Source organism: Chthonomonas calidirosea T49, assembly GCF_000427095.1.
Taxonomy (GTDB): Bacteria; Armatimonadota; Chthonomonadetes; order Chthonomonadales; family Chthonomonadaceae; genus Chthonomonas; species Chthonomonas calidirosea.
Genome location: NC_021487.1, coordinates 1379917 through 1437587, shown reverse-complemented (window position 1 = coordinate 1437587; position 57671 = coordinate 1379917). Strand labels below are relative to the sequence as shown.

The 57671-nt window shown below is 53.4% G+C and carries 36 protein-coding genes and 1 tRNA gene (2 of these 37 only partly in view); 34 read left to right on the top strand and 3 right to left on the bottom strand.

Annotated elements, in window-relative coordinates; all coding sequences use genetic code 11:
- The 33 genes from CCALI_RS05985 to CCALI_RS05820 all read left to right on the top strand — a co-directional run.
- Positions 1–355 carry the 3' portion of a hypothetical protein gene (locus tag CCALI_RS05985; RefSeq protein ID WP_016482576.1) on the top strand. The gene continues 503 nt to the left of window position 1, outside the view, so only the last 355 of its 858 coding nucleotides appear in the window; its start codon lies beyond the left edge, outside the window; the stop codon is at positions 353–355.
- A gap of 93 nt (positions 356–448) precedes the next feature.
- A complete protein-coding gene (radA, locus tag CCALI_RS05980) occupies positions 449–1855 on the top strand; it encodes a DNA repair protein RadA (protein WP_016482575.1) in 1407 nt (468 codons plus the stop codon).
- Between the two features lie 146 nt (positions 1856–2001).
- Positions 2002–2988, top strand: a complete 987-nt coding sequence (locus CCALI_RS05975) for a sulfotransferase (protein ID WP_016482574.1) — start codon at positions 2002–2004, stop codon at positions 2986–2988.
- Positions 2982–4334, top strand: a complete 1353-nt coding sequence (locus tag CCALI_RS05970; RefSeq protein WP_016482573.1) for a sulfatase family protein — start codon at positions 2982–2984, stop codon at positions 4332–4334. Before CCALI_RS05975 ends, CCALI_RS05970 begins: the two co-directional genes overlap by 7 nt.
- A 105-nt stretch (positions 4335–4439) precedes the next feature.
- A complete protein-coding gene (locus CCALI_RS05965) occupies positions 4440–4889 on the top strand; it encodes a hypothetical protein (protein WP_016482572.1) in 450 nt (149 codons plus the stop codon).
- Positions 4890–4893: 4 nt separating this feature from the next.
- Positions 4894–6036, top strand: a complete 1143-nt coding sequence (locus CCALI_RS05960) for a S1C family serine protease (protein ID WP_016482571.1) — start codon at positions 4894–4896, stop codon at positions 6034–6036.
- A gap of 280 nt (positions 6037–6316) precedes the next feature.
- Positions 6317–6931 (top strand): RNA polymerase sigma factor, encoded by a 615-nt coding sequence (locus CCALI_RS05955; protein WP_016482570.1) that lies wholly within the window; start codon positions 6317–6319, stop codon positions 6929–6931.
- The gene (locus CCALI_RS05950; protein WP_016482569.1) at positions 6924–7430 is read left to right on the top strand and encodes an anti-sigma factor family protein; all 507 of its coding nucleotides are present in this window, start codon (positions 6924–6926) and stop codon (positions 7428–7430) included. Before CCALI_RS05955 ends, CCALI_RS05950 begins: the two co-directional genes overlap by 8 nt.
- Positions 7382–9355: a hypothetical protein gene (locus tag CCALI_RS05945; RefSeq protein ID WP_016482568.1), complete on the top strand. Its 1974-nt coding sequence runs from the start codon at positions 7382–7384 to the stop codon at positions 9353–9355. Before CCALI_RS05950 ends, CCALI_RS05945 begins: the two co-directional genes overlap by 49 nt.
- 91 nt (positions 9356–9446) lie before the next feature.
- The gene (gene ndk / locus CCALI_RS05940) at positions 9447–9863 is read left to right on the top strand and encodes a nucleoside-diphosphate kinase (RefSeq protein ID WP_016482567.1); all 417 of its coding nucleotides are present in this window, start codon (positions 9447–9449) and stop codon (positions 9861–9863) included.
- A gap of 158 nt (positions 9864–10021) precedes the next feature.
- Positions 10022–11032 carry a pyruvate dehydrogenase (acetyl-transferring) E1 component subunit alpha gene (gene pdhA, locus CCALI_RS05935; RefSeq protein ID WP_016482566.1) on the top strand — a complete coding sequence of 337 codons (1011 nt, stop codon included), beginning with the start codon at positions 10022–10024 and terminating at the stop codon, positions 11030–11032.
- Between the two features lie 37 nt (positions 11033–11069).
- Positions 11070–12047: a pyruvate dehydrogenase complex E1 component subunit beta gene (locus tag CCALI_RS05930; protein WP_016482565.1), complete on the top strand. Its 978-nt coding sequence runs from the start codon at positions 11070–11072 to the stop codon at positions 12045–12047.
- 87 nt (positions 12048–12134) lie between these two features.
- Positions 12135–13415 (top strand): dihydrolipoamide acetyltransferase family protein, encoded by a 1281-nt coding sequence (locus tag CCALI_RS05925; protein WP_016482564.1) that lies wholly within the window; start codon positions 12135–12137, stop codon positions 13413–13415.
- A 116-nt stretch (positions 13416–13531) separates the two neighbouring features.
- On the top strand, positions 13532–14677 hold the full coding sequence (locus CCALI_RS05920; RefSeq protein WP_016482563.1) for an acetoin utilization protein AcuC: 1146 nt from the start codon (positions 13532–13534) through the stop codon (positions 14675–14677).
- A gap of 35 nt (positions 14678–14712) precedes the next feature.
- Complete coding sequence (locus CCALI_RS16605; RefSeq protein WP_016482562.1) at positions 14713–15846, top strand: peptidylprolyl isomerase; 1134 nt, start codon at positions 14713–14715, stop codon at positions 15844–15846.
- Positions 15847–15874: 28 nt separating this feature from the next.
- A complete protein-coding gene (locus CCALI_RS05910; protein ID WP_016482561.1) occupies positions 15875–19339 on the top strand; it encodes an SLBB domain-containing protein in 3465 nt (1154 codons plus the stop codon).
- Positions 19340–19424: 85 nt separating this feature from the next.
- Positions 19425–19497 (top strand) — tRNA-Asn (locus CCALI_RS05905).
- Positions 19498–19772: 275 nt separating this feature from the next.
- A complete protein-coding gene (locus tag CCALI_RS05895; protein ID WP_016482560.1) occupies positions 19773–22382 on the top strand; it encodes a fibronectin type III domain-containing protein in 2610 nt (869 codons plus the stop codon).
- 110 nt (positions 22383–22492) lie between these two features.
- Positions 22493–23551, top strand: coding sequence for a beta-galactosidase (locus CCALI_RS05890; RefSeq protein ID WP_155850488.1), 1059 nt, complete (start codon positions 22493–22495; stop codon positions 23549–23551).
- Positions 23552–23639: 88 nt separating this feature from the next.
- The gene (gene ruvX, locus CCALI_RS05885) at positions 23640–24059 is read left to right on the top strand and encodes a Holliday junction resolvase RuvX (protein WP_016482558.1); all 420 of its coding nucleotides are present in this window, start codon (positions 23640–23642) and stop codon (positions 24057–24059) included.
- Between the two features lie 326 nt (positions 24060–24385).
- Positions 24386–24931, top strand: a complete 546-nt coding sequence (locus CCALI_RS05880; protein WP_016482557.1) for a YqeG family HAD IIIA-type phosphatase — start codon at positions 24386–24388, stop codon at positions 24929–24931.
- A gap of 6 nt (positions 24932–24937) precedes the next feature.
- Positions 24938–25813 (top strand): shikimate dehydrogenase, encoded by an 876-nt coding sequence (locus CCALI_RS05875; RefSeq protein WP_016482556.1) that lies wholly within the window; start codon positions 24938–24940, stop codon positions 25811–25813.
- 356 nt (positions 25814–26169) lie between these two features.
- Positions 26170–27933: a GspE/PulE family protein gene (locus CCALI_RS05870; RefSeq protein ID WP_016482555.1), complete on the top strand. Its 1764-nt coding sequence runs from the start codon at positions 26170–26172 to the stop codon at positions 27931–27933.
- A 111-nt stretch (positions 27934–28044) separates the two neighbouring features.
- The gene (locus CCALI_RS05865; protein WP_075163801.1) at positions 28045–29310 is read left to right on the top strand and encodes a type IV pilus twitching motility protein PilT; all 1266 of its coding nucleotides are present in this window, start codon (positions 28045–28047) and stop codon (positions 29308–29310) included.
- Positions 29311–29320: 10 nt separating this feature from the next.
- Positions 29321–30553 (top strand): type II secretion system F family protein, encoded by a 1233-nt coding sequence (locus tag CCALI_RS05860; protein WP_016482553.1) that lies wholly within the window; start codon positions 29321–29323, stop codon positions 30551–30553.
- Between the two features lie 82 nt (positions 30554–30635).
- A complete protein-coding gene (locus CCALI_RS14970; protein ID WP_052572342.1) occupies positions 30636–31727 on the top strand; it encodes a prepilin peptidase in 1092 nt (363 codons plus the stop codon).
- An 85-nt stretch (positions 31728–31812) separates the two neighbouring features.
- Positions 31813–32583 carry a type II secretion system protein gene (locus CCALI_RS14965; protein ID WP_016482551.1) on the top strand — a complete coding sequence of 257 codons (771 nt, stop codon included), beginning with the start codon at positions 31813–31815 and terminating at the stop codon, positions 32581–32583.
- Between the two features lie 66 nt (positions 32584–32649).
- Positions 32650–33657, top strand: a complete 1008-nt coding sequence (locus tag CCALI_RS16600; RefSeq protein ID WP_231724012.1) for a prepilin-type N-terminal cleavage/methylation domain-containing protein — start codon at positions 32650–32652, stop codon at positions 33655–33657.
- A gap of 434 nt (positions 33658–34091) precedes the next feature.
- On the top strand, positions 34092–36107 hold the full coding sequence (locus CCALI_RS05840; RefSeq protein ID WP_016482549.1) for a prepilin-type N-terminal cleavage/methylation domain-containing protein: 2016 nt from the start codon (positions 34092–34094) through the stop codon (positions 36105–36107).
- A 32-nt stretch (positions 36108–36139) separates the two neighbouring features.
- Positions 36140–38221: a PulJ/GspJ family protein gene (locus CCALI_RS05835; protein WP_016482548.1), complete on the top strand. Its 2082-nt coding sequence runs from the start codon at positions 36140–36142 to the stop codon at positions 38219–38221.
- Between the two features lie 79 nt (positions 38222–38300).
- Positions 38301–41567, top strand: a complete 3267-nt coding sequence (locus tag CCALI_RS05830; RefSeq protein ID WP_016482547.1) for a hypothetical protein — start codon at positions 38301–38303, stop codon at positions 41565–41567.
- 56 nt (positions 41568–41623) lie between these two features.
- Positions 41624–46540 carry an NHL repeat-containing protein gene (locus CCALI_RS05825; protein WP_172636632.1) on the top strand — a complete coding sequence of 1639 codons (4917 nt, stop codon included), beginning with the start codon at positions 41624–41626 and terminating at the stop codon, positions 46538–46540.
- A 22-nt stretch (positions 46541–46562) separates the two neighbouring features.
- The gene (locus CCALI_RS05820) at positions 46563–54602 is read left to right on the top strand and encodes a hypothetical protein (protein WP_044948929.1); all 8040 of its coding nucleotides are present in this window, start codon (positions 46563–46565) and stop codon (positions 54600–54602) included.
- Between the two features lie 115 nt (positions 54603–54717).
- On the opposite strand, the gene CCALI_RS05815 is transcribed toward CCALI_RS05820, so the two are convergent.
- Positions 54718–55743 (bottom strand): methyltransferase, encoded by a 1026-nt coding sequence (locus tag CCALI_RS05815; protein WP_016482544.1) that lies wholly within the window; start codon positions 55741–55743, stop codon positions 54718–54720.
- 266 nt (positions 55744–56009) lie between these two features.
- On the opposite strand from CCALI_RS05815, the gene CCALI_RS05810 reads away from it, so the two are divergent.
- Positions 56010–57143: a hypothetical protein gene (locus CCALI_RS05810; RefSeq protein WP_156415947.1), complete on the top strand. Its 1134-nt coding sequence runs from the start codon at positions 56010–56012 to the stop codon at positions 57141–57143.
- 147 nt (positions 57144–57290) lie between these two features.
- Here CCALI_RS05810 and CCALI_RS05805 read toward each other — a convergent pair whose 3' ends face one another.
- Positions 57291–57551 (bottom strand): hypothetical protein, encoded by a 261-nt coding sequence (locus tag CCALI_RS05805; RefSeq protein ID WP_016482542.1) that lies wholly within the window; start codon positions 57549–57551, stop codon positions 57291–57293.
- A gap of 14 nt (positions 57552–57565) precedes the next feature.
- Positions 57566–57671: the 3' end of a creatininase family protein gene (locus tag CCALI_RS05800; protein ID WP_016482541.1), read on the bottom strand. Its footprint extends 674 nt past the window's final position; the window shows 106 of its 780 coding nt (coding positions 675–780); the start codon falls outside the window, past its right edge — the gene reads right to left on this strand; it ends in the stop codon at positions 57566–57568.

Sequence of the window (57671 nt, the reverse complement as noted above, 5' to 3'; positions counted from 1 at the left end):
CATTCTAACAGATACCAACCGGCGGCGCGTTCCTCTTCAACTAGCCATTTTGGAGGTCTTGGGGCGTATAGGCGATGCCCATGCCGTTCCGATTGTAGAGCGCCTTTCCGAAGCGCCACTACGACGGTGGAAGGTCTTAAGAGAGGCCGCTCAACGCTGTTTGCCGCAGCTGCGTGAGAGGGTGCTTCAGCTGCAGCAAAGCAGTACCCTCCTACGTCCCTCAGCGAATCGGACGAAGGAGAAAGATGTGCTGCTGCGAACGGCCGATTCTGCCCCATTGCAGACCCCTGCCGGACAGCTTGTGCGCCCCACAGATGCAAAGGAGACAACGAATGAAAATTCCTTTGAACTTTAGCGCTTTCGCCACGTCATTCACTTTAGCATCTCAGTGTGATCTCAGCGCTCTACTTCAGTTCGTTTCGCGACGGTGCCTATTGGAACCTGTTTTATGAGCCAATTTCAGACACGCTATGTTTGCCAGAACTGCGGTTACGAGTCGCTAAAATGGCTTGGGCGATGCCCGGAATGCGAGACATGGGACTCGTTTGTGGAGGAGGTCGTCTTACGTCCTTCTCATAAGGCGCGTAGTGGAGCGAAGTCGAGCCAAGCGATCTCTAGCGCCGCGGAGGCCGGAGCGCCGCTGCCGATCACTCAGGTAGAAATGGCCTCGCAGCCACGGCTCCTGAGCGGCATTGGGGAGTTCGATAGGGTTTTAGGCGGCGGTGTTGTGCCCGGCAGCATTGTGCTTGTTGGAGGGGATCCGGGCATCGGCAAGTCAACGCTATTGACCCAGGTGGCCTACCGTGTTGCTACGGGGCAGGAAGCCGGCTCGGTGCTCTATATTTCTGGAGAAGAGAGCGCACAGCAGATACGTCTACGCAGCGCGCGCTTGGGGGCGGAGACCGAACGTTTCTTCGTGAGCGTCGAAACGGATATTGAGCGAATTGAGGGGCATCTGGACAAACTACGTCCTATTCTTGCGATCGTAGATAGCATACAGACCACCCAGGATGGTGCTCTCGATTCTATTCCCGGCTCTGTTAGCCAGGTGCGCGCATGCGCCTCGAGGCTGGCGCGCTTTTCAAAAGCCACCGGTATTCCAATTATTCTTATTGGGCATGTAACCAAAGAGGGCAACCTGGCCGGGCCACGCGTGCTGGAACATATCGTGGATACCGTCCTCTATTTTGAGGGCGATCGCCAGAATGCCTATCGGTTACTACGAGCGGTGAAAAACCGCTTCGGCTCTACCGATGAGCTCGGCATTTTCGAGATGCGTGAGCAAGGATTGGTGAGCGTGGATAATCCCTCTGCTGCCCTGCTTGCAGAGCGCACAAAAGACGGTATTGGCTCGGTTATCACGGCAACCTTAGAAGGAACGCGAGCGCTGTTGGTGGAGGTGCAGGGACTTGCCGCGCGCTCATTTTTGGCGAGCCCGCGCCGGGTTATCAACGGCCTAGACCCAAACCGTGTGAACATGATCCTGGCCGTGCTCGAGAAGCGGCTAGGCCTGAAGTTAGCAGAGCAGGACGTGTTTGTTAACGTGGCAGGAGGCGTACACGTTGTGGAGACGGCGGCCGATCTCGCCGTCGCAATGGCGGTTATTTCGAGCTTTCGCGAGCAGCCTGTGGAGCCTACTACGATTTTCATCGGCGAGGTAGGGCTGAACGGAGAGATACGAGCGGTTTCGCAGAGCGAGAAACGTTTGCGGGAGGCTGCACGCCAAGGGTTTCAAAAGGCGCTCATCGCCAAACACAACTTAGCCGAACTAAAAGGGCGAGTGCCTCTAGAAGTCATCGGCATTTCGAGCATTGTGGAGGCTCTACCAGTCGGCTTGCTGAAAACGGCGGTGTGAGGATTTCGAGAAGAGAAGCGGTGAGGCGTGTTTCACTGTATGTATTTTCTAGTGAAAATTCGGCATAAACTAAGGATAACTCCGGCATGGCGTTGCCAGTCAATTTTAGTGGTTTCAGAAATCTATTGACTAAGAGGATGGGGAGGATGTTCGAGAAGGAAATTGGCGCTGTCGAATCCATTATCCCTCAGGATCGAGCGCCACGATGGATCTATGCACGTTTCCGAGAGCTGAAGCCGCCCATTATCGTTATCGGAATGCACCGCTCCGGCACAAGCCTCGTAAGCGCTATCTTGGCGCTAATGGGAGTTTACATGGGTCGGATCGGCAACTCCCAAGAAGAAGATAAACTCATTGTCTGTCATACTCATCATAACTCTTTGATTATCTATGCAAGTCAAAGAAGTACGGCTTTCGCTCCCACACCTACGACAGTGCGGGATGGTTATGCGGAGGACGAAAGTTTTCGGCTGGTAAATCAGCGAATATTTACCCGCGCCGGAGCCGATTGGGATTACGTAGATCCCCTATTGGCAGTGCGAGATGAACCCCAGTTCACGAGAAGTGCCGTGCGTACTCTGCAAGGAGCAACATTTGGCACTTTGCGCAGCCAGTATCTGAGCGGGATGCCAAAGAACTATCAAGGGGCTTGGGGATGGAAAGATCCACGAAATACGTTTACCCTTCGCTATTGGCTGCAACTGTTCCCCGATGCAAAGGTGCTGCACGTCCGTCGTAGTCCGGACGCGGTGGTGAGAAGTCTCATGCGGCGTGCTGAGAGTTGGGCAGCCCAAACTCCACCCTTTAAACTGCCTCTACACCGAAGGGTATTGGGAGCCATCTCACATCCGAGACTCGCCTTTGAACGTTTCGCGCTAAGAAAGATGTCCCATCAAAAACCACATCCTAAAACAGAGGAAGACTGGCGTCACCTATACGATTTGTACGTGAGCGAGGGTGAGAAGTATCGTGCCATGGGTGATCAGTATTCGGAGGTAAGTTACGAAGCTCTCTTGGAAAATCCGCAGGAGATCATCACGGCCATCGCGAATTTTATCGAAGTCGAAATCAATGAGGTCATCCTAAAACAGGCGAGGGAGTTTATCCTTCCCGCTGAGACGAAGCGATGGTAAAATCGAGCACTCCACCAAATGTTATCATCTTCTTTACCGATCAACAGCGTTGGGACACAACCGGAGTTCATGGAAACCCGCTCGACCTCACGCCGAATTTCGACCGAATGGCGCAGCGTGGTACCCATCTTTACTATGCCTTCACATGCCAACCTGTTTGCGGGCCGGCGCGCGCCGCTTTGCAAACGGGTTGTTATGCCACCCGAGTAGGGTGCTTCCGTAATGGCATCCCTTTGCCGCCCGATGCGGTTACCATAGCTCGATGCTTTCGGGAAGCCGGCTACAGTACGGCCTACATCGGGAAGTGGCATCTTGCTTCACGCGATCCGGTTCCTGAAACCGAACGAGGGGGCTACGACTATTGGCTCGCCTCCAATGTGCTGGAGTTCTCTTCCGATCCCTATCGTACGGTAGTTTACGATAATGAAGGAAAGGCGGTATTGCTGCCTGGGTATCGGGTCAACGCGCTAACCGATGCAGCCATTCGCTACATCGCCTCCCATCAAGAGCAGCCTTTCTTCCTTTTTCTCTCCTTTCTTGAACCTCATCATCAGAATCGCCTTGATAGCTATCCAGCTCCGGAAGGCTATGCCGAGCGTTATGTGGGGCGATGGATGCCGCCTGACCTCGCCGCGCTGGGAGGCTCTGTACACCAACATCTTGCCGGCTACTATGGGATGGTGAAGCGATTAGACGAGGCCTTCGGACTTCTGCTCGATGCCCTTCGCAGCCTCCAGTTGCTCGATCGAACCATCGTGCTCTATACATCCGACCACGGCTGTCATTTCAAGACGCGCAACACCGAATATAAGCGATCTTGCCACGAAGGCTCCATCCGTGTGCCGGCGGCTTTACAGGGGCCGGGCTTTGACGGCGGAGGACAGATCCGCCAATTAGTAAGTTTGGTAGATATACCTCCCACCTTGCTGGAGGCGGCCGGATTGCCAATACCAGAAACCATGCAGGGGCGATCTTTTCTTCGCCTTACGCGTGGGGAGAGAGAGGGATGGCCTGAGGAGGTCTTTCTGCAAATCAGCGAATGGCACGTTGGACGTGCTGTACGAACGCGCCGGTGGAAGTATGGGGTGTTCGCCCCTCATAAAAACCCCTGGCAGGACTCGAGCTCGGATACCTATTGGGAGGCCTATCTCTACGATCTTGAAGTAGACCCCTATGAGCTGGCCAATCGTATTGAGTGTGCCTCTCATGCGCGCGTCGCAGAGGTAATGCGCGAGCGCCTCCTGAGGTGTATTCAAGAGGTAGAGGGCGAGAAACCGACCATTATCCCCGCGAAAAGGGTGCCTTCGGGCCAGCTCTCTATTTCTGAAGAAGAGGCGTGGCAATAGTCACAAACTTGGGGTAAAGTACGTAGCAGAGATCGGGCACAGTCGGAGCGATGTTAACGTATCTACGTTTTCTGCCCTGTACCTCTGCATCATGGGACTTTATCTATGCAAGCCTATCGCCCGGTACTGCTACGAAGACAACGTCGCATTGCCCAACAGGTGGGTACGGTTTGCTGTGCCCTTCTGATCGGTGTTTTGTTGCCATCGCTCTTACTACACTGCGCCCGCTGGGCGGTGTTGACAGGGGGAATGGCCTTCATTAAAGGGAGCCTCTTTGGGCTTTGTCTGGCAGCGATCACGCGAACTCGTCGCCCTACTTTTATCTATCTCTGGTTGCTCGTGGCGCTGCTCATCAGCATCTCTTTTTGGAACGATTGGCCGTTAACCCTGCCCGTGCCCTCGTTAACGACAGCTCGTCCTTGGAGCCGATTGCTGTTAGCCGCCTATGCGATCCTCATTCGCTATGGGCTTTTTTTCGTAGGTCTGCCCACACCGTTCGCCCTTTATGGACAACACGGACCGGACATGGAGCCTACAACACAGACAAAGGAGTAAGAAAATGCCGTTGTCATCGGAAAATTCGAAACGTGCCTGGCTTCGAATGTTACTGCTGTTGGGCGTCGCTTTTGTCCTTGGGGGCTTTGTGTTGCCCAACATTCACATCACATGGCGCGAGTCGGAAAGTCAAGCCTCGATGGGGGGCTTGGACGTCTCTCTCGGAAAGCCTCAAACTAGCTTATCGCCGCTGGAGGTCTATGCCCGTGCAGCTCAAGCGGTCTATCGCTCCGTGGTCTATATTGATGCCTCAGAGACCGTGCGGGTTGAACCCGATATCTTCGACGAGATGATGGGCGTTGAACCGCAGGTAGAGCAGAGCCATTGGGAGGGTTCTGGGGTGATTATTACCCCAGATGGCTACATTCTGACCAACGAACATGTTGTGGGACGTAGCGACAGCGGGCGTACAATTACAGTCACTCTGGCCGATGGAAGGCGATTCAAGGGACATTTGGTGGGAGCGGACTACACCACCGATGTCGCGTTAGTAAAAATCGATGGGCATAACTTGCCGGCTGCCAAATTGGGGACGGTAAGGGGTTTGGTGCCAGGACAGATATGTGTGGCCATTGGCAATCCACTTGGCTTACGATTTACCGTTACCAACGGTGTGATTAGCGCTCTCGATCGCCCTATTGCAACCGACGATGGGCGCATCTATTCTCACCTCATTCAGCACAGTGCTGCCATCAACCCCGGCAATTCGGGAGGGCCTCTGGTGGATATCGAGGGGCGTGTGATCGGCATTAACACGTTAGTTCGTCAGCATGCTGAGGGCATCGGCTTTGCCATCCCCATTGATACCGCTCTGCAAGTCGCGGAGGAGCTAAAAGCCTATGGGAGGGTTCCGCGACCTTGGCTTGGAGTGGTGGTACAAACCAACACGCCTTCTCTGGCAACACGCTTTGGACTGCCGCCGGTGAAAGGAGTCGTCGTAACCGGCGTGTACCGTGATGGGCCGGCAGCCCAGGCGGGCATCGAGCCTGGCGATGTGATTACCCGCGTCAACGGGCGACCAATAACCGATAGCGACCAGTTCCGTGCGGTGACGCAGGGCTTGAAAGTGGGGAGCACGGTGACCCTGGAGGTGCATCGAGGTGATCAGTACGCCCAGGTTCAGGTTCAGGTAGCCCAACAACCCTAGACCCTTTAAAGAGCGAAGCAAGGTTGCCATAATTTTAAATGGGGAGAACCCGGAAAATTGTGAAGGGAGCGAGCATAAAAAATAGAAAAGTACACACGATCGTTATAGCGTGATCTAGGGGTACTATAAGACCGTAGCTGTTCGAACAATGGGGCAAGTGCCGCCAGCTAGGGTTCGAAAGGCATCACAGTAAGCACGGTTCCCTCACATCGGTCATCGTCTGAAAGCAGCTGTTTGGGGAACGGCTGTGGTTTCAGGAAGGAGTAAGGAGTCATTCGTTATGGAGACAGGGTTACAGCGATGGAAGCAGTCGCTTTCGCTTACCAACGATCCAACGACGGCCACGCCAGAGCAGCGTGAAGAGCTCTATTGGCTGCAGCGTTGTGCGGAAGGGGATGAGCGTGCTGTGCGCTGGGTACTACAAAAGTATCGTGATCGCGTGGTACGCTTAGCGACTCAAGTTCTACGCAGTTCGCGTGAGGCGGAGGACATAGCGCAGGAAGCGTTTGTAAAAGCGTTTCGTCAGATCGGGCAGTTTCGCGGTGAGGTCAGCTTTTATGCATGGCTCTATCGTATCGTTGTGAACCTCTGTTTAGATAGAATGCGGCGCAAGAGCTCTCGACTTGAGACCTCGCTTGATACGGAGGCTCTTTCAACGCTCGTAGCACCGAGCGTAGATACTGATCAGCGGCTAGCTATCGAACAAATTATCAACTCGCTATCGCCGCCTATTCGCGCTGCACTCATTTTGCGAGAGGTAGAAGGGCTAGAGTATGCAGAAATAGCCGCAGTTTTGGATATTCCGGTAGGAACGGTGCGCTCACGTTTAAGTGCCGCACGAGAGCAGTTTCGCCAAAAGTGGCTCTCTTTGCAGGAGGAGATTAAGAATGTCTGATCCGTGCCGGCGATGGCGCCGACTGCTTTCTTTGGAGATGGATGGGGCTTTGCCGTTTGAGAAGCGTCAAGAGCTGTTTGTTCATCTTAAGACATGCGCCTCTTGTCGCAACGCCTACGAAGCCTATCACCAGCTGCAGACGTATCTACAACAAGAGAGTGAATGCCGTGCTTCCCCCGCGTTCGATGAGCGCGTTCTGCAGGCCATAGCGCAGCCGCAACCTCTTACCTGGTGGGAAAAGAGAAAGGCAGTAATCGTCTTTTTGGCTCAGGCTGCGGCTGGTGCAGTGGCCGCCGTGGCGATTACCTGGATTTTGCTGCTGTCTTCGCTGCATGCAACACGGCAGCCTCTGGGCGTGCCTGGAGAGATACAGCTTATGCAGAACCGGCGTTTTGTTCCGGGCACATTGGCATTGCCGTTAGACACCTCTTCTCCACGAGCAGCCCTCATGTGGCACTCGACTTCGACGCCCGAGGTTCGATCGTCTACCTCTCAGTAGCCACGATGCCAGCGACGCATTCAGAATCGTGGGAGCCTCGTTGTTCTAGCCCGCCTTTCACCAATCCGAAACGGTGGGGATCGGTGAAGGGCTGGTATTGCGGCATTCTTATTGGGGTTTTGGGTGGGCTTGTAGTCTTGCCTTTTACACGGAACATACTCGCTGCCCAATGGGAGACGTCCTTAACCTCTGGATATAGCAGCCTGGTTGCCCCCATGCACTTGTCGGCGAGCGACGATGCCCGTTTGGAATGGGTGGCAAATGCAGAGCCATCGGATGTGCTGGTGCAGATGGGGTTCATTGCTGCCAGCCTAGATCACCCTTTTTCCCCCACTAACTTCCCTGGAAACACTCTTGCTCGGCTTGTAGGGCTTATACAGAAGCATCCAAACGTGGCAGGGCTGTATGCCCTTTTGGTGCGCGTAGCCCTGCAGCAAGAGAGTAGCGAAGGGATTACTGCCGACGTTTCTCTAGATCCTGTACCTGCCTCTAGACCCAATACGCTTTTTTCCATAGCACCACAAAGAGCTGCAATCCTTGATATCGCTTTGAGGAGGGGTGAACAGCTAGAGCCGAAAAACGCCTTTTGGCCTGCTATGCGCGCTTGGCTTTATTTTTCCAATCGTGAAGAGCAACGGGGGGAGAAGGCTTTAGAGCGTATCGCCTCTACCTCGCGGTGGGATTCGCATCTTTATGAGCAGGTATTAGGTGAGTGGCGACTCTATGCACAGGTTTTCGGCGATCAGGGGGCTTTGCAAAAAATTGAGCCGCTTACATTGCTCTCTTTTCCGCATTTGCAGGCTTTGCGGGCTATGGCCTTTTATGTGCACGATAGGGCGGAGCAAGATATAGCGGAAGGACACCTTCCGCAGGCATTTCGCCTGCATCTTGGGTTAGCGCACTTGGGCACGATATTGCGCGATACGGCCCCGTGGGCTTACGAGGCCCTTTTAGGAACCGATTTGGTGCTCATTGCGAGCACAGGAGATGGGACACCCTTGCAAGGGGAGGGAATGGTCAACTCGTTGGCTACATGGGAGCCCTATGGTCGGCGCTATCTAACCCTGTTACGTCGTAGTGGGGAGGAGACACAGGCACTTTGGCTAGAGCATGAGATCGTCAAAAGTTTAAAACTGCGTCGAACACTAGGGCTGGCACGTGCCGCAACCCCTTATGATGGTGTGCCACCTGGGGTTCCTCTTAAGGCTCTCTTTTCAGATTGGATGTTGGGGGTGCTGACGCTGCAACAGATGTTGGGACTTTTAGGTAGCTTTTGTATTCTCGGATGCGCTGTGCTGCTGATAAAGCGGTTTCCGCAGACCCAACTTCTTGTCTTTCTCGCACTGGCAGTACTTTTTATAGGTTTGCTTTATCTATTCTCCCTTCTACCCTCGATGGGGTGTGCATTAGGGGTTCTTATCAGTGGGGTCCTGTTATGGCTGGTGGGCTTGTCTTGGCTCTCTAATCGCCTTTTTGATCAAGAGGAGCAGAGAAGGGAGCTTTCCTGGAAAACAGGGGTGCTTTGTGTTGTTTTAGCCACGGGAGTAACGGCGGCCTTATGGGGTGGGCTGCAGGCGCAGATAGGGCAGATGCACCCTTTGGCGCGCGTGTTGTCTGGATTAGATAGTGTTGGGCCTCATGAAGATCAGGCACAGATGCTGGTGCGCTGGTTTTTCGGGTTGTCGTTTGCGCTGGTGGTCTGTTTGGTAGGGGGAACGGGAAGTTTGTTGTTGAAGCACAGGCCTTTAGAGGGGGCCTTTCAAGTGGTTCGCAGTCTGCTATGGCCGGCGCTGGCCTTTATGGCGGTGGTCTACCTCTGCCTGCTGCAGGTCACCATCAGACAAGATGCCCGCACTGCAGCCGCTATCCAAGAAGCTGCAATTAATGATAGAGAGTGGGTATTAACGCATACATTGTCTGAATAGGGAAATTTTGCGGGAATATTGCGATTTTGCGAGTGAGAGTGCTATAATCTGCACTTGGTTTTTCAATGGCGGTACGCCACGTGAGGAGAGCATGGAACGTACTTTTATTATGGTGAAACCGGACGGTGTCGAGCGTCGGCTTGTGGGTGAGATCGTTCGACGGTTCGAGCAGAAGGGCTTGCGATTGGTGGGAATGAAGCTGCTGTGGCCCGATCGCGAGCTTGCCGAGAATCACTACGCGGTTCATCGTGAAAGACCGTTTTTCCAAGACCTTGTGAATTTCATCACCGGAGGGCCGGTCGTTGCGATGGTATGGGAGGGGCCTAATGCAGTCCGCCTTACTCGCGCCCTTATTGGGGCGACAAATCCGCTCGATGCCGCCCCCGGAACCATACGGGGCGACTTTGCTACAGAGATCACGACAAATCTCGTACACGGTTCCGATTCGGTGGAGACGGCGGAGAAGGAGATAGCGCTCTGGTTTCGACCGGAGGAGCTGTTGCGCTAGGCACCTCGAAGATCTTACCGTCGGAGTAAAAAGTTTTCTCATATTCGGACAAAATGCGGTATAATCTGAGAAGTTAGGGTAGAAGGAACCTTCCCTACTTCTAAGAGATCGTGTGCTTCCACAAGAAGTTGAAATAGGCTAGATAGAGAGGAACCATCATGGCAAAAACCGTTGCCGAACGCTCCACAGGGGGCGAGCTAACACGCGATGAGCTTATTGACCTCTATCGTCTTATGCTCCGTATCCGACGGATGGAGGAGTCGGTTTATCAGAAGTTCCACGAGGGTAAAATCGGTGGCTATCTCCATCGCTACGATGGTCAAGAGGCTCTTGTTGCCGGTGTCATTCCTCAGCTGCGTCTTCCCGGCGATTATGTGCTCTGCACCTATCGCGATCATGCCCATGCGTTGGCCTGCGGCACTGAGATGCGCGCCATTATGGCGGAACTTTTGGGGCGCGCCACCGGCTGTGCTGGTGGCAAAGGAGGCTCGATGCATCTTATCAATCCGGACCGTGGCTTCCTTGGCGGCGACGGAATCGTTGGAGGGCCGGTGCCGATCTCTTTAGGGGTTGGATACGCATTAAAATATAGGGGTGGCGACAACATCTGCGTCTGCTATTTCGGCGATGGAGCCATGAACCAAGGGGGAGTGCACGAGGCTTTGAACATGGTAGGTCTCTACAAACTCCCCATTCTTTATGTGTTGGAGAACAACCAGTACGCTATGGGAACCTCAGTGCAGCGCTCCACCGGGCAGCCCGACTTTGTGCTGAAGGCGAAGGCGCACGGCATTGAAGGGGAGCGTGTGGATGGCATGAATGTGTTGACCATGCATGAAGCGGCCCGTCGAGCTATAGAGCGCATTCGGAAAACTGGGGAGGCCTACTTTTTGCAGGCAGACTGCTATCGTTTTGTGGGACATGGCATTGGAGACGACAACACGAAGGGCTGGATGTTCTACCGAACCGAGGAAGAGGTTAAAAAGTGGCGTGAGCGCGACCCGATCTTGCAGCTTCAGAAATATCTTCAAGCGCACGGCCTTATCTCTCCAGAAGAGCTCGATCAGATCGAACAAGAGGCTCGTGCCGAAGTTGCCGATGCCATTGCTTTTGCTGAGAACAGCCCCGAACCTCCTCTCGATAGCCTCTACGATCATGTCTATGTGTAGATGCCAACACCAAAAGGGAGGAGTTCTGCGTTAGACCATGGCACGCATGCGCTATAATCAGGCCCTGCGACTTGCCCTTGCGGAGGAGATGGAGCGCGACCCCAATGTGTTTATCTGCGGGGAGGACGTGGGGCAATACCAGGGAACCTATCGTGTAACCGAAGGGCTGTTTCAGCAGTTCGGCCCTCGCCGTGTGCTCGACACGCCTATCAGCGAAATCGGCATTGCTGGCCTTGCTACCGGAGCGGCAATGGTGGGGCTGCGGCCGGTGGCCGAGTTTATGACCTGGTCTTTCGCTTTGGAAGCGATGGATCAGCTAGTGAATCATGCGGCAAAGATCTGCTACATGTCGAGTGGTCGAATTCACTGCCCCGTCGTCTTTCGTGGGCCGGCAGGAGTGGGAACACAGCTTTCTGCTCAACATTCGCAAAGCCTTGAAGCGTGGTATGCCCATACGCCAGGCTTCAAAGTGGTAGTGCCTTCTACCCCCGCCGATGCAAAAGGCCTCTTGAAAGCCGCCATTCGGGACGATAACCCAGTGATTTTTATGGAGCACGCTAGCCTTTATGGGCTTGCTGGCGAGGTTCCGGAAGACCCCGATTTCACCATTCCTCTCGGGGTGGCTTCGATTGTGCGCGAAGGCTCTGATGTAACCCTGATCTCTTACCTGCGATGCCTCCACCTCTGTCTGAAAGCGGCGGAGATGTTAGAGAAAGAGAACATCTCTTGTGAGGTCATTGATCTCCGTACACTTGTGCCGCTGGACATGGATACCTTGCTGCGTTCCATTAAAAAGACTCATCATGCCGTGGTGGTCCACGATGAGTGGCGCAATGTATCCATTAGTGCGGAGATCGCCGCTCGGCTTTACGAGCAGGGCTACGACGAGTTGGATGCGCCTATCGAACGCGTAGCTGGGGCCGACGTGCCCATGCCTTACGCGCGCAATTTGGAACGAGCTGCCATTCCCAATGAGAACGAAATTGCAGCTGCGGTAAGGCGTACTCTCGCCTAGGTGTTTAGATATTTTTATTTCAGAAGGGTCGAAAAGAGGCTGCGCATTCAAAGGCATGGCCTCCTTTCTATCTGTTGAGGTGAACTCATGGCAGAAGTTCGCATGCCTAAAATGGGCGATGGCATGGAAGAGGGGACAATTATCGCCTGGCTGAAGAAAGAGGGCGAAACGGTTGCCAAAGGTGAGGCGATCGCCGAGATCGAAACGGATAAAGCAAGAGTCCCTCTCGAGTCGTATGAGGAGGGGGTTTTGACGAAGATCCTCGTGCAGCCCGGTGAGACCGTCCCTATTGGAACGGTCGTTGCTATTGTTGGTGAGCCGACCGCACAGAAGATCGATTCGCCGCGTTCGAACGGTACAGCGACCTCCTCTTCCACCGAGGAATCCAAAAATCTGCTTTCATCTGCCCAGGCACCCGCTAACGCCTCTACCCCATTCTCTCAATCGGCGGTAACGACAGGCGCTAAGCCGGAGGAGCGCGTGCGTGCCTCAGGCCTGGCGCGCTCCATCGCGAAGCAGTACGGGATAGACTTACATCAGATAAAAGGTACGGGACCACACGGGCGCATCGTTGAGCGCGACGTGCGCGCCTTTCTGCAAAGCCAAACAACGCCAACGACTTCGGCGCCTGCTCCCGTTGTGGAGCGAGCCCCAGAACCCTCACCCACGATGGTTCCTGGGCAAGAGGTGCAGCCCTCGCGCATGCGCCGGGCTATTGCCGAGCGCACCCGCAAGAGCAAGCAGAATATCCCCCATTTCTATGTTACTATGGTCATCGAGATGGATCGGGCGCGTGCGCTGCTGCAAGAGCTTAACGCCGATGCAAGCGAGGGAAATAAGATCACAGTGAATGATCTCATCATCAAGGCCTGCGCTATTGCCCTCTCTCGTGTGCCCGAGGTCAACGCTTCATGGACGGATAATAACACCATTGTGCGACACGAGGCCATCCACATCGGGATCGCCGTGGGCATCGAGGAGGGGCTGATCGTGCCGGTGGTGCGCGATTGTCAAGCCAAAACGTTAAGGCAGATATCTGCTGAAGCCAAGCAGCTGATCGCCAAAGCCCGCAGTGGCCAGCTGAAGCCAGAGGAGTATAGTGGCAGCACTTTCAGTATCTCCAACCTTGGTATGATGGGTGTGGATGAATTTACGGCCATCATTAACCCGCCAGACGCCGCGATATTGGCGGTAGGTGGTATTTTCCGTGAGCCGGTTGTCGTGGGCGATACCGATGAGATCGCCATACGTGCTCGCATGAAGGTAACCCTCTCCGCCGACCACCGGATACTCGATGGGGTGGTGGCCGCCCGATTTTTGCAGGAGCTTAAGCGAGTTTTAGAGGCGCCGCTGTCGTTGCTCTCCTAAGGATTCGCCAGGTGAAAAGCGCATTCGTAGAGAGTGGGAACCTCTTTGCAAGTAAAATCCGGTAAAATGCACAGGCAAAGCCGCTGCGGCGTTGTGTAAAGGGACATTATGCCGTTATGAAACCGGCGCGCTTCTTCTTCTCTGAGAAGCTTCTTGAATACGATATGGGGCCGGGGCACCCTCTCAAGCCGATTCGGCTAGAAATGACCTATGCTCTTCTGGAGAGTTACGGGCTTTTTCAGGAGGCCTTGGAAAAGGTTGAGCCAGAACTTGCAAACGACGAAGAGGTTTGCCTCTCTCATAGTGCAGAGTATCTTGATGTGCTACGGCGTCTTGAGAGGGGTGAGTCGGTGTCAGATGTGTACCGGTATGGGCTAAATACACCTGACAACCCCCTGTTTCCTCGCATCTATACCGCTTCCATGCGCTATACAGGGGCCTCCATAGGTGCAGCACAGGCCGTGATCGATGCGAAATTACACGAGGATCAACCAGTGGCTTTCAACTTGTCGGGAGGCCTGCATCATGCTCACTACAGTCGTGCTTCCGGTTTTTGTGTGTTAAACGACTGTGCAGTAGGAATACGGCGCCTACTTCGCGGGTTTTCGCGTGTGGCGTATGTAGATATTGATGTGCATCATGGGGATGGGGTTCAGGAATCGTTTTATCGTGATCCAAATGTTTTAACCATATCTATCCATGAGAGTGGAAAAACGCTCTTCCCCGGCACTGGCTTCCCTGAGGAGATAGGCGAAGGGGCCGGATTGGGAACAAGCGTTAATATCCCACTGGCACCCAACACGCCCGATGAGGTATGGCTTTGGGCATGGCGTGAGGTAGCAATACCTATTCTAGAAGCTTACCATCCTGAAGCCATCTTTCTGCAGATGGGGACCGATGCCCACGCCTACGATCCGCTTGCCCATGTCTGTTTGAGCGCGCAGGGGTGGTTGGAGGCCGTTAAGGACGTGAAAGCCTTCGGCAAACCTATTGTCGCCGTAGGTGGAGGCGGCTATAATTTAACCACCGTTCCGCGCATGTGGACGTTGGCGGTGGCCACCCTGGTCGGCAAGGAGATAGCGGACGCAACCCCACAAAGTTATGCCTATCACAAAAGCATACCGCAACTTACCGACCCCATCGCGCCGGCGGTTTCCGATGCAGAACGACAGGCCGCATGGGCATTTGCGAAAAGAACCGTTCAACAGGTCAAAAACCTTCTCTTTCCTTACTATGGGCTAGGCAAATCTAGTGTCAATTAACAATATAATGCTTGCGAAGGAGCATCTCTATCAATATGATCAAAGCAAAGAAGGTACTGTTCCCTTTGGGAATAGCCTTAACAGTGGTGTGGCGAGGCGCTGTGGCGATGCCTCAGGCGCAACCGAACTCGGGGGCATCCCAACAGGCCAACAGTGCAGCCCCTAGTGGGGGAGCCCCGCAAATTGTTGGTAGCGTTTTTGGGGAGAACCTGACATGGGACGACTTTATTGCCCAGTTTCGTAAAGATTTTCCCCAACAGTTTGAGAACACCGTGGCCCAGGTGATCGGTCCGTCGGTGGCCGATCAGCTCTTTGGAGATAGTCCTAAAACGTCGGTTACCTTGACACCGGATGAGGTGCTGCAACAGCTGAAACAGAATCCGCCAGCTAGTCTCTACAATGCGGTCAACGCGATTTTGCAGCTCATGATGGTGGAGCACGAGGCCTCAGTAGAGGGGGTGACCGTTACTCCTGCTGAGGTCGATCAGGCCCTCGACCAGCAACTCAAACAGTTGCGAACTCAGGGGGTGATTCCGGCCAATCTTACAGATGATCAGTTTCTTGCTCAACGCCATATTAGTCGCGATCAACTGCGCGTATCGGAGCGTTTTCGTTTGCTACTTGAGGGATTGATGAAAAAAAACCTCGAAAAGAAGCTTGGACACCCTATAGGGCCAGGCGATTTTGTAGATGCGCGTCATATCCTTATCAAGGCACCCGATATTCAGCCGAACTCCTCAGCTGCCGACAAAAAGGCCGATGCCGACGCGAAGGCGAAGGCAGAACAGATTCGCGCGCAGATTCTGGCGAAAAAGATCAGTTTTGAGGATGCTGCCAAAAAATATAGTGACGACCCCGGCTCTAAAAACCGAGGTGGCGATTTGGGTGTCTTCATGCGCGGGCAGATGGTAGCTCCTTTTGATGCGGCTGTTTTTAGTTTAAAACCGGGCCAGATCAGTCAGCCGGTGCATACGCAGTATGGCTATCATCTCATCGAGGTGATAAAAGCCGGTGATCAGATTCCGGCCGATCAGCGCCAGCAGGTGCTTGATCAGGTTCTGAATCAACAGGCGAATGAGTATCTCACGCAACTGTCTCAAAAGGCCGGTTTGAAAAACAACTTACAGCCTCCGGCCCCTGTAGGCTTGCCGCCACAGGATGGACGTTAAGATGCTTCGTTAGAGAGGGGCGAGAAAGATGGCAGGTCGTTCTTCCGGTTCGCTAAGCTCTGTATGGGTTCGCATTCCTGGGTTAGTCGGTTTTGGTTTAGGGCTTTTGGGGGTATCTCTAGGCCCTAACCAACCCGTCTATGCGCAGGGAAGCGGCGATCAGAATCCACCTTCGACTTCTGGCACTACGGTTACTCCAACGCCCCAAAAGCAGGAGGAGGATCTAAAGGCCCTTCAGAAGCAGCAGCAGACACCTGTAGCACCACCCGCCAATCCGCTAGTGCAACCGACGGATAGTAGCGGCAAAGGTCTCAACGGTACCCCAAACAAGGCGGTGGAGCAGACCTTGGAACAGAGCCTAAAGGATTTCGGAGATTATAGCCCGAATCCGCCAGATGCCCGCACCGTTAAACGACCTGAAGACCTCCCTCTTTTCGGATACGACTTTTTCGAGCCTGCACGTGAATACATTCTTGCGCGTCGTGCCTTTTTGATGCAGTACTATCCTTATCTCAAAATGACTATTGGAGGTGCTGCAACATCCTACGCCACAGCCCCGACTGCCTCAGCCCTGCCTACGAGCAATCTGAATACAACTGGCGCTACGACAGTCAATCCAACTCCACCGGCTTCCACCAATGCGCCTACTTCGCCTCAGCCCTCTCAACCCACGGTACCGCCTGCTACCGGGGCAACCTCAGCTCCGCAATCTCTGTTAGAGCCGCTCGGTGCCATGGCATTGGGGGCAGGTGCAACGAGGCAAACAATTGCTCCCTCCGAGAACCCTGAGAATGCAACGTCCGCTTCAGGGGTCGGAAACCCCTATCCGTATGCTGCTCCCTATAGTTATCCTTATGCGCCCTACACCAATATGCCTCCTATGATGGGTTTCCCCTACGGGACACCTTCTTACTCATCGTACGGTGGGCAGCCTAACGGCGTCTATGGAATCCCCCCAACACAACAGTCAGGCGAAAATGCGATTAACGCCTATAACGGGGTGGCCGATCCCCTCGAACAGATGGTGTTCAACATTATTTCATCTCCGCCTTTGAACTATCAGCTGTTTGGGGGCGATGTGGTGGTTGTTCGCTACTCTAATCCGGCTATGGAACCTCGCGTGCTTACCTTGCAAGTGAGTCCTCAAGGGGAGTTGGATTTAGGCAAAGATGGTCGAGTGAACGTAGCTGGGATGACACTGGCTCAGGCCGAGCAGGCGTTGCGTGCTCATCTAAGCCGCTACTATCGTAATGTGGATGTCTCCATCAGCCTCTCACGATTGCGCACCATCTCGGTGACCGTGATGGGACATGTGTTTGCACCGGGCACCTACATCGTTCCTGCGGTGGCCACCGCATTCAATGTGCTCTATGCCGCTGGAGGGCCTACAAAGGACGGCTCATTCCGCGATATCGAGGTGCGTCGAGGCAATAAAGTTTTACCACTCGACCTCTATCAACTTATGGCCGATCTGCCATCTAAAGGAGGAACCTCTCGCTTTGATATTCCCCTTCAACCAGGAGATGTCATCTTTGTGCCCGGAACCGATGAGCGGGTCTATGCGATGGGTGAGGTGCGCTCTCCGGCCTGTTATGAGTTGAAGCAGGGGGAGACGTTGGCCGATCTCCTCCGCCTTGCTGGCGGCGTTCGTGCGGCCGGTGTCAGCCATGCGGTGCAGGTGATTACGGTACAGCCGGGCAAGGCGAGGGTGATTCACACGGTAGACCTCGCAGATAGTGCCGCCGTCGCGCATTTCCGCCTCTACGACGGAGATATCGTGAATGTTTTGCAGTTGCGGCCTACCCTTGAGAACTTAGTACGGATTGACGGGGCAGTCGCTCAGCCAAGCGCCTATGCGCTCACCCCAGGAATGCGCGTGGCCGATCTCGTCCAGATGGCCGGTGGTCCGTTAAGTGAAGCCTATCTCCAGCGCGCTGCTCTCTACCGTTGGAGTCCAAGCGGCGTTCCAACCTACATTCCCATTAATTTGGCTGCGGCCTTAGAAGGAGACCCAACGGCCAATATCCCCTTGCAGCGGTGGGACAAGCTGGAGGTGTATACCGTCCAACAAGCCGCCTTTATGGGGGAGCGCAAGGTAACCGTTCGCGGGGATGTACAACGCCCAGGAGTGTATCAGTATAGTGAGGGAATGCATCTCAGCGATCTCTTGCTAAAGGCCGGTGGGCCCCTTCCCGATGCCGCTTTGGTGGTGGATGAGCGCCAAAACGGCGATGGAAGTAAGCGCTACTACTACGCCACCATTGATGAACTGCAGGCAGGAGATAGCCAAAAGAATATCCTTGTGCACGATAACGACGTTGTCGCTGTCTATACCGAGGCGCAAGCGCAGTATATGCCGGCTCATAAGGTGGTGATCCTGGGATTAGTGAACGCTCCTGGTCAGTACGATAGAGGCGAGGATATGCATCTTAGCGATCTATTGCGACTCGCTGGAGGGCTGCTACCAAACGCCAGCAATCAGATCGTAATTGCCCATGCACGCCAGTTCGTAAGCGGCAACGAGAGTCCTACCCAAACCGTGATGGTCACACGTGGCCCTCATGGAGAGTGCGTGCCCGACCAAGACCCCCTGTTACGCGATGGGGATGTGGTAACCGTTCCAGGAGTCGGCCATTACCAAGAAAAGCCGATGGTAGCCTATATTCAAGGACAAGTGGAGCATCCAGGCCCCTACATTATCACCAAGACAACCCGTCTTAGCGATCTTGTTCGTATGGCAGGGGGACTAACAAAGGAAGCCTTTCCAGAGGGCGCACAGTTCAACAGGAATCCGGATGAGATGGCCTCGCCGGAGCAGAAGCAGCTGGCTCGTGTCATTAGTGATCTGTCTGATCTCTATAACCAAAGTGACTACAAACGACAGCTAGCGCTTTCCGACTTGGAGCGCATTAAGGCGGCGGGCAATGCGGCTACAAGCAGTGTGCCACTTACCTCAAATGGTCAAGCGGCAGGCAGCTCTGCCGCAGCCACGTTAGCCTTAGAGCTTTCTAAGCGCGATTTGGTCTCGCCTCCGCGCGTGCTTGGCCCAACCGACTTACAGCCCAACGGCAACATCGCGATTAACCTCCCGGATGCCTTGAAACACCCAGGAGGACCGAACGATCTGCTGTTAGCCGATGGGGATCAGTTGACTATTCCGACGATTCCCACGACGGTACAGGTTATCGGGGCGGTTGTCCAGCCCCGAGGGGTCATCTACCGTAAGGGCGAGGGGATTTTCTACTATGTCAATCAGGCAGGTGGCTATGCTCCGGATGCCGCTATAGACCATATTGTGGTGATTCATGCCGGAGGTGGCCTCACTCCCGGCTATAAGGTGCGCTCTCTCGAACCAGGCGATCTGATCTTTGTCCCTACGAAGGTGCTTGCTGCCAAACTTTCGGGAGGAGGAAACAACATCGAGGACTTCTTCCGCTCCCTTACGACCAGCGCCATTATTTTCCGGATTGCCACAGGGCTAGTAGGGCTGTAGAATAGATGGGAAGATACCGAAGAATCTCTTGACAAGAAACTCTTCGCCGTGCCACAATAAAAGTGGTTTCGGCGAAAGCGTTTATTCCCCGCTAGCTCAATCGGCAGAGCATTCGGCTGTTAACCGAAGGGTTGATGGTTCGAGTCCATCGCGGGGAGTGAGTGGCGTAAGGTAGAACTTCCACAGAAGTTCTACCTTTTTGCTTTTGATGGCCGCATTTGGGTACGAAAGGTGAAGGCAGGGGCTGATGGCAGTGATACTGGTAGACTCCTTACAGATGGAGGTTGGATACCGCTGAACCTGGAGGAGATTAGAAGGCTGCAGGCTATTTTCTGTAACTTTTTATCTTTTTGGGTGTCAAAGAAACCGTCACTAATACTCTCCCAAAACTGGCTTGAAGCCTCGTCTTTTTCAATGCAGAAAGGAGGTCAATATGCCATCTCCTCGAGGTAAAAGGAAAAGGAAGTGGTTGCTGCTCATTGCTGCTTTGATTCTCTATGGAGAGATTCAAACCTTGTACAGTGTGTCCTCCACAGTGGCTCAAAATCCCTCCCTAAACCCGCCGGTGTTGCCTCCTGTCCTCTTTGCAGATCGAGGTGATCGAAAAGCTTATCTTTGCTGGGATCCATGTCCAGAGGCTGCTTTTGGCAAATTAAGGGGGTATCGAGTTTTCATACGAAGGGGCAATAGTTGGGCACTGATTGCCACCGTTAGCCCAGATCGGACAGAGTGGACGGTAACCGGTTTAGAAAATGGAAAAACCTACACTTTTACTGTAGCCGGCCTATTACGAAATGGAGCCGAAACGGAGCGTTCTCGCTCTGTGGATGTAAAGCCTACCCCTCTTAGTTCCCCTACGCTACAAACCGGAGCGGTCTCATTATCGTTCGGCCCTTACCATGAGGCGGTCTCGCATGGGGTTGTTGTTCGCTGGGCTGACGGACAGAGCATTGTTTTTGACGAAGACATCGCCCGTTGGCGCGATTGGCAGGCTGCTGATGGACAGCATCTGCTCTATCCCACTCCCTACGGCAACGGGATTGATATGGTAAAAATGGATGTTCATGGCTTTCCCACCATACCACAAAAAACTAAAGACCATCCATGGCTTGGTGATGCATATACGGTAGACTACACCTCGCCTGCCCGCGATCTTGGCGATCGTACATTTCGAGGATTAGTTAGCTCCCATATAGATGGGGAAAGGGTGACCTTTGAGAGCTGGTTGCCCGTAGAGGATACAGGTTGGGCGCGTTGGACCGCTATTCGCGTTTGGCAAACCTTTTGGCCTATACGGAAGAAAATAGGGGAGACCCTTTACATTGGGCTAGCACGTAAAATAGAGGTGTTCGTACCCTCCTATTTTAAATGGGGATATCAGATCTGCTTAAATGACGGCTTCGGTCCAGAGGGGGAGCGCAAGAATGTAAGCCTTTACTATGCCCATTTTCATTCAGCAGGAATCGTGGACTTTTCACCTTCTTGGGATATTACCCAACCAATGTTAGCTGGGACACCTCGTCGTGGTGGTGGCTACCATGCAGACCTAGGCTGTCTACAGGCTATACCCATGGGCTTTCTTGATTGGGGTAGTGGGAATCTGATCTTTGTAGCACGGCAACTCTATCACTGCGCCCACATCCAATTTGCAAGTTACCCGGAAGAGGGGCATAACGGGGTTTGGCCAAACCTTGCCTTCGATTGCGGTGAGGCTGGACGCCGGTTTGTGGTAGATACAGTCTACTATCTTTATAGCAGTCCCAAAATAAGTAGGGACTTTCCGCCAGTACCGCAACGTTATACCGATGCACAGCTCCATTTTCTATGGCGTAACGCTAGGACATTTGGCTTTAAGCCTGCCTTCTTAACGGCCTCTGTGTACACAGGCACGTTGGATGGCCAGCGCTTAGCGAAAGTAGGTCTGCTGCCTTTCGCTAAGCAGTTGGCCAAAGTATGGCATCGTAACTCAATAGACGCTTTTGCGTTCTGGCATGACTTTTGGCTTAGTCAACCGTACTCCGTTTCTTCCAAATATTTGCACGATCCCAACTACGGAGCGAATAAAGAGATAGCCATGATGTGTAGACAACTCAAAGAAGAAGGTATTCAACCCGTTTTTTGGATGAGGGGGGAGCTATTGACAATGAGCTTGCCTTTAGCGCTTTCCGATCGCTTCTGGGGAGGGGATCCGCGCGCAGAGGAGTATCAACAATTTCCTTGTGGCGCACCCTATTTGGAACAGTTTGGTGCCAAACGCGTTCGTGAACACGCTGAGGAGTGGATACGACGCGATAAGAACGGTGAATGGCCTAAAGATACCCCTTACGGATGGGTGCCAATGAGCATGGCAAGCGGATGGTTCGATGACCAGCTCTATCCTGCGCTTCGCATGGGCCGGCTGTTAGGATTTGATGGGATTTTGGTGGATGGAGGATTCGGAGGATTGGAAGGAGTGGACTATACGCCCCTTTTGGAGGGTCAAACTAAAGAGGCTATTCCTTGTCAGCCTTATTGGTGGCGTTTCTATCGCACGGCAGCTTGGCTTGGTTATCGTCTTTGGGGGGAATGTACGACGGCTTGGCTAGGAGGGTTTGTGGCTGGAGCTGGTATTCAGCACGACATGCCTGATCTCTGGTGGCTTTCCGTGGGCAATAGCTACGACCGTCCTAGCTTTGTAGACGAACCGACCCTAGAACATCGTGCCTTTGAACTGGCAGAAATGAGCCCCGGAGGAATGCTAGATGGGTTAGGAGGGAACTTTCTAGCAGCGCTTAGTGAGCATCGGCTCTCCGAATGGAAAGACCTTCCGGCCTCGTTCCGCCAGGAATTAGCCACCGCCATAGAGTTCCTTAAGAAGTATGGCCCGCCGAAACGAATCATTTTTGTCAACCTCCGCCCTAGTGGAACCAAAACGTGTACGCCACCATCAAACTGGTTTACCGGTTCTCATGATGCCTCCTTTACCTACCAGGCTTGGCAATGGGACGGTGTCGTATGGGTTACTCAAGATGGTCGCCATGTTCCCTATCCTAGCACCCCGTAGCGAAAGGAGTTGAGGATTTGAAGCGTCGGGAGTTTTTAGTTCGAATAGGACAAGTTTTGATCGGAGATTATGTAGATTTCTCTAGAAAACCTGCAAAAGCATTAAAATCTATGCAACCTATACAGTTTGTCTCTTGGGGTGGTATTGGCAGTCCCGATCGGGTGAAAGGTGCAGCCTCGCTCGGCATAGATACCCATCGACTCCCGCTAAGCCCCTGGTCGAATGAACAAGGCGAGTACGATTTTCATGCAGCTGATATCTACCTACCCCTGCTTAAGCGCGTTGGCCTCAGAGCCATTGTGTCGATTTTTAGCCACGGCGTGCCAGATTGGTTCTGGCAAAGGTATCCTGATACAAAGCCGAGAAATGCTCAAGGAGAATATGGTACCTGGGCCGGTTCCATCTGGAGCCCACAGGTTCATACGGAGGTTCTAAAAGGTATTAAAGAGATCTTTACCTACTTGAGCAGACGTGGGCTGCTCGATCTAGTGGATGGTGTTGAGGTTGGAGTAGGGATGGAAGGCCAGTTGTCCTATTTGTGGGGGTCGTTTTGGGCATTCGATCCCTACGCCCTCATGGCCTACCATTATTTTCTTCGTGGCCGGTTCTCCTCTATCCATCACCTCAACACGGCGTGGGGCACACACTATGCGGAGTTTGGCGATATTTTCCCCCCGTCCCACTACCAGCAAACAGTAGCGTGCCATACGTTTTTAGATTTTTATCGTCAGAGCATTCTGGAAACAGCCGAAGAATGGAGCGAGGCTGTTGCGACGCGAGTCCAACCAAAAATTTGGGTTTGGCTCTCCCATTTTATCGCTCCTGATCAGCGACCCTATGCTGCACGGTATCCAGAATACTACCTAAGCCATCTACGCCAACTCGGACGTGCCGATGTGGCCATCGTGTCGGTAGTTCCCGGATGGCAAACCCGTCCAGAGGTTGAAAATCTACGGAAGTTAGGAGTGCAAACAATTGGTGAATGGGATATTACTCCAACTCCACAGAGGCAGCTACAACAGGCCCAACTCGCATGGGATTTAGGCTGCAACGGCCTCTTTGTTGGCGTACTTGAGAACTTGATGGATGACCAAGGCCGTCTAAATGAGGTAGGCAGCATAACAAAACGTATTATTAAACAATGGAAGAATGGTAAAAGGCCTGCTTGAATTCTTCATATTGACTGCATATAGGCTGATTGTTGCTAGGTAGAGGAACTAGCGGCTAGCAAAAAATCGGTTACGGATTAACCATATTATGAAAATACTGGGACTAGATGTCGGAGAAAAAACGATAGGCGTTGCCATAAGTGATGAGGAGGAACGTTGGGCCTTCCCAGTGCAAACCATTGTTCGCCAGGAGGGATGGCGTCGCGATATGGCTGCTATTCGCGCTTTAGTGGCTTCCGAAAAGATAGGGCGTATCGTTGTAGGATTGCCTTTGACGTTGGAGGGGCAAAAAGGGGTTCAAGCACAGAAAGTGGAAGCTTTCCTACAGATTTTACGTCGCAATGTGCGTATTCCCATAGAAGTTCTTGACGAGCGCTTTACCACACTGGAGGCAGAAAGGGTGTTGCGCTCTTTGGAGAGCGACTTCAGACGTCGGAAAGAGGTAGTAGATGCTAACGCGGCCTGTCTTATTCTACAAACCTATCTCGACCGCCGGCAGCACAAGTAGGGAGAGCCGCTCAAACTGGCAGCATTGCGATGATGAAGCCTGTTACGACAGGCCTCCTTGACCACCTGTTGTAATATCAAAATGCTTGTTTTTATGTGCCAGAAGAGAGTTGACTGCGTTTTTAAGGGAAGATAGTGTACAATAGACAAGTGCCCTTGGGTATAGACGTCTTGCTCAGAGGCAAAACAAGGTTCGGCCTTGCTCGGCATAGGCATTCGAAGAGAGGGTTAGTTATGGGGTATTATTTGGCGCGATGAGGGCAGCGAGTCGTTTCGGGAGAAAGATAGACGTTCCGCTAGAACGAGATGGGAGTGTTGGATGCAGGTATGGAAGCAGGTGAGCGGAAAGGGATTTTGCGATTTTGTCCTCATCGTTATGTACGTTCCGTACTCGATATCGCCCCTCGAGAGCTTTGGGAGCGCGGGTTTAGAGGGGTTGTTTTGGACTTAGACAACACACTGGTGCCGTGGCAAAAAGAGGAAATAGAGGCCGAGGTGGCGAACTGGATTGAGGAGCTAAAGCGATTAGGCATTCGTATCTGCTTGCTATCCAACTCCTTGCGCACGGGACGGTCGCAGCGTATGGCCCACCGTTTTGGAATCAAGGCTGTGGGCTGGGCGAGGAAGCCTGCACGCAGCGGATTCCGTCGTGCTTTAGAGGCCCTTGGCACCTCGCCTGCGGAAACGGTGATTATCGGCGATCAGATGTTTACGGACATTTTTGGTGGCAATCGTATGGGGTTATACACCATTATGGTGCAGCCACTGCATCCGCATGAGTTTCTCTACACACGCTTTATAAGCCGACCGCCGGAGCGCTTGCTCCTATGGTATTTTCGACGAAGAGGGCATTTGAAGGAGGCACGGGTTTAGAGCTGCATGCAGGAGATAAGCGGAAAAACACGCGTGGTAGGGGTATTTGGTTGGCCAATCGAGCACAGCCTTTCTCCGACCATGCACAATGCCGCCTTCGCCGTTTTGGGGCTTTCGTGGGTCTACGTGCCGTTTCCGGTGCCTCCAGATGGGTTACAGAAGGCGCTTACGGCGCTGCCCGCCTTAGGAGTCGTGGGTGTGAACCTGACGATTCCCCATAAAGAGAGGGCGGTAGAACATATGCATCGGCTTACTCCTATCGCGGAGGCGATTGGAGCGGTCAATACGGTGCACTGTTTGCCGGAGGGGCTTTTAGGAGATAACACCGATGGCGACGGTTTTTTTCGCCCTTTGCAGGAGCGTCGCTACGATGTTTACGGAAAAAATGTGCTGTTGGTGGGAGCCGGTGGAGCAGCGCGAGCGGTGGCCTACACGCTGGTTCAAAAAGGCATTAAGCAACTGACGATTGCAAACCGCACACTCGAACGCGCTGAACACCTTGCCGACTGGGTGCGCGTTTACGGTTCCACAGTAGAGAAGGTGGAGGCCATATCTCTCCGTGATCGGCGGCGGTTGCAGGTTGCGATGGAGGAGGCCAACCTTCTCGTGAACTCAACGAGCGTGGGAATGTATCCCCACAGTGACGAGATGCCCCCAGTGCCCCCAGAGTGGCTTCAACCGAATTGTTTGGTGTATGATCTCGTCTATAATCCTATAGAGACATGCCTTTTGCGAGCGGCGCGACAGCAAGGCTGTGCGACGCTCGATGGCGTGCAGATGCTCGTGTGGCAAGGCGCTATCGCTTTTGAAAGGTGGGTAGGGCAAAGCCCACCGGTGGCGACTATGGAGGCCGCTGTAAGGGGTAAACTACAGAAGACTTAGAGAGATGACCGAAAATAGCAGTGCGGTCGTCTTCAAGTAGGGAACAAAAAAGACTACAAAGATGTTCTATATAGTTAGCAAGATCTGTGCGTCTTTTTAGCCTGTGTTCGCGAAAATGCGTTGTTCCAAGGGAACAAGTTCGAGCCGAACTCATTATTTCTTAATTAGAGGTCTCATTTCGAGAAAAGGCTTTCGAGCCAAGCGAAAAAAGTGCTTGCGTTCAGATCGGGGTTGTGATATAATCGGCGCAGCGTTTGACAGCAGTAAATGCAAGCGCCGTTCTGTGGTACCTGCGTTCGAACGCAGCGCGAAGAGATAGAAGCAAAACGAACACGCATAGGGTGGAGATAACTACCATGGTAATGGCACGCAAAAGCATGGGTGACTATATGCTGGAGAAAGGCTATGCCTCTCAGAGCCAAATTGAGGAGGCTCGAAAAATCCAGCAAACGACAAAACAAGATCTTGCACGCATTCTCATCGAGATGGGCATTAACCCCGTACACGTCTACGAGGCAAAAGCCCAGGAGATGGGAGTTGCTTTCGTTAACCTCACCACCTACAAGCCGGATCCGAGCGCAATTAATGTGGTGCCCGACCACGTGGCCAAGGCGCATAACGTGCTGCCAGTGAAGAAGGATGGCCAGGTGCTCTATGTGGCCATGGGCGATGTCAACAACCTTGAAGTCCAGGATACGCTTCGTATGGTCTCACGATGCCAGATACGGCCGGTTCTCGCTGTGCCAGACCAGATAGAGCAGGCGTTGACCACCTACTACGGTGGAGGGGTCTCGGCTAATGCAAGCTCGGACGGCGCCAAACCAAGCACGGAGCTCGTCGACTCGGATGCGCGTTCCGCCATGGCGCAGGCAATGGCCGAATACGGTGCCCGGGGCGATGCCGCTAAAGAGGTGGATGAGGAATCGGACCTACGTGAGCTAGTAGACCAGGCGCCCATTGTTCGTCTTGCTGCCACCATTCTCCAGCAGGCCATCAAAGAGCGTGCCTCCGATATCCATATTGAGCCAGACCGGCGGGGAGTTCGCGTGCGTTACCGTATTGATGGCGTGCTTCATGAGATCATGCAGATGCCCGCCTACCTCAAACTCCCTCTCGTGGCGCGTTACAAAATCCTCTCTGAAATGAACATTGCCGAGCGTCGCGTACCGCAAGATGGGCGTATTGCCACACGTTATCAGGGCAAGGAGTACGACCTGCGCGTATCCTGCTTACCCAACCTGCACGGTGAGAAGATCGTCATGCGCATCCTCGACAAAAGTAGCGTCATGATCGGTCTCAACAAGCTCGGCTTTTTGCCGGAGGTTCAAGCGCAACTTGAAGAGCTTGCCTCTCAGCCTAACGGTATGATCCTCTCTACCGGACCTACCGGACACGGAAAAACCACCACACAGTACTCCTTGCTAAACAAACTGAATACGGTAGAGAAAAACATTCTCACTATTGAAGACCCGGTAGAATATGTGCTTAGCGGTGTTACGCAGGTACAGGTCAACCGAAAGGCCGGGCTTACGTTTGCCACGGCTCTCCGTGCCTTCCTCCGTCAAGACCCCGATATCATCATGGTAGGAGAGATGCGCGACCTTGAAACCGCAGAGATCGCCATTGAGGCCGCTCTTACTGGCCACCTCGTTCTCTCCACCCTGCACACCAACGATGCACCGTCGGCTACCATCCGCCTTATTGACATGGGTGTGGAACCCTTCCTTATCTCAGCAACCGTAATAGGGGTTCTTGCGCAGCGCCTCGCACGGCGTATCTGCAATGAGTGCAAGGAGTTCTATGAGGCGCCGGCATCCGACCTGAGAAAGTTTGGCTTCAAAGTGGAAGACCCTGCCCAAACCGTGCAGTTGGCGCGTGGGCGCGGATGTGAGGCCTGCCGTTATACTGGCTATCGAGGGCGCATCGGCATCTACGAGTTGATGCGAGTCAATGCCGAGATCGCCGAAATGATCGTGCGCCGTGCACCTTTGGCCGATCTGAAAGAGGCCGCAAAGGCTAACGGCATGATGGAGTTGCGTGAAGACGGGTTGGCTAAGGTACTGCAGGGAATTACCACCCCTGAAGAGGTGATGCGGACGGTCTTCACGGCAGGCTATTGAGCCTCCTTGAAGATTTGGTGCGTATACTATTTAGAGGATGCCTGTTTCTCACTGCATCCTCTGAAAAAGCACTCTTTTGAATTCTGAAAGGGTTTTATGGAAGTGTCAAATATGAATCCGTCTAATCGTCCACCCCAACAGGGGACACCACCAGTATCCAATCCATTGATGGGCACTCCGGGAACAGGGGGGGCGCCCCCGCCACCGGTAAGCCCTCCGCCTCAGACGGTGCAGGTAACAAGCGCACGCCCTGCACCGCTCGATGACGCACATATTGACGATCTACTGCGAATCGTCGTGGAAAAGGGTGCCTCCGACTTGCATCTGGCTGTGGGTATCCCGCCTGTTGTGCGCATTGATGGCGCCCTGCAGCCGCTACCCTTTGAAAAAGTAACCCCACGCGACTCGCAGCGCCTCGTCTACGAAATCCTCACTGACGAGCAGATACAGCGCTTCGAGACCGACCTCGAACTCGACTTCTCCTACCAAATGGCACGGTCGGCTCGTTTCCGTGTAAACGTGTTCCGTGATAAGGGAAATGTGGCGAGCGCTTTCCGCCAAATCCCGCAAAAAATCCCCACCATTGAACAGCTCGGACTGCCGTCTGTGCTTATCGAGTTAACGCGCCTGCCGCGCGGACTGGTGCTGGTAACAGGGCCTACCGGTTCCGGAAAATCCACCACGCTTGCGGCCATGATTGACCGCATCAACTCGGAACAGAGCCGCCATATCATCACCATCGAGGACCCCATCGAGTACCTTCATACGCATAAGTTCAGCATCATCAATCAACGTGAGGTGGGGCAGGACACACGCCAGTTCAGTAAGGCGCTACGTGCCGCTCTGCGCGAAGACCCCGATGTAATTCTCGTTGGGGAGATGCGCGACCTAGAAACCATGCAGATGGCGGTCTCCGCTGCTGAAACAGGGCACTTGGTGTTCGCAACCCTCCACACCAACTCGGCTGCGACGTCGGTGGAGCGCATCGTCGACTCGTTCCCTCCCGGCCAGCAAGAGCAGGTGCGCCTGCAGCTCTCCAATAACCTCCAAGCTATCCTCTGTCAACAGCTGCTGCCGCGTGCCGGCCAACCTGGTCGCGTGTGTGCTATGGAGATCATGAGGGCGAGCCCGGCCATTCGCAACCTCATCCGTGAAAACAAAGCCCATCAGATCACCTCGATGATCCAAACCAGCGGGAGCCTTGGCATGCAGACAATGGATCAAGCCTTGCGCGACCTCTATCTGCGCGGCCTCATTACGCTGGAAGAGGCCATGTCGCGTGCCATGAACCCAACTGAACTCGAAAAGATGATCCGTACCGTTACCATGCCCCAAGGGGGACAACCCGGTGGTCAGGGCGGTATGAACCGATACTAGGAGGCTGCCTATGCCTATCTTTCAGTACACCGTAAGTGATGCCACGGGCAACGTGCGCACAGGGACGTCGGAAGCCGAGAGCGAGGAGATCCTCACGCGTCGTCTGCAAGAACAAGGCTTCCGCGTCACCACAATAAAGAAAACAGGTAAGACAAAAGGAACCACGTCAGGCACCGGCTTTGGCCGTGTAAAGCTGCGCGATGTCGCCATCTTCTGTCGCCAGTTCTCTACCATGATTGACGCGGGCGTCTCGTTAGTGCGTACGCTCGATGTGTTGGGTGAGCAGACCCAAAACCCCAAGCTCCGCCGCATTATCAAAGAGGTTCAAGTGGAGGTAGAGGGCGGTTCTACGCTCTCAAAGGCCATGTCGAAGTACCCTGCCGTGTTCAATAACCTCTTCATCGGGCTTATCCGCGCTGGGGAGGTCGGCGGCGTACTTGAGGAGTCGTTGCAACGCCTCGCACACTTCCTCGAAAAGGATATGGAGCTGCGCCGTAAGGTAAAATCGGCCCTCACCTATCCGACCATCGTCGTGATCGTGGCAGTGCTCATCGTGTTGGGGCTAACCACTTTCATCGTGCCGAAGTTCATAGACCTATTTAAGGATCTGGGAGTAAAAGAGCTTCCTTGGATGACGCAGGTTCTGGTGGACTTCAGCAACTTCCTGAAGAGCAAATGGTACATCGGGCTGCTGATCATCTTCCTCGTGTGGTTTTCCATCAAGATGCTAGGCCGTACCCGCCCCGGTCGGAGGTTCATTGACCGCTTCAAAATCTCCTGGATACCCGTCTTCAGCAAGTTGATCCACAAGGTCACTTTGGCACGATTTGCCCGCACGCTCTCAACGCTGCTCTCCGCTGGCGTGCCCATTCTACAAGCGATGGAGACGGTGGCCGGAGCGGTGGGTAACGTCATTGTCAGCGATGCCATTATGGCGGCACGAGCGCGCATTCGAGAGGGAGAACGAATTAAAGATCCCTTAGAGAAGAGCCGACTCTTTCCGCCGATGGTCGTGCACATGATCTCCATTGGTGAGGAATCGGGTTCGCTCGATCACATGCTGACAAAGGTGGCCGATTTTTACGAGGGCGAAGTGGATGCGCAGCTCCAGTCGCTCACGGCGGCTATCGAGCCGATCATGATCGTGTTCCTGGGGTTCTGCGTAGGTTTTATCGTCATTGCCCTTTTCATGCCGCTCATTCAGGTGGTATCCAACCTAAGCGGTGGCGGCGGTGGCGAATAAGCCCGCCTTAAACAGCTACTCTGTCAGCATAAACCAGGCTCCCTTAAGGGAGCCTGGTTACAGTTAACTTAAGAACTAGCAGTTGACTCAAGAATTTAGAAACAACACCATGATCTTTGTGCCCCTCTGGTTTCTAGGAGGCGTTGCCTTTCTCTGTGGCATCACTATCGGGAGTTTTCTTAACGCAGTTATCTATCGGCTTCCGAAAGGACTATCGCTTTTAGAACCGCGATTTTCTATATGTCCTCATTGCCGACATCGCTTAGGAGCCCTCGATCTGATCCCCCTTTTCAGCTTTCTGATACTGCGTTGCCGATGTCGCTATTGCGGAAAACCCATCGCATGGCGCTATTTCGGGGTAGAGCTGCTGACCGGCGTTCTCTTCACCCTTGTCGTGCTACGCTTTATGGAAGAGGGAGCACTGATCTGCCTTGCTTTACTGGCATATACGGCGGTGCTGATACCGGTGTTTTTTATAGACCTGGCAACTTTTACCATACCGGACACGCTGAACATCCTTCTGTTCTGTATTCCGATAGGGCTAGAGCTTGTCGAATGGGGACGTCATGCCACTATCCATCCGTTTGTAGGAGGATGGCTGCCGGTTTCGATTTGGGGTGCCGTTATCGGGACGCTCCTTTTCGGAAGCATCCGCATTTTAGGTTGGCTCTGGAAGGGCGTTGAGGCCATGGGGTTAGGAGACGTGCTATTAGGGCGCGGCATGGGCGCCATGCTCGCCCTACAGGTGACACATAGTGAAAATCCATTGCGGCTGCTGCCGGTGTGGGTAGTGCTATCGTGCCTGGCAGGTCTCATCGTAGGGCCTGTTTTAATCTATCTTCGGAGGCATCGCTCATCGAACCATCAAGAGGAGCTAGCCTTGGCCGAGGGAGAACAAGATGGCGAGCATGTTAGCCCAGCAGGCTATCTGCTTCACGAGGTTTGGGCTATCGTTTGGTGCCTTATCCTGGGCGACCTTTGGGCTTATCTAGGCGATCTTTGGAAACGATGGAGGGGGGAAAAGGTAGTCCAAGAGAACCCCGCAGCCGAAGATTGGGTGCCTGCGCCCACAGCCATTCCCTTCGGCCCTTTTCTTGTAATCGGCTTCTTCCTAACACTGTTTTGGGGAAATGCACTGGTCAACGCCTATCTCGCTTATGCGTTTTCCCGATAAGGAACCAAAAAAAGACAAACGTCGTCAAACTTCAACGGAGGCGTGCTATACTTCTGTAGAGGGAGTTTTTAGGGGAGCTCGTGCCATGTTTTTGCCATCTGTTCAAAAGAGTCGATCGGCCTTTACGCTGATCGAGATGCTTGTTGTCATAGCCATTATTGCCATACTTGCCGCTATTCTGTTTCCTGTTATCAGTAGGGCAAGGGAGCAGGCTCGCGAGTCGACCTGCATGTCCAACATGCACGATATCTATGTAGCCCTCAGGCTTTATGAAACGGATAATCATTTGTATCCACCTGTATTATGGCAGTTTGCAGGCATATCTGGCTATAAACCTCTGTTTGGTGCCAAGCTTCTCAACAGTGACGCCACTTTCTCCTGCCCTGACAACCCGACTAACAACCAGACTCTCACCGTTAACCAGGTCGTGTACCCGGCCACTGCTAGCTCGACATTAGCGAACCAGCCGGTTGTCTACACGCCACTCATGCAGCATAATGCTGGCAACGCTGTGACGCTGCCGGTAGGGACGGCTGCTTCCTACTATCCGTTCGACTCATACGATATCGGTCCTCAACTGGATAGCAACGGCAATCCGGTGCGCAATGCAGGCGGCTACGTTTACGAACTGCACTACAGTCTGGACTGGACAGGTGCATCGGGGCCTGGGGATGCCCCGAACCAACTTAAGTATGCCGAGACAGCAAACCCATCGCAAACGGTTATCACTTGGTGTACTTATCATGCTGCAGTGAATGGAGTAGACAAAACGCTCGTAATTTTCCTAAACGGTACCGCAAAGGCGGTGGATGCAAAAACTTTTGCGCAAAAGGGGCCGCTCAAATTCGCCCAGTGACAACGTCATTATCATGGTGAGTCCAATAGAAACTACAAAAAGCTGCAAGGAGGCTTGCCAATGTGCATGAGCAGCGAAATGGGGGTAAAAATGCCTGGAAAGTCGCACACAACTGCAGTACGTGCTTTTACGTTGGTGGAACTTCTTACTGTCATCGCGATCATTGCTGTCTTGGCAGCCATTCTCTTTCCGGTATTCGCGGCTGCCCGGGAGCAGGCCCGCCAAGCGACGACGATGGGTAATATGCACGATGTATATGAGGCCGTTCGGCTCTATCATGAGGATGAGGGAACTTATCCACCAGCCCTTTTTGGCTACGCTGAAACGGCGCTGACGAACGTCCAACCTGGAATGCCATCAGGAGAACCGGCGCTTCCTGGTGACCCTATTGTGCCGATGGGGCAGGCAACCGAGTATTTTCAGGCTACAGGCGTAGGTGCCTACCTCTATCCGAACAAATTAAAAGACCTGAATGCCTTCTTCTGTCCTGATAACCCAACACACAACCAAACACAAGTGACGATCGCCTACTGGCCGCTTACACTGACGAATGGCCAACTCGTTCCGGTTACATGGGTACAGGGAAATAACAACACCAATCCACCACCCGCCTGTCCTAACTATTCTGATCCTGATCTGCCGACACGACAACCGAACGGCCCTAACCCTGGGGCCACGTATGTGGGTCAACCCAAGCTCTTCTATGTTATGGATAGCATGGATATTGGTCCTTTGCTGGATAGCAATGGCAACTGGATGCACGATGCCAATGGAAACCCTCTTTATGAGTATCACTATGCGGTGGACTGGACTCACCAACTGTATAATCAAAAAAATGGATGTGATACTACGGCGCAGGTGCCTGTATACGGGCTGCCATCCAATCCGCCAGTGGTATTGAGTAATCAGTTAAAATACAAAAATCCGTCTCCTGAAACCACCGTTATTACATGGAACACCTATCATGCGGGGGTGGCTCATTCTGGCAACGTCATTGTGTTGTTGCTTTCCGGCACGGCCAGAAAAATAAGTCTGCAACAGGCACAACAGCAGCTGCCTCTTAACTATCACTAAAAGCGTTTACCGCTCGCCTCTGTAGGGGCAACTCAGCTAGGTGCCCCTACGGGCTTCCTCCTTTTCCCTGGTGCGGGAAGATTGGCCATTTGGGATATCTGCTTCCTCCCTCGATGAGGGAATGGTGCTTTACCTCAGAACGTTTTGTGGGTTTTCTAGAAACCCCATACCGGCCGTGAGGGGAAAGTGGCTGTTGGCAAAAACATCGTTCGCTAGGACGCACAGCATAAGATACCCCTTTCACTTTATCTTCATCCAGGAGCGAATTAGGACCGTAAGCGGGTTCGAGCGCCCAAGTTTAAGATAAGCGCAGGGCCGATTCGGAATATGGAACAATTTTTGCGGTGCGGTAGTCTCAAAAGAAGGAAAAACAGGAGTTTAGGGAGAACAGTGTTAGCGCTGCCGTGGTGGCGCCTGGGAGAAGGCAATTGACGATGAAACCGTCTTATTCCTATAAGGAACCGCCCCTGAAACGACTTGCTTGGCGGATTCCTTTAGACACCCCAAATAAGGCCCGCTTGCGTAGGCGTGGCTTTTCACTTATCGAAACTCTGGTGGCAATGGTGATATTAGCCATCGGTATTCTTTCTCTGGTAAGCCTTTTCCCCGGTGGCTTCGTTGTGCTGCAGCGTACCAGCGAAATGTCTGTAGCACAAATTTTGGCTAACGAGCAACTCTCCAGCCTGCGCCATATGGAGGGGCCTCCTATTGCCGTGCTCTCCGCGTTACCTAAAGCGGATGGCACCATTCAGGTGCTTAATGGTACCAACCCAGACGACCTCAGCCCGGCGACACCGCAGGAGTTAAGCGCCCTTCAGGCACAGTACAATTTCACCCTGCCTGCCGGCTATCTGCCCTACTTTTTCTCCGATGTCAATCGCATTCGCTACATTCAAGGGGAATCGTTTACTATCCCTGTGGAGGCTAGTGGGGCTGGAGGCTCGATCCATATTCTACAATACGGCCCTGTTTATAACGTGTTCCATACCGATAGCAATGGAAACCCCGCAGACAGTCTTAACGTTTACGGTCCTCCAATGACCCGCCTCGTGGAGGATTCGCAGCCCAACATTAACAATCCAAACCCTATTCCCGTGCTCAACGCTTCTGACGAGTACGCGATTGATTACGCGCACAACCAGATCGCCTTTTATCCACGTCCGGCACCCAATCCAAATGAAAATCGGCCCAATTTTCGTCTCTTTTTCATGCGCTATCGAACCTATCAGACGGATGCCAATGGCTATCCAATTCCCAGCACCTATCAAACCCAAACCATAACAATTACTGTGCCTGATATTCCGGCCGGTCAGCCGCTCGTTCCTATTTGGCAACCTATTTTTCCAAATACATCCCCGCAGCCAAACATTGACCCTTACAGCGAGCAGGTAAGCCGCCAGTTCCGGCTTGTCTCCACGACACCGGGGCCGAACCCGCCGTTCACTGATGACCCCTATGAATATGCCTGGCTGAGCCCTCAAGAGCCGAATAATGCTAATCGTGGAGTGTTGATCTTCAATCCGCTCGGGCATATCTCTTCACCCACACCAACGGCCAGCGGGACATTGGCACAGCCTCAAAATCTTGTGGCCTACGTGGACTACTTGACCTATGATAACCACATCATTCGGGACGACTCGGTCATTCCAAGCCAAGCCCCTTATACCATCCGTCTCGCATTAGGGCATATTCTTTCTCAAGGCGATATCTTGCCCGATCAAACCACCTATAATGGCCTCTTTCATAACGATCCTGCCGATACCGCTCCAGATGATGCCGACCTGATCGTGCAGGACATGGATAACGGGCAACAGTTGTGCCGCATTGTGGCCGGACAGAGCACCCCGGGTAGTCTTGTCGCTGCCACTTTGGATGCAAAGAACGGTATCTTAACCTTTAGCCAGCCCGGCATCGAAAACAACGGCCTCCAGAACGTTCCCATACGTATCTTCTATAGAGCCGACAGGCGCTGGGGAATGCAGATACAGATGGCAGTCCCCTACTATTCTATAGTGAGCAGCCCTGCTCAAATCACTTCGACAAGCTGTTGGATTGGGGATGGTACCAATGGCTCTTCGCCGACTCGGATCTACTTTGCTCTCAGCGAGGCCGGTAAGACGATCACCATCGGTGAGCTTCACTACGCAACCGCTAACACGAACCCCAACGATCCCACGACTTATGGGGTTGCTCATAACGTGACGCTGCAGATTAGCGACGTCAATAGGGTGGATGTGGTGAATGGGGCGCGATACGTTTACGCAGATATCACCGATCAAATTCCCAATGCGACCGCCCTTTCGGCTGTGCCGACAGGAAGAGCCGTGGACTATGTGTCCGGTATATCAGTGCGTAGTCGCGTGGTTTGGAGTGACCCGGGCAGTCCGAACGCGATTTTGTGGCGGCGTATCGATCGGGACACGGTGTTGACACGACAGAGCACGCTCTAGACCCTCTGTTGCCTAGTGTGAAGGAGCTGGAAATGATGGTAGGGACCTATTCAAAGAGAAGAAGTACAGCGATACAGGCATTCTCGCTGATTGAGCTGCTTGTGGTGATCGCCATTACCTCTATCTTATTGGTGATCATCACGAAGCCTCTCATAGATGGTTTTAACCTTGTGAACCGTGCCAGCACGCAGATCGAGAGCCAGGATACAGCTCGTGATACCCTACGGGAACTGTCTACTCAGCTTTCAAACGCGGTTTTTGTCTACGACAATAACACACCTCAAACCAAAATCAATCTCTGGCTCTACGACCAAAAAGGAAATCCCTACCTCACTTCTGTTCCCTATGGTCTCATCGAGTTTGTCGCTCCAGGCCTTCAGGGTGAGCAGGGCAATAACCCGAACCAGCCGATAGACCCGACCACCGGTCTGCCCATTGTGCCCGGTGCCCAGGTCGCGCTGCCTTTGGCGCCGGGACGAACGATAACACGATTCTTTATTGGGCTGCATGATAATCGCTCAGGTGTGGATACCTCCGGTTACCAACAGAGCGGCATGCCGGTAGATGGCCAAGGAAACTACCACGGCTATGCCAATCGCTGGACGGATCCCCAACTTGCCCCGAAAGATAACCGAATGACACTCTATCGGGTAGAGTTTACCCCCTATATTCCCGATCCGGATAACCCAAGTACTTTCATTCCCAATCTCTCTCTACTGCATACCGGTACAAACCCAAACGCGCCTACCGACACGAAAACCGATCCCCTCATCCTTGACGATCCAAACTTTTTCTATGATGCCACAAAAGCAGGAGCAGGAGATACGGGTGACCCGAAATGGGGCGTGCCGGGATGGCAGAAGATCGCCGAACGCTATGGAATGCCAACAACGGTGGTCTATCGCTGGGAGAACTGGGCTGCCCTGGCGCAAAACCTGATTCAGGCCAATAAAGGGGACGCTATCTATCTTGATAGAGATAACAACGGCAACATCGTCTATGATGCCAATGGGCATCCGACACCTCATCTTCTCATTAGCTTCGTTCCCTCCTCGGTGCAAAACGAAGCGGCAACCCCCATGAGTGCAAGCGCTGCAGGAGATGAGATGCCTTACTCTGCGCCTCCTCTTTATCAGGCAAGGTATGGAGCCTGGGCCACACCTTATGGGGTTTCCGTCTATCGTTCAAGCACGCCTGGTGCGGATCCCCTCTCCCAAAATCCGTTGACTTACTTCCAGTACTATGTGGATGCGGCCGGGAATGGACACATTGTAGCGCAGACGGTTAATCAGGGAGCGCAACCTCCAGACCCCACGACGCTTACTGATATTGGGCCCGATCCAAATCCTCTCGGTTTTTGGACGAACCTGAATGTAAAGTTCGCTTTTACCGTAGACCCTGTGTCCGGACTCGTCAATTTCGCGTTTCCGCAATGGGTTCTGAACCTGCAGAGCGGCTATAAGGGGCCGCAAGTCTATTTCCCTGCCGATATCAATGCGGGCTATAGCGGAACCTATAACTCACGCTACATTCTACTCTCCGATCTCAGTGGCGCACCTGCGGAACGCGCTAGTACCGTGTCTCCGCTTGGATACTTCCTGAATTCGGTGGGAGTAACGCCGGAGATCGTGCCTGGAAGCGAGGTCGTTGTTGGACCCGATCAGCGCCCCGGTGCCCACTATGGCTACGCCATTCAGTACACACGAGTGCCATCGAGCCAAGACGTGATAGGGCCGAACCAGTATAAAATCAACTATGTGCCGCTGCCGGGCTCTAATTCAAACGACCCACGTCTTATGGTGGGGTATATCGCCTTTGATAACCAGCCGGAGACATTACAATCCTCTGGTGGTGATGACCCAGTCAACGGCCTGTTCTATCGGCACAATCTGCCTACAAAGAAGGTCGTCAACGGTCAGGATGTGCCTGCCGACCCGGTGCAAGTGACCTATCAGTTCCAGCTCAACGAGCCTTCGGATGTGGTGAAGGTGAACTATCGTACGCGTAGCCTGATAGACGTGGTGCTGAACGCGCGCCTGTTTGACCCCTCTTCGGCGACAGCCCAAGATACCAGTCTCGTCTCTAAGGTGCGCGTGCGGAACCTTCAGCGCTAAAATGTCTTCTAAATGAGTGGCTACTGCTAGTATCATCAAGATTTTTCGAACCGTTTTGGGTCGAATAGACGAAAAAACTATGTCCAATCCGAAGATATCCTTTGATCGCTTTTTTAAGCGTCGCACTGCCGAACGCGGCCAAACACTCGTCATCGCCTTGGCGGTGATGTTCTTCTTGCTGGTGATCGGGGGGCTTTTCGTAGCTCGCATCGCTCGCAACCTCGTTGTTGCTGGCAACAGTCGCGATTCGGCAGAGGCGCGACAGCTTGCTCAAGCCGGTTTGGACTATTGCAATACCATGCTCAATAGTAGTCTGGAAGGGGCGGATTGGCGTCCTAATCCAACCCCTCCTGTTAGCCCTACCGACCCCGATTACTTCTGGTTGATTCGTGGGTTTTCCCGCATTCTCATGAAGGGTGGGCGTGCCCTGGTACGTGTGGCCTACGATCCCAACCCGAACAATCCTTTAGGTCAAGCCCTCACCATCGAATCGGTAGGGCGCCCTGGAGAACTTCCTAATCCTCCCGGCAGTGACCCAACCGTTTTCGTCCCAAACGGCAACTCGCCCACCCTACGAAGCGAGCTGGTGGCCTATAAAGAGATTGGACTAACAGACTATGGGCTTTATATTACCGGTAAAGACCGACGTACTGTGCCAAACTATGTGGGAACACCCTCTATTGGTGCCTACCCAGCCACCGTGCTGGGCAACCCCATGCTCGGCTTTGCTCCATATGCCAATGGGGCTGCACAGGTGGGCAACCAACGGTTTTCCCTCTTTGGCTTTCCTATCTACTGTAACGGCGATCTCACTTTTGGGGGGGATACCTATCTTTATGAGAGCCATCGGGGTGGCAACCCCGGGGTGATTCAGGAGGGGGTGTTCGTAAACGGCAAAATTCGTGTGGCCTCTAACCACCCGCAGGCTTTTTACTCTACCCTAGACGACACGGCGCTTCCTGCCTATCTTAACGAGCCCATCAATCTGCCGCCGACGTTGCTATCCCCAAACAATAACGGAGGAGCCGTTATCCCCTCCGATGGCATTGTGGTTCAGCAACAGAACCTTGCGTTTAACACCTATGGTGGCATCATTCGAGATGCCGCCGGCTCTAGCGATGCCAATGGATTTACCCGCAGTGTTCCGCGCCTCGACCCACCTAGTCTCGATACCGATCTCTACAACAGTACCGATCTTCGCTATCGCGTGCTCGCGAAAAACTCGGGCTTTTTAGTCCGCTTGCCAAACGGTAGCCAGTTCAATACAGGGCAGTATGGGCTAGGTTCCAATATCTACATAGATAATCAAACCGATCTGCAGAAAGAGACCGGTGTACCGGGAGTGAATGGCGGCTACTCGTTGAGAGCTAATTGGATAGACCCCGGAGCGGTACATAACTACTGGAATGGGCCATTTTACGTGCCGCCAGGGGTAGAGGTGACGCTTCTTGGTAATGCTATTCGACTGCGACGTCATGATGGCAAAGTATTTTATAATCCGGATGGCTCGTCTGCCGGGAGTAGTATCACTATTCCACTGTGGGATTATGCACGAAAGCAGATGGGGTTGCCGCCTCTGCCGCATGATGGAGATGACCCTACAGCGCGTCAGGCTGCCGGCTTGCCCGCTATAGGTGGTGATCCAAATGCCTATGGAGTTAATCTAACTCTGTTTGCCGAGGGTAATATCATCGTTCATGGCGTCTATGGAGCGATCACGAATGTTCAAGATAAGACAGAGAGCGCCACGGTAAGCAAACTTGCGCGAGTTCATATCACTCTGGTAACCCGTGGTACAGCCTATATTGACGGCAGCGTAGTGGCCGGCGATGGCTATGTGGATGCGAACGGCGGCATTCATATGGAGCACGCATCTACTTGCGCTATCCTTGCTGAGGACTACGTCTGTGTAAATACCACGCAGTTCATGCGCACCGTCTCGGCCAATGTCTTTAGTCGGGTGAACCCAGATTTGCCGATCTTCTCTACTCCCATTGGGGTGGGAAGCGAATCGTTACCCTATTTGGATATGGAGTTTAACTGGGGGGTCAACCCATCCACATATACCTCCAACGGGCAGCCTGTACCTATCTTCCTTATGATACGTCATGCGGCAACAGGCCCAAACCCAACCTTCTTCAACCTGCTGGTAAATCCAGGTCTTACCAACAATCCTAACAACGCTCTCTATCTTTTTCCGTTCTTCTTAGGGTTCGGCAATAGCCCGTCGCCGACAGGTGCTTTGGGGATTTTACCGCAGGTTCCGGGGCTACCTTTAGATGATTCGTCGATTCTACCGCGCTTCCAGCAGATCGGACTTTTGATCAATGGCCCACAGCCGAGCTATCCCGGCATTTTTTCCTCCAATAACTTCTTTGCCCCTCAAAACTATCCACCGATTAACTCTCCTGGATACGATAATCTCTTGCGCTTCCAGTTCGATCAGACGGCACAACAGCTTTCTGGTTCGCGGATCAGCGGTAGCGACTACCAGCTGAGCACGGCGATGATCACCCCGCTTGATGTACGCATCGAGGCCTTACTTTATGCTCAAAACCGCTCTTTCTTTGTGATACCGGGCTATGCTTTTAATCCGGATGCCAACGATTCTCGGTCGGCCTATCTGGCGCGCAATAACGTGCGTGTCTCCTATAACGCGCAAGATATCGCGGATTTGGCCAATTCAACGCCATCGGCGGAACGCGCGTCGAAGGATGTGTTTCCGTTCTACGATGAACCACCCGATGTGCGCATCACGATTTGGGGCGCAATAGCAGAGAACTATACAGCCTCGGAGGGTGATCAGGCCGCCTGGATGCATCGCTGGGGCTATATTCCACAATACTATGGCTCGACGGCCTACTACCAGAACACGGCAGCACGTGTTCAGGTGCCGGATGATCACCTCTACAACAGAGATTTTGACGACCCGAACGCGCCTTTCGAAGGGTACGATCCAGGACAGGATAATACGATAGATTATCGTACTCCCCTGGAACAACAAAACCCCAACTATCTGCAAAACGTCACTGCCGACCCTGCACTGGCCATAACCAACGGCCTGCGCTACGAGTATGCGCCGATCCTAGCTATGCCTTACTATCATGCTACCGACCTTTCTTTGGCTAACTCGGCGCTTCTACGGCGACAGAGAGCTTTGCGGGTGAACATCATTCAAACAACAGGGGCCGACGGTACACCCTACACGTTTATTCAGACACTACCACCAATTCCCGATCTGCCTATGTGTCCAAACTATCTGTACGCGGGTGAAAACTCGACAAAGATCGGAACCGACCCGACGGATACTGACAACTTGAGCTATCTTACTGCTTTCGGAGGCTAGGCATTCCTATGAGGGCCGAAGAAGAGGGCATTGTGTTGGATAAGGATAAACCGGCTATGAGACACAAAATATCTCCGCTACAACTTTTAATGGGGCTGTTGCTAGGGGTGTTAGCCCTTATCTTGTCTTGTTCTATGGCGACTGCCGATGCCACACGCTACACCACACAAACCCGGCAGATCAAGGCGTGCGTGTTGGTTTCCAACGCGACTTCGCGGGTGGCGAATGGGCAAGTTATTAAGAACGATCCGGTGCCTTATCTCTTCTATGCTCTTGATGCGCGTACGGACTATAAACCGGCGGGTTGGCAGTTCGTGAACCCTCTAGCTCCCTCTACGATCACTCAGGACATCTATAATCGTTGGCTGGCACGACAGATCAATCCTGACCCCGCCTTTCAAAACGGCACACCCCAGTCCCTCATCTTTCGTGTAGGTGCACCCGTTAGCAAAAATATGGGTGCCTATTGGGAAGAAGATCTCGACACGATAAGCCAACAAGCGCTTGATAGTTATAATATAGCTTTTCTTCCGCTGCAAGGGGGTCGTTTAGGGACAGGCACAATTCAGTTCGACGAAAACGAGGTCGAAAAACTGCGCCAGTTTGTGGATTCAGGGGGAATCCTCTGGATAGAGAACGATGGAGCTGCCGGCTTTACCAACGATGGGGGTAACTTCCTTTTTCCGTTGCAGCTAACATCTGCAGCGGATAGCCTTTCGCTCAATATCCTACAACCGCTCTCCACTCTTTTCAACGATCCTTATCCGCTCTCAGTAGCGGATACGGCGAACTTTGTGCATACTTTTAGCGGGAGCATCTTCACCGCTTTAGGAGGAGGGCTTGTTGACCCTCACACGGTGACCCCCCTATTGGGCACCACGGTTCCCTTTGTCTATGCGGGCAACTATGGGGCTGGCCATATTCTGCTTTCCGGTGTTGGCATTGCGGCGGCGATCAATGCAGCTCTTGGTGCTCCAAATCCCATCAGCGTCACGGGCAGCGCCAACGATGGAGCTGTTAGCGGTGATACCGTGATCGCTGTTCCCACCACACCGCTTAAGTTTGCCTACAACGTTGCCGCGTGGACAGGAGCGATGCCGGCTGCAAATGCCAACTCCCATCGCGATGCGTCCACCCAAGAGATCATCGGAGCGAACTTGGAGACGGCTTGGGCTACCGTGCCTCTAAACAATCCTCCCAATCCTGGCTCCGGAGTGGCCATCGACCAGAACGTCGCCGCCTATGTAGACGGAAACAACGGACTTCACGTTTATAACCTGCATCCGGGGCAAGCCTTAACGGGTTTTTCCCTTTTTTCTGATAATGGAATTCCCGACTTCGTGTACGGTACTCCCTATGATGAGATATGGAACACGTTTTTAGGGGCTAACGGTCGCTACGCCACACCGCTATTAGCTTCGGTAACGAACCCAGCCAACGGTCAAACTGTGGAGATATGTGCTGTTACAAACTCGTTAGGGGTAACCGGTGTGTTTAATGCGCTGCCCGGGTTCCCCGGGCCTCTGCAGTCCACCTCACCGTTGCTCTTTCAGATAGGGCAGGCTGGGCAGCCCGATGCGGCCATTGATGACACGACCTCGCTTCTTGAACCGCTTCCGGTACCTGCACCGGCCTACGCTGGAGGGGTGCTTTTTGCACCGGTCTATGATAATGCCAACAACGATGCCGGTCATGCCTGGCACGTGGTGGCCGTGGATCTTTTGGGTTCCTTAGAGGCAGGGCAAACCGTTAACGCCTTTTCTAACAACGCAAATGGGGTAGCTCCTTCGGTAGCACCAAGCGCCTTGGCAAATGGATTGGCCGACCTTGTCGGGCCACTGACGGTTGGATGGGTGCCCGATCAACAGACTGGAGCAGAGGATGAAGTGGTCTATGCGGCTGCGCAAGCCGAGCCAAACGGAGCGCCTGCATCGCAGGGTCAAATCGTGGGGCTTTGGTTCGCAACCAAAAATGAGCCATTACAGCCGGTAGACCAACCTAAAAACGGTCTTAATTTTCAGTTTGAGCCGCACGGCGCGCGCGCCTGGGTGCCGTGGTATGTCACTGCACCAAGCGGTGCTAACACGCTTGACTTGACACCTGTGGTACACGTTACCGAAACCGATACGACTACAGGTAATGTCATAGATGTGAAAACCTATCACCTCAGTGACGGCGTCTTTACAGTGAGCTACAACGGTCCTCCTCCTCCCGATGGAACCGGTTCGCCAAGCGGACATCAAATGGTAGTGACCTTCAACGCGAACAATGGGATTCTACTGAACGATACCCAAAACCATATCGTTCGCACGGTCAGCGTGGATTACACACTCGATTGGCCGGGAGATGCGATCAACGGTATAAGCCCAAGCCAACAAGATATGCAGATCTTCATTCAGCGGCGGACGTTTACGTTGTATCCGGAAAGCTCTGTCTCCTCTCCACACTATCTTACTGGCGGAGTTGTGCTGGATAATCAGGGAGCGGCTGTTTTTGCTTCCTCACCGCAAGGCCTTACGGACAAGGTGTTGATCGCGGGCAATCCGCTTCCCGATCGGATCTACAGTGTTACCGGCCAATACTCAACGTTAAGCGGCCCTACCTCCGGGCAGGTTGTTAACTGGATGTTCTCACCGATGTATGGAGGCACTTTCGACGGCAACACCATTCGTCCAAGGTTGGTTTATACCGATCCAACTACCAATGTGCAAGCGCCTATCGTCCAGTTTCGTGTGATAGGACAGCCTGCGCTACAGAGCGGTATGGTGTATGTGGTTGGAGTGGCTACCGATGCTAATGGGGATAAATTTACAGCTATCCTCGCTCTCAACAGCCAGATCAACCCTATTGTACCATTGAACCCTCCTATTCTCTACAAAACGTCACCGACGGCCGCACCCGTTCAATTGGCTGTGCAGCAGCCCGATTTCGTTAACTCCAGTACGTCGCCTGCCTATATTACGCTTCCGGCCGGCACCGGCTACACGCTAGATACACAGACCGATACAAACGGCCAAGTGTTTGTAACGGCCATCCGTATTTTAAACATGCGGCCGATCAATGGCATTGATGCCTTCAATACAGCGCTACCTATCTTCATCTCTTTGGGCAATACAGGGGTACGCCAGGCAATTTATGGCAGTAACGGCTTCGGCCCGCTCGATAACTTGGCTTGGTACCTGCTCATACCCACCTTTGGTGTTCAGGCTACACCGCTTCCTGCCTCGGGGCCAACGGTTGCCGCGCAAACGCTCTATTACGGCACGGTAGATGGACGTATCGCCGCCGTGGATTTGAACGCCGCTCAACAAGGCAAAATCAGCGTTCGTGTGATAACCACTCTTACCAATCCGAGCAACGGAAGTCCACTTACACAAGTTGTGATCAACCCACCGGCGGCAGCTCAGGGCATTGTGGCCGTCGGCTCTGGAGCCGGCATTGCCGCCTTGAACAATCAGTTGACCGTTGTGGCCGATGCAAATCGCATTTTGGAGGTAGATGCCGGTGGCAACGCCGTCTGGAGCCTCAACACTACCCAAGCGGTTTCTGTAAACGGGAATACAATAAGCGCTGTAAGAGTGCCCTTCCGTCAACCTTCATCGTTGAGTCAACTGGGGGAGGGAAACTATGTCGTGGCCGATTCGGGCAACAATCGCGTTGTTGTATTTGACCCCTCTGGTACCGTGCTGCAAGAGATAACGACTTTCAATAACGACATTCAGGCGCTTCGCCCCGGAGAGCCGCTGGCTCTGAATCATCCTACCGATGCCCAAATCTATACCGATAGTCAAACAAACGGCACCATTACGATCCTAAGCCGAATCACTGGGGTTACCTATACTTATACGGGCCCTTACTATGCAGTTCACTACGTGATAGCCGACGCCGGAAACTACCGTGCTGTCGAGATCGTGGATGTGTTCAACCCAAATACAGGGCAGTATATCCAACTACAGCCAAATAACGCGAACTATCCAGCTGTTACCATGTATCACCAGGTGATCTTTACCACACGCTCGTTAGGGGAACAAAACGGGAGTTTTCGCTATCGAACTATACAGCAGTTCGTAGATCCAACCAATCCGAACCAGATTGATATGGTGGCGGCCGTGAGCGATGTTAGCTTACCAACGGTCTCTGGTGGACAAACGGTTGCAGATCCGCTAAGCAATCAAGAAAGCTTGGGGGGAGCGCTCATGATTTTGTCACGATACAGCTATTTTGGACCAAACGGGAATACCGATGGAAATGTGATCGCCTCCCTCAGCCAGCTTAAACTCTATAACGCACAAGGGCAGTTCGTCTCCTATGTACCGGTAAGCAATCCGGTATTCTTCCGCGCGTTTCCTTACACCGACCCGAAAACAGGCAATCGCACCATTCATTATCTGTTGGCGGATAATGCCGGATGCTATGAGTTAGCACCGGATGCAGATGGAAAAAACCTCGATATCGTATGGCAGCTTACCGATGCGGACTACTACTATTTAACCGGCCGACATCTTCATGCCGTGAGCATTCAGCGCCTACCGCAAGCCGACTACAGTCCTGTGTTGGGGCGGTTTGTTCCGCACTATCTCATTACCAACGCTTACACCGGCCCAGATAACGTGGTAGAGGCGTTTGGGAACTATCCCAATGTAAGAGATGGCGAGGTGCATGGAGAGGTATTCGAGATACGTGGAATAGACTACTATGCGACGGCAACAGGGCCTAACGGCATCTATAATGGATATCAAAATGCAGGAAGGCTCTATGCTCCAGGCCCCGGCCCAGCGCCCTTCCAAAACCAAACGCTGCTACTTGGCAACCCGTTGAGCTGCATCGTACGTATGGTGCCACATGAAACCTTAATCCAAACGGATGCGGTAGGGAATCTGTTACAACTGCCCATTTTGCGCAGTATAAGCTTTACGGGCAGCAATGCTTCAAACTTTACATTACAAGATCCAAAAGCAAGTCTTCAGCCTTAGGAAAAAGATGAGGGAACGAGAGATGAGGCACAAGAGTGCGCTCTCCTTAGGGATAGTATCACTGTGCGGGCTGCTCCTCGCTTTAGCAACTGTGGGAGCACATGCTCAGTTTGCCTTTACCAACGACGACTGGACGTTAGACCGTGGCGCGCTAACGTTAGATGCCAACAACAACGGTTTGCCGTTGCGCCAAGGTTATAATAACTTCACGGACCTAGCCAATCAGCCTTTTCATGGCCTTCCGCGATGGGTATGGCCTACCGGTGTAGATCTGCTCGGTGCGCAGAATGGAAGTTCAAACCAAACGTCCAGTGTCTCTGCACTCAATCCCATCATCGTGGATAATCCTCCCGGATTTCCAGGTAATAAGGAGATTTTTGACCCTAACGTCACCCAAAATGCCCTCTCAGTATGGAACACTAACGTCTTTACCGTTCCTCCTATAGCGCAGCGGGTACCGCAGGCCGGTTTCTCTTTTGGAACCGACCCCACCGATCCTAACAACTTCGACTACGGCATCGCTACGCCTCAGCCGGTTACGATTACCTACACCGACTCGAACGGGAACACGGTGACGGCTACGGCAGACCAGCTATCCCAACTGCCCTATGTGCCTCCTCAGCTTTATAAAGCAGTAAATAACGTGCTTAATAGCGCCCAACCGGTAGCCCAGTGGACGATGGGGAACCCTATACTGCCCGCTTCCTTACAGGGGGTTACGCTGAACTATACCGTCTCTATCTGGTCACCCGGAGATGGCACGTTAGATGCAGCAGGCGTTCCGCATCCAGATCTGAAACATGCATTTGTCCGCATTAGCTGGTTTAAGACAGTTAATGGTAACGTCATCAACAATACTGGTACCCCAGGTGGGGGAGGCGTTTATGATGAGATCAATAGCCGCATCTATATGGTAGACCTCTCCGGCGGGCCAGGTTGGCGAGTGATCGGTCCTTATGCCGCCTCTAGTACTACATCGGTAACTCCAGCCGTCTTCCCTTATAACAGCAACGACCCCACCAGCCAGATCGTTGTGACGCTTTACGTGCTGACACCCGATAATCCAAACGATACGACCCTCTATCTGCATCCACCTTATGTTACCGCTGACGCCGTTGAGTTTGTCCCGCTGGGCATCGCTAACAATGGGAATAATGGGGGGGCCATCGCCCAATCACCTCTGGGCCCGATCAGCGCTCAAGGACGTATTCTTGCTCCGATCGTTGGTAGCAATAAAGTGGTTACCAACACCAATGATCCAGAGTTTGGGAAAACCGTTTACTATGTGGCACGCGAAGAGACTATAGCAAACACACCTCCTACCACGCCAGTAGACCCTACACAGACGCCGCTAACGCCCGGCAACGATGCTTACACGACATTTACCGTACCTGTGTTCTATTGTCTAAATAACGAAGATGGTATCCAAATTGTAAATGGTCAGCCGCAAGAGTTGCCCTCTAAAACCCGTGTGCGCTGGCGCTATGTGGCGCTGCCGGACGCGGGGACGGGTACCTGTACGGCCTCACCCCTACTTGCCAATGTACGATGCCGTGATGGCAAGGTTCGTCCAATGGTCTACTTTGTGACCACTGCAGCTGGAGGCTCTTTAGGACATATCTATGCGCTAGACCCAGTTGGAAACAACCCCTTTGGCCCTGACCCTGGTGACCTTTCTACCCGCACCACAACAGCCTATTGGGTCTATCCTTCCGTGCGACCCCTGTTAGGATCGGCAAATGAGCCGCCCAATGCACCTGCGCAGTGGGAGGACCCCAACTTCAGCCTTCCGGCGAATACAGGTACTTATAGTCGCGCTGGCTATCCAGCCTTCAGCTTCGGGCCGGATCAGCCTACCGATTCGGGCGGCCACTTTATCTACGATGGCGATATTATTCCCAATCCTAATACAACAGCAGCGGCCACGACGCCCTATATCGTGCGTAATGATACTTTGCTTACCATGACGGGAATGACGTGGACGCCTACGCTGGTGAACGACCCCGACAATCCGAACGGGCCTCAACTCTTGATCGTAACTGCGCAAGGCTCGGATAGCGGGCATGGACGCGTGTATGCCTTTGATGCCGGAGGTCGTGGGGATTTCGGTACGATTAATGTCAACAACCAGAATATCTTGGTTCCAGGAACCACCCAGCGAATTTGGACGTGGCCGCGCTTTGGTGCGGATACGTTCCACAGGGTGAACACACCCTCGCCAACGGGTGGCTTCAACATGGCCGATAACTTCACCGATGAGCCTGAGATCGGCTTTCTAGCGGGATCGCCCATGTACGATCCGAACTATGCCAATGGAGCTGGCGAGAATCCGTTGATAGTGGGGACCTCAGATGGCTATGTCTATGCCATACTGGCCCATCATGATGTCATCACAAATGTTAACGGCAACAAAGTAACCTATGATAATACGAAAAGGCTCTATTGGACCTATCCTTCTACGGCCGGCCCTGGATTGGGAGCTGCACCGAGCACGGTTGCCTTCTACCAGCCTACGGGCTCGAACAGTCGCTACCTCGTCTTTACTTGCGATACGCCGGATGGAGGTGGGCGAGTCTATCTGTTACCAGAAGCCACACCCAATGGGCAAACTGTACCCTTTACAAATCAATTAACATGGGTCTATCCACCCACGCCGGATCCACCGAATCCCGACCCCAATAACCCCAATGGAACAGCACCTTTTGTGCCGGGCTTTGGAGGCAATGCGCCCGTTCCGGTAAATAGCAGTCTACTTCCGCAGGGAACCCTGCCATCTGACGTGATCTATGTGGTGCAGAGCGATGGCACGGTGGATGGAATCCAGGTGGATGCCAACGGCCTGAATCCGAAGCTTTATGCCACGAATATTCCGCAATCGGGCTTCGTCTTTTCTTCACCGATCATAGCTCAACTACAGGCCGATCCATCGGAGGGGCTGTTGGACGGCACCACATTGAGCTATAATGTGCCCTATCCTTGTTTGGTCTATTCGGACGATACGGGCAACTTCTATGGTGTAGGTCTCCAAGCCTATAACGATGGTAATGGCAATATTTTCTTACCGTTAATATGGAATCCACCTACGACTTCGAGCAGCGTACGCTCTGCCGCCTCTGCCCTGATCAATAGCTATATTGTTGAGGGAGATGAGGGCGGACAGGTAACGGCCTTCACAAATGGAACCGGAAATAATGGTTTAGGAATTTTATTGCCGCCTATTGAGCTGCGTGGGGGTGGAAACGACCAGAGTTTGGTAGATATTGACATTCGCGGGGTAGACTACTTCGCACAGAACGTTTGGAACACTTTCTGGCCGAATGGGACAACAGGAACGCCCTTTAGTGCAAACGCCCTTGTAGGTCAGGTGCCGGACGGCACAAATGGCCTCGCGGTAGACTGGGGCGACCATCTCTATGTGGCAGCATGGGGAGTCTATCATGCGGAGCCACAGCAGCCTGGGTTAACGGCCTATGGCACCGCACCGCCGCGCATCACGGTGACGTTCCGAATTGATGTGCCGCGTAGCAATCGAACCATTACCGTTCAGGTCCCTGCAACTACGGCCAATGGCCAGCCTGCCGGTTGGCCAGGTGATGCGGGTGCTGGGAACCAGCAGTTTACTATCTGGGGTGATGACCCCAACAATCCGCCTGCGAACTCGCCGAACGGCGCATCTGGCCTACTGACCGGCCCCACGCACTACGTGTTCCCGTGGGTGGCCGTGGCCTCTATTCCGATTCAGCCGGATGCGAATAATCCATTAGCCCCCGGCATATCGGGCTATCGGGTTTCAGCCCGCGCTCATATCGAGCAGAATGTTGTCTACAAAAACGGAAACCAGACTATCAATTACACACCGGCCCGCTTCGATTCTCCGCTCTTTTTCGGCGGGCAACGGGATGTCAACGGAGCCGACCACGGTTACATTTTCGGCAATGTCAGTCGGGCCTTGCAAAGCTCTCCAAACAATATCGCAGCCCGTGGACGGGCACGGCGAGTCTACATTACCAACCCGTTGGCGCTCACGGTCGCCGGTACGAACCCCTCGGGTTCGGGCAGTGCCGACCAAACCGGCAATAACATTTTCAATATCATTGGTTGGGCACCGTCGGCGGATAATCCCAATATTACCATCAATAACATTGCTGAACTGTTGGGCAATGGGGCACAGACCGGTTGGATAGGTAATTTTGGGGTAAAGTCGCTCTTTGCCCCGCTCGATATGGCTGTTGATGGCAGCAGCGTACAGTATCGTGGCATAGATGCCAACGGGAATCGAGTTCCGGCGTTTTATGTGGAAGACAGAAGCGCTTACCAGTTGCTGACAGGAAGCCCACTCAACATTATCGTTCAGATGCCGTCGCTGGTTTGGTGGGGTGGGCCTAGCTCTGTGATGAACCCGTTGCCTTGGGAACAGCTCCCAGGTGATGGCACAAGCACCCCGGACTATCCGGCTATTGCGGCGACCAATGTTTCCGTTACAGGACAAAACGGTGTGGATGCCACCCGTACCGCATTGCCATTGCCGGCTCCTGTATTGCCGAGTGGTGACAATAATGTGGCCGACCGCACTCCCACCCCGGAGCAGTTGAACCTTACAGTAAATGTACCAAAGTATCAGCCAGCCAATGTAAATCGTGGCATTGTGCAGACCGCCTTCGGGAATTTCGGCGACTCGTTTACGAATGAGGCTGGGCAGGTGCTTGGTGCACTCGGTTCCCCTGTGCTCGGCCCCATTCGTACTTTCAACGATGGGCAGCCCCCGACTACACCGGGAACAGGTACTTTCCCAGCGCTAGGCTATATCGCCCAGCGGGCACAGGTGGTCGTTCAGTTACCAGGGCGTCCCTTACGTCCAGGAGTCTTCAACGGTTACAATCGTGCCGAAATCGAGGAAGCGCGCCGACAGTTCAACCTTGGCATGTGCGTGGCGCCTTCTTTCCGCCTCCACGTGGAGGGCGCTGCGCTCGATTTTGGCAACGTGCCGGCCGGTACAGGTTACTCTGCAGTAAATAACAATGGCGTGCATAGCATTCCTTTCGCGCCAACGGGCACGGCACCCTATGCCAACGCAGTCTCGCCATGGGACGATCCGAAGCAGTTTGGCGAGTTCTTCCAACCGTTCACTCTGGTGAGCGACAGCAACGTGAACCTTGTGGATTTGCGCATCGCTACACTGATAGGGCAACCCGGCTCTACATTTAGCGCCTCCTCCTTGACTCCAGGCCTCGCACCTGCGACAGGAGCTGCCGTGGCCCAAGGGCTGCAGAGCGATCAGGTTGATCAACTCTTCTCCTCGTGGCTGCTTGCACCACCCTTCGGCTCGGCAAACAGCCCTATTCCCACGCCAGGAACGGGCAACATCGGGTTCGTTTCCTCCTTCGACCATCCTTACAATAACGGTCAGGCGAATCTGAGTGACACCGACCTCTATCCGATCCCAAACCCGTTCTGGACGCCTAATAACCTGCAGCCCTATCCTACGCTGCATAAACCCTTGCCCGGAGATGCACAAGGCACGGTGGCTACAATCCCCGATGTACCGCATGGCTATGTGCCGAGTGGTAACGGCTTCACACCTCAGGCGCCCAAGCTCGGCATCACCGTGCCCCTCGGCACGCCGGTGGGAACCTATGTGGGAACGGTTGTTCCCTATGAGGACGAGATGCCGCTGCAGTGGAGAGAGTGGTTGGCTACGTCGGGAAGTAACTATGGCAGTAGTGCTTTGGCCGGCAACGACGATGATATTCTGAATACCAATCCGGTGGGGCAGGCCCTGGAGGCTTACGCGAACCCCGGTATTCAGATAAAGGTTACGGTCGTACCAAACCGCCTTACAGGGGGAACCACCCAGGGCAGCTTGAGCCAAATTGATACGGTGAACTTTGCGGCACCGAACAACTTGGAGAAATCCAGCCCGAACGCTACGTTACCCACCGGTTTTAACATGCTGCCGGCTGCCGTCCTTTATCCTGCAGCCGATAATACCAGTAGCCTCTATCTCTACTGGACTTCCGACTCGTTGCGCGGCAATACAGCCCCAGGCCCCACAAGCCCATCTGATATTCTCTATAGTTGGCTTACCATGCCCTACCTCAATCTAGGCTCGATGGGTGGAGTAGGCTACATGAGTTTTGCTCAGTTCGGCCAACCGAACCTGCAGCAGTGGTGGAATCCAACGGCGCCCTTGCTCGATCTCACCAATGCCGGTTTGCTACAGACGCTCTTCCCAACGACGGGTGACAATACCATACCTGGAACGCTGATACCGGGTACGGTGCAGTTTGCCAGTCCCACCGTAGCGACTGCTAACGATGTTGCTGCCAACGGCAATATCACCGTCGGGCCACCGGCTGACAATGAGGCCTACCTCTTCTTTGCCGGTCAGGTACAAAAACAGACCGCTCCGAATCAGGAAGTTACGGAGATGCGGTTCTTCTGGCAGCCGTTGAGCCCAACCTATCCTTACGTACCCCAAGGCACACCGAACTTCGTACCTGGAAATCCATCCGTTCCAAAGTACACTCCCGCGCCTTTACTGGTGAAATTGGCTGCCGATAGTGGGCGCAACGTTCCTGCTCAGAAGTTTCTCTATCTGTTCTACTCTGTGGGGCGCCAAGATCATACTCAAATCTACTATAACTTCAATTTAAGCACCAGTTTAAGCGGCACGCTTTCTGAAGCAGGTTGGCAGCCGGATGGAATCCTCCTGCCTACGCCTATTACCTTGGGGCAGCAGAGCCATCCCGTTCCAATCTATCGTCGTGTCTATGCACAAAATCCGTTTAATCCGAATCCCGATGTACGGGTCTTCGATGCCATTGACCTCTACTTTACTGGTGTATTGCCAGGGCGAGGGGATCATGCCGAGACTCTTATGATCCGCTATGGCATCTATCGTGGCGAGAACCTCGGTGCCAATGCTCCGGTGATGACGCCTGGTCAGCTCTTTGTGCTGCCGTTGCCGCCGGTAACCGATGAGACGTTGACGCGTGCTGGGGCGACGAACCATTTTGTTGCACGTGACGTGGGTTGGTATATAGGTTATAACAATCAACAACCGTTTAGCAATAACCCGCAACCCTACCTTTCTTTGGAACGGATTGACCAAAATGGCAACGTGCTCCAGTTGCTGGCGGGGCCTGGCACCTTTGATCCCGCGTCGCAAACCATCACCTTTAATTCGGCTCTCGGTGGGCGCATCGTGATCGACCCGCAGGCCGGCATTGTGCGCTTCCCGGACGTTCCACCGCGAAGTACGGATATTGTGCGGATAAGCTACATTCCTCAGGTCATGCGGCTTAACACGAGCCGTGATGACAGCAACCTGATTGTTGCCGACGGTTATGGCAATATCCCAACCAATCCGCTGCCGATGGCATTCCGTGCCCACCCGGCTGTAGATGCGGTCGGAATCAACACGGCTCCGGATGTATTGCTGGATCGCAGCCCGAATCCACGACAACTCCTTACTAGTCCGGTGGTGGTTTTCGCTCCTAATGGCCAGCCATTAGGAGCGAACGGGCCGGCGATGCTCACTGACAGGCTATGGCTTTTCTACCACAAGACGGATGTGGGAGGGAAGACAAAGTCGGCCATCTACTTCAAGACAATGCGTCTGATGATAACACTACCCTATCCAGTGGCAGTGGCTAAGACCGCTAGTGGCACGCAAATCGTGGGTCTGACGGTCACGGGCGCAAGAGGACCTTACGAGGTGGACTGGCAGCGAGGACGCATCTACTTTACGGAGGCGGATGAGGGCAATCAGGTGCAGGTAACCTACACCTACTACAATCCGGCTACGAATACCACGGGGAACTCCGGAACGTTGACCTATCAAGTTGCCTGGGGAGACGAGATGAGCGATACCCTTGGCAACGATGTTTACGAAGCTCCGTTGCCCGTTGATGGATCTGTCAACGAAGGACAGATCGCTGTGTTAAAAGACCCGCTGCTGAACCGCCTGTGGTTGTTCTGGACAAGCACTCGCGCGGGCACAACTGATCTCTATATGGCTGCTTTTGCGCCCAAACTCTATCCAGATCTCGTTGGACAGTAAGCTGCTCCAGTCTCGACACCCTCACTATGTAGGGCGACCCAGCGGGTCGCCCTACATGACCGTTCTCCCTTGACATGTCTTTCTTTTATTTCTCTGGCGCTAGCAGCCAACTATTCTAGGTTGGTGGCTTCGTTGCCAAAATAAGCGGGGAAGCTGCCGGTACATCCAAGGAACGTACGTGCTGAAAGCCGACCTCTTCAAGCCAACGTCTGATCTCGTTAAAAGAGTAAGTGTCGCCTTGCTCGGTATGCACAAGCATGTTAACAGCGAAAATGAGTGCGTGGGGAGGACTGGTGCGGTCTTCGTTCACAAGAAATTCGGCGATGGCAATGGTACCTCCTGGAGCAAGCGCCTGATAGGTCTTTGCCAGCAGTTCACGACTGCGCATTTCGCCTTCGCTGTGCAGAATGTGCCCCAGAATGGCTATCTGATGGTCTTTCCCAAAATCGGCCGTATGCATATCTCCCCCAACTAATCGAAAGCGATCGGTTAGTCCAAAACGCGAAAGCATCCGACGGGTGACCGTTAGGACCTGAGGAAAGTCTACAACTGTAGCCCACACTTGGGGAGACTTCATGGCAAGGCAGATGCTCCATACGCCCGACCCTGCGGCAACGTCGAGTACAGAGTAGGGAGCGCTGAGTTGCGGAAGACACAGCGATTCGGCAAGCGCGTTAGCAGCACCGGAGTTAAGTGGAAAGAGCGCTTCAACGAACTTTTCAAAAAAAGCAGTTCCGTTGTCGGTCTGGTCAAGACTCACGATGGGCTTTCCACTTCGCACGATCTCGGCCAACCCCAGCCAGTTCGGAATGAGCTGTTCGTAGGTATGGCGAAACAGCTCGCCGTAGTAGGACGGGCTTTTTCGCACAAGGAAGGCGGCGCTTTCTGGGGTGAGTAGATAATGGCCTGCTGTGTCTTTTGCTAACAGACCAAGGCCGACCAAAGCGTTTAACAGCGCCTTCAGTCCACGAACGGAGGCGCCTGTTTTTGCGTGGATCCGGTCAATGGTCAGTGGGCCTGCGGCTAGCTCCTCAAAGACATTGTTGCGAAGCCCCGCATAGATGATCATGGGAGCTGCATGCCCCCACATAAGTTGAAGGATTCGTTCGGGGCTAACGGGTTGTTGTGTCTCCGAAGTCATAGATTATAACTCCTCCTTTACCGGACTGAATTTTGCTTTGATCGGAGATCTGGCTGCCCGGTTTTTTGAGATTAGACCGCCTCTGCCTAGCTTCTGGTTCCACCACGACGGCATTAAGGAAATTAACTTTGCACAGATCTCGCGATTGAGCAAGAACTCCCTGACTTGAACTTTAGGCAGAATGTCAAAGTTTACCGTTACCATGCACGAAGAATCAAGGAGAGCATTACCGACACAGGGTAAACTTATCACGAAGAACTCAAATTTTGGAGAGATACAACGACATCATGGTGAAGAGTAGGCATTTTCTATGTCTGCTGATCTGCTGGACTGCGATCGGTGCGGGAAAGGGGTTGCCACAAACTCTCGATTCCTATTCTCCTGTTGCCAAATGGCAGCGAAATGCGTTGGCTGCCACACTAGTGTCTGTTGTAAAGGCCATTATAGCACAACAGCGATCGGATGGTGCCCTCGTCATGGGCGATCGGCCTCCCTATCGCCTCTCACCCTACGTAGCAAATTACGCGGCGATGGGGCTGCTCGATGCCTATAGGATAACCCATGATCCTGGTCTCCTTCAGGCCGTAAAGCGATGGCAAGAGTGGTATATAGCCCATATGAACGCGGATGGCACGATCTACGACTATTCGGGGGATATAGGCGCTTGGCGTTCCACCAACGATTACGACTCAACCGACGCCTATGCCGCCACGTTTATGGAGTTAGCCTGGAAGTATCTACAGGTTGCTAAAGACCCCTCTTGGGAGCAAAAACTCCTGGCCGTGCTTCCTAAGCTCGCAAACAGCGTCTGCTTGACGCTGCAAACGAACGGGCTCACTATGGCAAAGCCACGCTATCCAGCCATGTATACTATGGATAACGTGGAGGTCTATAAAGGGTGGGTAGCTGCCGCTGAGTTCGCGCAAAAAATGCATCGTCCGCAGTTGGCACGCCTCTATAGACATCGAGCCCGTTCGACGCTAGAGGCCATTAACACGCTGCTTTGGATATCTGACAGTAGGGGTCGGGGCCATTTTCTTGTTGGACGCCAGGCCGACGGAGTCGGCATCGAGGTAAAACAGCCCATGGTATGGTACCCCGATCAGATGGCACAGCTTATGGCGATCGCCTGGCTGCCAAAAACGAATGAGACCCGTGCGCTCTACTTCGCTTTGCGTAAACAAGCGCTCTATTTGCCCTCCAAGTTAATGACGGAGGACGAACTCGGACGTGTGGTATGGTGGGCTTTAGCTGCAGAAACAGTGGGCGATAAGCCAACGGTATCGCGCATCTTGCAGTTACTGATGGCTGCCCCTAAAACCCTTTCTACCGTGATAGATATAGGACTAGAAGGCCATGTTTGCGACATTCTTGCCCACGCGCTCACCTCAGGCTATTGAGCTTTGATACAAGCAGTGTCCCGAAAAAGATCGCTGCCAGTTTGGCACACGATTCGATGCCCGTCTCTCTCCATCGAATAAACGAAGAATCTCCTCTATGCCGCTTTTTGCGAGCATATTAGCTTGTTAGAGAGACCTCAAGCAAGCTTACCGTTCTTCTTGAGAGGAATCGGGCGCACTAGCCCGAACGAGAGTGTTCGAATCGGCTTCTGCGGCCGTTTGCAACTTGATGATTCGAATGCCATTGGTAGGAATAAGGAGACGCTCGCCGTTCGCTTTTACTAGCTCCACCCAGTGGGCATCTAGATAGGTTAAGGCGCCACTGTCGGAGTAACTCGTGTGATAGTAGACGGTCACTGTGCTATTTAGGTACCTTTGGAGAGGATGCGACTGAGCGGGGTTTTGCATGGGTATGTTCCTTTTCATTGAGGTGTTAGAGAGGGCCAGGTTGCGAATTCGCGTAGAAAGCTGACCACCTGTTCGGCGACGGCCTGAAAGAGCGCCTCACCCTTTTCTTGGGTAGCCAAT

Coding starts and splice junctions, on each gene's coding strand:
- radA (WP_016482575.1), top strand. CDS start 449: ATGAGCCAATTTCAGACACGCTATGTTTGCCAGAACTGCGGTTACGAG.
- CCALI_RS05975 (WP_016482574.1), top strand. CDS start 2,002: ATGTTCGAGAAGGAAATTGGCGCTGTCGAATCCATTATCCCTCAGGAT.
- CCALI_RS05970 (WP_016482573.1), top strand. CDS start 2,982: ATGGTAAAATCGAGCACTCCACCAAATGTTATCATCTTCTTTACCGAT.
- CCALI_RS05965 (WP_016482572.1), top strand. CDS start 4,440: ATGCAAGCCTATCGCCCGGTACTGCTACGAAGACAACGTCGCATTGCC.
- CCALI_RS05960 (WP_016482571.1), top strand. CDS start 4,894: ATGCCGTTGTCATCGGAAAATTCGAAACGTGCCTGGCTTCGAATGTTA.
- CCALI_RS05955 (WP_016482570.1), top strand. CDS start 6,317: ATGGAGACAGGGTTACAGCGATGGAAGCAGTCGCTTTCGCTTACCAAC.
- CCALI_RS05950 (WP_016482569.1), top strand. CDS start 6,924: ATGTCTGATCCGTGCCGGCGATGGCGCCGACTGCTTTCTTTGGAGATG.
- ndk (WP_016482567.1), top strand. CDS start 9,447: ATGGAACGTACTTTTATTATGGTGAAACCGGACGGTGTCGAGCGTCGG.
- pdhA (WP_016482566.1), top strand. CDS start 10,022: ATGGCAAAAACCGTTGCCGAACGCTCCACAGGGGGCGAGCTAACACGC.
- CCALI_RS05930 (WP_016482565.1), top strand. CDS start 11,070: ATGGCACGCATGCGCTATAATCAGGCCCTGCGACTTGCCCTTGCGGAG.
- CCALI_RS05925 (WP_016482564.1), top strand. CDS start 12,135: ATGGCAGAAGTTCGCATGCCTAAAATGGGCGATGGCATGGAAGAGGGG.
- CCALI_RS05920 (WP_016482563.1), top strand. CDS start 13,532: ATGAAACCGGCGCGCTTCTTCTTCTCTGAGAAGCTTCTTGAATACGAT.
- CCALI_RS16605 (WP_016482562.1), top strand. CDS start 14,713: ATGATCAAAGCAAAGAAGGTACTGTTCCCTTTGGGAATAGCCTTAACA.
- CCALI_RS05910 (WP_016482561.1), top strand. CDS start 15,875: ATGGCAGGTCGTTCTTCCGGTTCGCTAAGCTCTGTATGGGTTCGCATT.
- CCALI_RS05895 (WP_016482560.1), top strand. CDS start 19,773: ATGCCATCTCCTCGAGGTAAAAGGAAAAGGAAGTGGTTGCTGCTCATT.
- CCALI_RS05890 (WP_155850488.1), top strand. CDS start 22,493: ATGCAACCTATACAGTTTGTCTCTTGGGGTGGTATTGGCAGTCCCGAT.
- ruvX (WP_016482558.1), top strand. CDS start 23,640: ATGAAAATACTGGGACTAGATGTCGGAGAAAAAACGATAGGCGTTGCC.
- CCALI_RS05880 (WP_016482557.1), top strand. CDS start 24,386: ATGGAAGCAGGTGAGCGGAAAGGGATTTTGCGATTTTGTCCTCATCGT.
- CCALI_RS05875 (WP_016482556.1), top strand. CDS start 24,938: ATGCAGGAGATAAGCGGAAAAACACGCGTGGTAGGGGTATTTGGTTGG.
- CCALI_RS05870 (WP_016482555.1), top strand. CDS start 26,170: ATGGTAATGGCACGCAAAAGCATGGGTGACTATATGCTGGAGAAAGGC.
- CCALI_RS05865 (WP_075163801.1), top strand. CDS start 28,045: ATGAATCCGTCTAATCGTCCACCCCAACAGGGGACACCACCAGTATCC.
- CCALI_RS05860 (WP_016482553.1), top strand. CDS start 29,321: ATGCCTATCTTTCAGTACACCGTAAGTGATGCCACGGGCAACGTGCGC.
- CCALI_RS14965 (WP_016482551.1), top strand. CDS start 31,813: ATGTTTTTGCCATCTGTTCAAAAGAGTCGATCGGCCTTTACGCTGATC.
- CCALI_RS16600 (WP_231724012.1), top strand. CDS start 32,650: ATGAGCAGCGAAATGGGGGTAAAAATGCCTGGAAAGTCGCACACAACT.
- CCALI_RS05840 (WP_016482549.1), top strand. CDS start 34,092: ATGAAACCGTCTTATTCCTATAAGGAACCGCCCCTGAAACGACTTGCT.
- CCALI_RS05835 (WP_016482548.1), top strand. CDS start 36,140: ATGATGGTAGGGACCTATTCAAAGAGAAGAAGTACAGCGATACAGGCA.
- CCALI_RS05830 (WP_016482547.1), top strand. CDS start 38,301: ATGTCCAATCCGAAGATATCCTTTGATCGCTTTTTTAAGCGTCGCACT.
- CCALI_RS05825 (WP_172636632.1), top strand. CDS start 41,624: ATGAGACACAAAATATCTCCGCTACAACTTTTAATGGGGCTGTTGCTA.
- CCALI_RS05820 (WP_044948929.1), top strand. CDS start 46,563: ATGAGGCACAAGAGTGCGCTCTCCTTAGGGATAGTATCACTGTGCGGG.
- CCALI_RS05815 (WP_016482544.1), bottom strand. CDS start 55,743: ATGACTTCGGAGACACAACAACCCGTTAGCCCCGAACGAATCCTTCAA.
- CCALI_RS05805 (WP_016482542.1), bottom strand. CDS start 57,551: ATGCAAAACCCCGCTCAGTCGCATCCTCTCCAAAGGTACCTAAATAGC.